The sequence below is a fragment of the Bacillus sp. 204(2023) genome, from assembly GCF_037027505.1.
GTDB classification, from domain to species: Bacteria; Bacillota; Bacilli; order Bacillales; family Bacillaceae; genus Bacillus; species Bacillus subtilis.
The window spans coordinates 1-55,311 of record NZ_JAXCHE010000015.1; the positions used below are offsets into that span (position 1 = coordinate 1).

Below are 55,311 nucleotides of genomic sequence, written 5' to 3' on the forward strand. Positions count from 1 at the left end.
CACCCGTTCCCATACCGAACACGGAAGTTAAGCTCTTCAGCGCCGATGGTAGTCGGGGGTTTCCCCCTGTGAGAGTAGGACGCCGCCAAGCAAGCTTAAACCCAGCTCATTGAGCTGGGTTTTTTGTTTACTCAAGATCGAGAAAATCAAACAAATACAAACACCGAGGGCTTATATAGCCCATATACTGATTTAAAGTTTCAAAAAGATCTAAATAGTGTATACAATATCCGTTTTAAGGGGAGGCTAATTGTACGGAGGTGGAGAAGATGGACGAAACAGGTAAACTTAATCATACATGTGTGATTTGTGATCAAGAGAAGAATAGAGGCATTCATCTTTATACGAAATTCATATGCTTAGATTGTGAGAGAAAAGTAATTTCTACATCAACTTCTGATCCTGACTATGCGTTTTACGTAAAAAAACTAAAGAGCATTCATACACCGCCATTATATTCATAGACCTGAAAAGGTCTTTTTTTGTACTCTTAATAATAAAAAGAAGATGAAACTTGTTTAAGGATTGAACGTAGTAGATAATAATATTAAAACTGAGTATAGACACAGGAGTCGATTATCTCATGCAGAGATTTTTTCACTTTTTGATGTGGAGTTTAACTAGCAGTGCGACTTTTGTTTTCATTGGAATATTGAGCTTTTTCGGTTTAAACCGGTCGCTTTTTTTATCTATTGTTTATGGGCTTGCTTCTGGAGCAGCCGTATATATAGCTGGCATCTGGAATGCAAGACGGTTATTTCTTAAAAAGCATGAATTGACAGGAAGAGAGTATGCTTACATTAAGAAAAACTTAGAGGAAGCAAGGCAGAAAATGATCCGTCTTAGGAAAGCCTTGTTTCAGGCTAAAAGCATTCAAATGTTTAAGCAAAATGCAGAAATGCTAAGGATTGTGAGAAGGATTTATCTCCTCACCAAAAAAGAGCCAAAGCGGTTTTATCAGGCAGAACGATTTTTTTATCAAACTCTCGATTCGGTTGTTGAATTGACAGAGAAGTATGCTTTTCTATCATCTCACCCAAAAAAAAGCAAAGAACTGTCGATGTCGTTAAGTGAGACACGCATCACTCTTACTGAATTGACCAAGCGTTTAGAGGAAGATTTAACTCAAGCAATGGGTGATGAAATTGACGAGTTGCAGTTTGAATTAGACGCAGCAAAACATTCATTAAAGAAATAAGGGAAGAGGGTAAGAGCGATGAACCGAGACCAAAGCGACCTTCATATAGATGAATTATTGGCAGATCCTTTTGGTGGTAACATAGAGATACCAGGTTCGGAGGCTGTAAAAGCAGAGAAAGAGCAAGTACGGCTTGTTGATGTTCTTCCTGAGGAAAACAAGGAAAAAGCAATTCAGCTTGCTGGACAGATTGATCATAAAAATATGCAAAGCATTGTCTTATACGGTTCACAAGCTCAATCTAAACTGCTGAACTTTTCTCATGATATGATTAATCATGTTCAAAAGAAGGATGTCGGGGAGATTGGCGAAATACTTGGAGAGCTGATGAAAAAGCTGGAGCAAGTAAATCCTGATGATCTCCAATCTAAGAAAAAGGGTTTTTTGGCACGCATGTTTGGAAGAGTATCAAGTTCTCTTCAAGAGGTGCTGTCTAAATACCAAAAGACCAGTGTGCAGATAGACAAAATCAGCTTGAAGCTGGAGCACTCTAAAAATGCTTTAATCAGTGACAACAAGCTGTTAGAGCAGTTATATGAAAAAAATAAAGAATATTTTGCCACGCTGAATGTTTATATCGCTGCAGGAGAACTGAAGCTGGAGGAATTAAAAACAAAAACAATTCCTAAACTGAAGCAACAGGCTGAATCGAGTGATCATAACCAAATGGCAGTTCAAGAGGTGAATGATTTAATTCAATTTGCTGACCGGTTAGATAAAAGGGTGCATGATTTGCTGCTGAGCAGGCAAATTACAATCCAAAGTGCACCGCAAATCAGACTGATTCAAAATACAAACCAAGCGTTAGCTGAAAAGATTCAGTCATCCATTGTGACAGCGATTCCTCTATGGAAAAATCAAGTTGCCATTGCACTGACGCTTTTAAGGCAGCGCAATGCAGTGGATGCACAACAGAAAGTATCTGATACAACCAATGAGCTTTTGTTGAAAAATGCGGAGCTTTTAAAAACCAATACAATTGAAACTGCACGGGCAAATGAACGGGGCCTGGTTGATATAGATACCTTGAAGAAGGTGCAGGAAAGCTTAATAAGCACGCTTGAAGAAACACTGACTATACAAGAAGAAGGACGAATTAAACGCCGTCAGGCAGAAGAAGAGCTTATGATGATGGAAGGCGACCTGAAGCAAAAGCTGCTTACAATAAAGGAAAGATAGTTACCAGTAAGTCTGGCTTTAAGTTCTCTCAGAGGCACGATATAATAAGGTGTAAGAAGACACATTCAAAGGATTGTTTTCATGAACACACCTTTATATAAAGCATTAATTCAACATGCGAGAAGAAATTCTCATTCATTTCATGTTCCGGGACATCACAATGGAGATGTCTTTTTTGATGACGCTAAGTCAATATTCGATCCGCTTCTCACCATTGATGTAACTGAACTGGCAGGACTGGATGATCTCCATCATCCTTCTGGGGTGATTAAGGAAGCTCAGGAGCTTGCCAGTCAATTATATGGATCGGCGGAAAGTTTTTTTCTGGTAAATGGTACGACTGTCGGAAACTTAGCGATGATTTTATCTGTTTGTGAACCTGGTGATACAATTCTGGTTCAAAGAAACTGTCATAAATCTGTATTTCATGCTGTTGATTTGGCCGGTGCTGAGCCGGTTTATCTTGCACCTGACGTTGATTCAGCGATGCATGTGCCTACGCATGTCCCGCTTGGAACAATTAAAGAGGCCCTGGCAGCATATCCAGATGCGAAAGGCTTGGTACTGACCAATCCGACATATTACGGACATAGTGCTGATTTGACTGAGATCATTACTGAAGCCCATCATTACGGAATTCCTGTTTTGGTCGATGAAGCTCATGGCGCACATTTTATTTTAGGTGAGCCTTTTCCGGTCTCAGCTTTAAAAATGGGGGCTGATATTGTTGTTCAGTCGGCCCACAAAACGTTGCCTGCCATGACGATGGGTTCTTATTTGCATCTCAACAGCAGCTGCAGGATTAACAGGGATCGGGTGGCAGAGTATTTAAACCGATTACAAAGCAGCAGCCCGTCTTATCCGATTATGGCTTCGTTAGATATTGCCCGCGCTTATGTACAGCATATTATAGAAGAACAAAAGCTTTCTGACATTCTGCAGCGGATACAAACACTTAAACAAACGTTTGATTCACTTACAAATGCAGAAGCTGTTAACCCTGCTAATCCAGTGATCATCACGGACCCGCTGAAGCTCACAATTCGTTCAAAACGCGGGCATTCTGGCTATACGCTGCAAAGCATATTAGAGCGTGCCAACATATTCACTGAGCTTGCTGATGAAAATCAAGTACTGCTCGTTCTCCCATTGGGAGGAAAACGGAGAATAAATACTGAAACCATTAGAAGCATTGATGAAGAGATTGAGAAAACGCCTCCGGATCAGGCGTTTGTTTCTGCAGACTGGGGAGTGCAGCCTGTTACTGTCTTGCCTTATCCAAAAAAGGTCTTACATTCGTTTAAGAAAGAATATGTGGACTTTGAGGAAGCAGCTAGCCGGCTGAATGCAGAAGATATCATCCCTTATCCTCCGGGTATCCCGATGATTATGGCGGGAGAAAGAATAACAAAAGAAAGTGTGCAAAAGCTCAGCCGCTTGATCAGCATGAAAACGCATGTTCAAGGGAATATGAAAATCAAAGAGAAACAACTACTTGTTTATATAGAAGAGGAGAAATCATGAGCGGTTTATTTATTACATTCGAAGGTCCTGAAGGTGCAGGAAAAACGACTGTTCTGCAGGAGATCAAAAACATACTGACAGCAGAAGGCCTTCAGGTTATGGCAACTCGAGAGCCAGGCGGAATAGATATTGCAGAACAAATTCGAGAGGTTATTCTGAATGAGAACAATACATTAATGGACCCAAAAACAGAAGCTCTCTTATATGCGGCTGCAAGACGCCAGCATTTAGTTGAAAAAGTAAAGCCTGCTTTAGAACAGGGGTTTATCGTTCTTTGCGACAGATTCATAGACAGTTCTCTTGCGTATCAAGGATATGCAAGAGGGCTTGGAATTGATGAGGTTCTGTCCATTAATGAATTTGCCATTGGAGATATGATGCCCCATGTAACGGTTTATTTTTCAATTGATCCGGAAGAAGGACTGAAGCGTATTTACGCAAACGGCTCACGGGAGAAAAACAGGCTCGATTTAGAAAAACTGGACTTTCATACAAAAGTACAAGAAGGTTATCAAGAGCTGATGAAGCGATTTCCGGAAAGATTTCATTCAGTTGATGCCGGGCAATCCAAAGACCTCGTCGTTCAGGATGTTCTAAAGGTAATCGATGAAGCGTTGAAAAAAATTCAATTGTGACCTGTTTCCCAATAGTTGATATAATAATGTAAACGAGATCACGTTGTTTCCAATCTAAAGGAGGCCTTCACAGATGAAATTGATAGTGGCAGTTGTACAAGATCAGGACAGCAACAGACTTTTGAAAACCTTAACGGATCACAACTTCAGAGTCACAAAGCTTGCGACGACAGGAGGATTTCTTAAATCAGGCAATACAACGTTTATGATCGGTGTCGAGGATATACGCGTCAATAAAGCGTTGAGTCTCATTAAAGAAAACGGGCAGAAACGTGATCAGATGATTGCCCCTGTATCTCCAATGGGCGGAAATGCTGATTCTTATGTCCCTTATCCAGTCGAAGTTGAAGTTGGCGGAGCGACAGTATTTGTCCTTCCAGTCGATGAATTTCATCAATTTTAAGGATCTGAAACTGTGAAAATTAATAAAGATATACGTACATTCATAGATAATAAGCAGATTCCCTCTGTGAAAACATCTGAGATCACAGCATCGTTTAAAACATCAATGGAAAACCAAAGCAGCAAAATGAAGCTTGATCAGCTTACCAGGCTGTTATCTGATATAGAGGCATTCGGAAAAAGGCTAACGAAATCTCGGAATTTTAAAGACTTAGCGAGATTTAAAGGACTTGTGAAACGTTTTGTCAAAGAAGCTGTGGACAGCGGCCTTTCACATGAAACATCGAAAAGCTTTGACCTTTACGGGAACAGCAGAACGCTGGGACTTGTGAAAGAAATAGATGACAAATTGATACAGCTTACGGAAGAGATGATGGATCAGGAAAAACCGGCAATTGATTTGCTGGAGCGTATTGGCGAAATAAAAGGTTTATTAATTAACCTTTACACATAGAGAGTGATACAATGGCAATATCCTGGAAGGAAATGAACGAGCTTCAGCCCAGAGTGATGAAGCTTTTATATAATAGTATTGAGAAGGACAGACTATCACACGCTTATTTGTTTGAGGGAAAAAAAGGAACAGGCAAGCTTGATGCCGCGCTGCTTCTTGCAAAAAGCTTCTTTTGTCTGGAGGATGGCGCGGAGCCTTGTGAGAGCTGCCGAAACTGTAAACGGATAGAGTCAGGGAACCATCCTGATCTCCATCTTGTTCAGCCTGATGGCTTATCAATCAAAAAGGCGCAAATTCAAGCGCTCCAAGAAGAGTTTTCTAAGACAGGACTTGAATCGCATAAAAAGCTGTATATTATTTCGCACGCAGATCAAATGACAGCAAATGCGGCGAACAGCCTGCTGAAATTTTTAGAAGAACCAAACAAAGACACAATGGCCGTCCTCATCACTGAGCAGCCCCAAAGGTTATTGGATACCATCATTTCAAGATGCCAAACCCTTCCTTTTCAGCCTTTGCAGCCGAAAGCAATTGAAGATAGACTGATCGAACAGGACGTCTCGCCTCATATGGCAAGGCTTCTGGCCAACATGACCAATAATGTAGCAGAAGCAGTCGAATTAAGTCGAAATGATGAGTTTGCAGAGTCTAGAGCGAAAGTGATAAAATTGTATGAAGTCCTACACCAGCGGAAAGGACATGCTTTTTTCTTTATTCAAGATCAATGGATGCCCTTTTTCAAAGAAAAAACCCATCAAGAAATGGGTCTTGATATGCTCTTATTGATATATCGTGATGTGTTGTCCATCCAAATAGGAAATGAAGATAAATTGATTTATCAAGACTTATTCCAATCAATAAAACAGCATGCGCTACAATCAACACAACAAAGCGTTACGAATCAGATACTTGCTGTTTTAGAAGCAAAGAAACGGCTTCATTCCAATGTGAATGTACAAGGATTAATGGAGCACTTGGTGTTAATGTTGCAGGAGGGATAAGCTTGTACAATGTAATTGGTGTCCGCTTTAAGAAAGCGGGTAAAATATATTATTTTGATCCGAATGGATTTCATATAGAACATGACAGCTGCGTAATTGTAGAAACTGTCAGAGGCGTTGAGTACGGCCAGGTCGTGATTGCAAATAAACAGGTGGATGAGCATGATGTGGTGCTTCCCCTTCGAAAAGTGATACGTGTGGCTGACGAGCGCGATCTTCTCATTGTAGAAGAAAATAAACAGGAAGCACTATCAGCATTTGATATCTGCCAAAAGAAAGTGATTGAGCATGGCTTGGATATGAAGCTGGTCGATGTTGAATTCACGTTTGATCGCAATAAAGTCATTTTTTACTTCACTGCTGACGGCCGAGTCGACTTTAGAGAGCTTGTAAAGGATTTGGCTTCTATCTTTAAGACAAGAATTGAGCTGCGCCAAATCGGAGTGAGGGATGAGGCAAAAATGCTCGGGGGAATCGGTCCTTGCGGAAGAATGCTTTGCTGTTCAACGTTTCTTGGAGATTTTGAACCCGTTTCCATTAAAATGGCCAAGGATCAGAACTTGTCTTTAAATCCTACGAAGATTTCGGGTCTTTGCGGACGATTGATGTGCTGTCTAAAATATGAGAACGATGAGTATGAGACGGCAAAAGAACAGCTTCCGGATATAGGAGAAATGATTACGACAGCAAACGGTCCCGCGAAGGTCGTCGGACTAAATATTCTGGAACGGGTGCTTCAGGTGGAACTGATAAACCGTGAAAAAGTGATAGAATATACTTGGGAAGAGCTCTTGGAAGAGGGCGTCGTATCCGCACAAACCACAGATTAACGAGGTGTGGAACCTTGGATAAAAAAGAGTTATTTGATACAGTCATTAACTTAGAAGAACAAATTGGCTCACTGTACAGGCAGCTGGGGGATTTGAAGCAGCATATCGGTGAGATGATTGAGGAAAATCATCATTTACAGCTTGAAAACAAGCATTTGCGCAAACGGCTGGACGATACGACGCAGCAGATTGAAAAGTTCAAAGCTGATAAAAAAGAATCAAAAACACAGAAGACAGAGCAAACTGATATAGGGGAAGGATATGATAATCTGGCACGTCTGTATCAAGAAGGATTTCATATCTGCAATGTCCACTATGGAAGTGTTCGAAAAGAGGATTGTCTTTTCTGTCTGTCATTCTTAAATAAAAAATAGGGAAAAGGCTTCCGCATAAGACGGGAGCCTTTTTCAAAGGTACTGAAAGGATAAGAAGATGGTTTCATTACATGATGATGAAAGATTAGACTATTTGCTGGCAGAGGACATGAAAATCATACAAAGCCCAACAGTGTTTGCTTTTTCGTTGGACGCTGTGCTTCTGTCCAAATTTGCGTACGTTCCGATTCAAAAAGGGAAAATCGTTGATTTATGCACCGGCAATGGTATTGTGCCGCTGCTGCTCAGTACAAGATCAAAAGCAGACATTCTGGGAGTCGAAATACAAGAAAGGCTGCATGATATGGCTGTTCGCAGCGTGGAGTATAATAAGCTGCAGGATCAGATTCAGATCATACATGATGACCTGAAAAACATGCCGGAGAAACTTGGACATAATCGATATGATGTTGTCACCTGCAATCCGCCGTATTTTAAAACACCGAAACAAACTGAACAAAACATGAATGAGCATCTCCGAATTGCAAGACATGAAATCCACTGCACACTGGAGGATGTCATTTCAGTCAGCAGCAAGCTGCTCAAGCAAGGGGGAAAAGCAGCGCTTGTTCACCGGCCGGGAAGGCTTCTGGAGATTTTTGAACTGATGAAGGCTTATCAAATCGAGCCGAAACGTGTACAATTTGTCTATCCGAAGCAAGGGAAAGAAGCCAATACCATTTTGGTTGAAGGCATCAAAGGCGGGCGCCCGGATTTGAAAATTCTTCCTCCTTTATTCGTTTATGATGAACAAAATGAATATACAAAAGAAATCAGGACCATTTTATATGGAGACAAATAACCATTTCTTCTACGTCGTGAAATGTAAGGACAATAGCTGGTATGCCGGGTATACCAACGATCTGCATAAACGAGTGAAAACACACAATGATGGAAAGGGCGCAAAGTACACAAAAGTAAGACGTCCGGTTGAATTAATTTTTGCCGAGAGCTTTTCAACAAAGCGAGAAGCTATGCAGGCGGAATATTATTTCAAAAAACTAACTCGGAAGAAAAAAGAACTTTATATAGAAGAAAAGCGGAACAGCAAGGAGGCTGTATATGTTAAGGCGCCAAATGAGCTTTAATGGAAAGTCGGACATGGGGATTCTTTACTTGGTCCCAACCCCAATCGGAAATCTAGAGGATATGACATTCCGGGCGATCGACACGCTGAAATCAGTGGATGCGATTGCTGCGGAAGATACGAGGCAAACGAAAAAGCTTTGTCATGTATATGAAATTGAAACACCGCTCGTCAGCTATCACGAACACAATAAAGAAAGCAGTGGGCACAAAATTATTGAATGGCTGAAATCGGGAAAAAACATTGCTCTTGTCAGTGATGCCGGTCTGCCGACGATTTCTGATCCCGGAGCGGAAATTGTAAAGGATTTTACGGATATAGGCGGTTATGTTGTTCCGTTGCCGGGAGCAAATGCCGCATTAACAGCTCTTATTGCTTCAGGTATTGTACCGCAGCCTTTTTTCTTTTATGGTTTTCTCAACAGACAGAAAAAAGAAAAGAAGAAGGAGCTTGAAGCCCTTAAAAAACGGCGGGAAACGATCATTTTTTATGAAGCGCCTCACAGATTGAAGGAAACCTTGTCAGCGATGGCAGAGATATTAGGAGATCGGGAAATTGCTGTAACACGTGAACTCACTAAGAAATATGAAGAGTTTATCCGAGGAACCATATCTGAGGTCATTGGATGGGCAAACGAGGATCAGATACGCGGCGAGTTTTGTCTTGTCGTAGAAGGAAGTAATAATGAAGAGGTAGATGAGGAAGAACAATGGTGGGAAACCCTCACTGCGAAAGAACATGTCGAGCATTACATCTCGAAAGGCGCTACGTCTAAAGAAGCCATTAAAAAAGCAGCAGTCGATCGCAATGTACCAAAGCGTGAAGTGTACGATGCTTACCATATTAAGCAATAAAAAAACGTTCTTGTGTCATAACAAGAACGTTTTTTGTACAAGAAATGATTATTTAAGGTTTTGAAGCTGGTTTTGGATTTCGCTGATGATTTGCTCAGCGCCTTCTTTACTAAGAACCAATTTACCGCCTGCAAGTTTAAGGTTATCATCAGAAACTTCACCAGTTACTTGGCAAGTCATGTTTGGTTTATATTTTTTAAGGATGATTTTTTCATCATCAACATAGATTTCAAGAGCATCTTTTTCTGCGATTCCAAGAGTACGACGCAGTTCGATAGGAATAACTACACGTCCTAATTCATCAACTTTACGTACAATACCAGTAGATTTCATAAACATTCTCCTCCCAAGAGATACTTATTTGTTTAAATTATATTTTTCTTCGTCATTATTCGACAAAATCCTTACCTTCATAGCATAACAAGGTTTCCAATAATCGTCAATCATTTTGTTTACTATTGATTGTAAGAATTAGTTCTTATAGTCAGTAATGTCTTAGAAACTACCGAAATAACAGCATTTTATAAATATTTAATAAAGCTATTATCCTACTAAAAATCCTTTTAAATCAAGACTTTCGAACCAAAGTTTTTTATTTCATTTGATTATATACGACAAAATTCGACACGAACAGACTTTTTTTATTTTCATTAAAGATTTTTAATTTTAATTATTCTTTTTCAGGGCGTATGTATATATTCTTGATCTTAAAGGCTAAGATGGTATCATAGATAAAGGATAAATATAAATAATATTCATATATGATTTGCACTTATCGCCGCTCTCGTCCTTTGGGCGGGAGCTTTTTGACATTCTGATTAGGAGGTTTCAAGATGCCGCAAGAAAACAATACATTTTACATTACAACACCGATTTATTATCCGAGCGGAAAATTACATATCGGCCATGCATATACGACAGTCGCGGGAGATGCAATGGCACGTTACAAAAGATTAAAAGGGTTCGATGTTCGCTATTTAACGGGAACGGACGAGCATGGACAAAAGATCCAGCAAAAAGCTGAACAGGAAAACATTACACCTCAGGAGTATGTGGATCGCGCAGCGGCAGATATTCAAAAACTGTGGAAGCAGCTTGAAATCTCAAACGACGACTTTATCCGCACGACAGAAAAACGGCATAAAGTTGTCATTGAAAAGGTGTTTCAGAAGCTTCTTGATAACGGGGACATCTATCTTGATGAGTATGAAGGCTGGTACAGCATCCCTGATGAAACGTTCTACACGGAAACTCAGCTCGTTGATATTGAGCGGAATGAAAAGGGAGAGGTCATCGGCGGAAAAAGCCCTGACAGCGGTCACCCAGTTGAATTGATCAAAGAGGAATCTTATTTCTTCCGCATGGGGAAATACGCGGATCGACTTCTGAAATACTATGAAGAAAACCCGACATTCATTCAGCCAGAATCACGCAAAAACGAAATGATTAATAACTTTATCAAACCTGGACTTGAGGATTTGGCAGTATCACGTACCACTTTTGATTGGGGCGTGAAGGTGCCGGAAAATCCAAAGCATGTTGTATATGTTTGGATTGACGCACTATTTAACTATTTAACGGCACTCGGTTATGATACAGAAAATGATGAGCTTTATCAAAAATATTGGCCTGCCGATGTTCATTTAGTCGGTAAGGAGATTGTACGATTCCATACTATTTACTGGCCAATTATGCTGATGGCGCTGGATCTTCCGCTGCCAAAGCAAGTATTCGCGCATGGCTGGCTTTTGATGAAAGACGGAAAAATGTCGAAATCAAAAGGAAACGTTGTAGATCCGGTTACATTAATTGAGCGCTATGGTTTAGACGAACTTCGCTATTACCTGCTTCGCGAAGTGCCGTTCGGATCTGACGGAGTATTCACGCCGGAAGGATTTGTTGAGCGGATTAACTATGATTTAGCAAATGACTTAGGAAATCTATTGAATCGTACTGTTGCGATGATTAATAAGTATTTTGACGGACAAATCGGTTCTTACAAAGGTGCTGTTACGGAATTTGACCAAACGCTTACTTCGGTTGCTGAAGAAACAGTGAAAGCTTATGAGAAAGCAATGGAAAATATGGAGTTCTCGGTAGCACTTTCGACTTTATGGCAGCTCATCAGCCGCACAAACAAATACATTGATGAGACAGCTCCATGGGTGCTTGCGAAAGATCCGGCAAAAGAAGAAGAATTGCGATCAGTTATGTATCATCTCGCTGAATCATTGCGTATTTCAGCGGTACTGCTTCAGCCATTCTTAACAAAAACACCTGAAAAAATGTTCGAGCAGCTGGGCATTACTGATGAATCTTTAAAAGCTTGGGACAGCATCACAGCTTTCGGCCAGCTGAAAGATACAAAAGTACAAAAAGGCGAGCCATTGTTCCCTCGTTTAGAGGCAGAAGAAGAAATTGCTTACATCAAAGGGAAAATGCAAGGTTCGGCACCAGCGAAAGAAGAAACAAAAGAAGAAGAGCCGCAAGAGGTCGATCGTTTACCTGAAATTACGATTGATCAATTCATGGATGTAGAGCTTCGCGTAGCTGAGGTCATTGAGGCAGAGCCAGTGAAAAAAGCAGACCGTTTATTGAAGCTGCAGCTTGATCTTGGTTTTGAAAAGCGCCAAGTGGTATCCGGCATTGCGAAGCATTATACGCCTGAAGAGCTCGTTGGAAAAAAACTTGTTTGTGTAACAAATCTAAAACCGGTTAAACTCAGAGGAGAGCTTTCTCAAGGTATGATCCTTGCAGGAGAAGCAGACGGCGTTTTAAAGGTCGTATCTATCGATCAGTCGTTACCAAAAGGCACAAGAATTAAATAATGATAAACAAAAGGTGTTTCACGTGTAACAATTCGTCGAACACCTTTTGTGTTTCGACAAGAAAGGAGTTTTTCACTTATGTTATTTGACACTCACGCGCATTTAAATGCAGAACAATATGATACTGATCTGGATGAGGTTATTGAACGGGCAAAAGCTGAAAAAGTTGAACGAATTGTCGTAGTTGGTTTTGACCGTCCGACGATTACCCGTGCGATGGAAATGATTGAGGAATATGATTTTATTTATGCAGCCATTGGCTGGCACCCTGTTGACGCTATTGACATGACAGAGGAAGACTTAGCGTGGATTAAAGAGCTTTCTGCTCATGAGAAAGTGGTAGCAATAGGGGAAATGGGACTGGATTATCATTGGGATAAATCACCTAAAGATATTCAAAAAGAGGTGTTTAGAAAACAAATCGCCTTAGCGAAAGAGGTCAATTTGCCTATTATCATTCATAACCGTGATGCAACGGAGGATGTCGTGACCATTTTGAAAGAGGAAGGCGCAGAAGCTGTGGGCGGAATCATGCACTGCTTTACAGGAAGTGCGGAAGTGGCAAGAGAATGCATGAAAATGAATTTTTATTTATCATTTGGGGGACCGGTGACATTTAAAAATGCGAAGAAACCGAAGGAAGTAGTGAAGGAAATTCCCAATGACCGGCTGCTGATTGAAACGGACTGCCCGTTTCTCACACCGCACCCTTTCCGCGGGAAAAGAAATGAGCCAAGCTATGTGAAATATGTGGCAGAACAAATCGCCGAATTAAAAGAAATGACCTTTGAAGAGATTGCTTCCATCACGACTGAAAATGCGAAAAGACTTTTCCGTATAAACTGACAAAAAACGCTAGCGGGTTTTGTAAGAGCTTGTCCCTTACAGCGTTTTTCTATAAAAGTTCTACATGCTTTCTTCTCCTCATAGGATAGGTTTGTCGACAAGTCTTTCTTCCGTTTCTCAGTGTATTTCAGGATAATGAAGAGGACACTGAGCTTTTGGGAGAAAGAGAAGGGAGGGTTGACAGCCTTTTAGATACTCTATATAATCTCTCCGAGGAGAAGGAGGCGTTTTTCATCACACAAAAAATGAAAAAGCTGTTTTCCGTAAAGCTTAGCAAAAGCAAAGTCATTCTGGTTGCTGCTTGTTTGCTTTTGGCAGGAAGCGGGACTGCGTACGCGGCTCATGAGCTCACGAAACAATCAGTCTCAGTTTCTATCAATGGCAAAAAGAAACATATACGCACACATGCAAATACAGTCGGTGATCTTTTGGAGACGCTTGATATAAAGACAAGAGACGAAGACAAGATCACACCTGCTAAACAGACAAAGATAACAGCAGACATGGACGTTGTGTATGAGGCTGCAAAACCTGTGAAGCTTACAATAAACGGGGAAGAAAAGACGTTATGGTCAACAGCAAAAACGGTCGGTGCATTACTGGACGAACAAGATGTTGATGTGAAAGAACAAGATCAAATTGATCCCGCAATAGATACAGATATTTCGAAAGACATGAAGATTAACATAGAGCCCGCATTTCAGGTTACTGTGAATGATGCAGGGAAACAAAAGAAGATCTGGACGACTTCGACTACGGTCGCTGACTTTTTAAAACAGCAAAAGATGAACATAAAAGACGAAGATAAAATCAAGCCTGCGTTAGATGCAAAGCTGACGAAAGGAAAGGCTGATATTACAATTACTCGTATCGAAAAGGTCACCGATGTAGTTGAAGAGAAGATTGCGTTCGATGTGAAAAAGCAAGAAGACGCTTCTCTTGAAAAAGGGAAAGAAAAGGTCGTCCAAAAAGGAAAAGAAGGCAAGCTAAAAAAACATTTCGAAGTCGTTAAAGAAAACGGCAAAGAAGTGTCCAGAGAGCTTGTAAAAGAAGAAACAGCTGAGCAAAGCAAAGATAAAGTGATTGCTGTCGGCACAAAGCAAAGCAGTCCAAAAGTTGAAACGGTCAGTGCTTCAGGTGATTCAAAAACAGTTGTGTCCCGCAGCAATGAATCAACAGGCAAAGTCATGACTGTATCATCTACGGCTTATACGGCAAGCTGCAGCGGTTGTTCAGGACATACAGCGACAGGCGTCAATTTGAAAAATAATCCGAATGCCAAAGTCATCGCTGTGGATCCAAATGTCATTCCGCTAGGCTCCAAAGTCCACGTGGAAGGCTATGGATATGCCATTGCTGCAGATACCGGTTCAGCGATTAAAGGGAACAAGATAGACGTCTTTTTCCCAGAGAAATCATCGGCGTACCGATGGGGAAATAAAACAGTCAAAATTAAAATCTTAAATTAATATATACTTATGTATTCAGAGGGTTTTGCGCCCTCTGTTTTTTTCGTTATAATAGACAAAGTGCATTTTCTGCTTATTAGACGCTCGATATAAGAAAAAGTTTCATGAATATACAAAAGTTTTTATTTTGTCTTGGAGGAAATAATGAAAATTAAAGAGATCATTGTGGTCGAGGGGCGTGACGATACGGCCCGCATCAAATTGGCTGTTGATGCAGACACAATTGAAACAAATGGTTCAGCCATCGATGATCATGTGATTGACCAAATCCGTTTGGCCCAGAAGACCAGAGGCGTCATTATTTTAACGGATCCGGACTTTCCGGGAGAGAAGATTCGCAAAACCATCTCAGAGGCTGTACCCGGCTGTAAGCATGCATTTTTGCCAAAACATCTTGCCAAACCTAAAAACAAGCGGGGAATTGGGGTGGAGCATGCATCGGTTGAAAGCATTAGGGCATGTTTAGAAAATGTGCATGAGGAGATGGAAGCGCAGCCGAGTGACATTTCAGCTGAGGATTTGATTCATGCCGGACTAATAGGCGGACCTGCGGCCAAACGCCGCCGGGAACGACTGGGTGATCTGTTGAAAATCGGCTATACAAATGGCAAACAGCTTCAAAAACGGCTGCAAATGTTTCAAATTAAAAAAAGTGATTTTATGAGTGCGCTCGATACCGTTATGCGGGAGGAACAGAATGAATAAAGATATTGCGACACCGATTAGAACGAAAGAGATACTGAAGAAATACGGTTTTTCTTTTAAAAAGAGCTTAGGACAGAATTTCTTAATTGATACGAACATTTTAAACAGAATTGTCGATCACGCGGAAGTGACGGAGAAAACAGGTGTCATTGAAATTGGCCCGGGAATCGGGGCTTTAACCGAACAGCTTGCCAAGCGGGCGAAAAAGGTCGTGGCATTTGAGATTGACCAGCGATTATTGCCGATTCTGAAGGATACACTGTCACCTTACGACAATGTCACTGTCATCCATCAGGACGTGTTAAAGGCTGATGTCAAATCAGTCATTGAAGAACAATTTCAAGATTGTGATGAGATCATGGTAGTTGCCAACCTTCCTTATTACGTAACAACACCGATTATCATGAAACTGCTTGAAGAACATCTTCCGCTGAAAGGGATTGTGGTCATGCTGCAAAAAGAAGTGGCTGAGCGCATGGCGGCTGATCCTTCATCTAAGGAATACGGCTCGCTTTCAATCGCGGTGCAGTTTTATACAGAAGCCAAAACGGTGATGATCGTTCCGAAAACCGTATTTGTTCCTCAGCCTAATGTCGATTCCGCAGTCATCCGGCTGATTCTCCGAGACGGCCCGGCAGTGGACGTGGAAAACGAATCCTTTTTCTTTCAGCTCATTAAGGCAAGCTTTGCACAGCGCCGTAAAACGCTGCTCAATAACTTAGTTAACAACCTTCCTGAAGGAAAAGCACAAAAATCAACGATTGAGCAAGTGCTCGAAGAAACAAATATTGAAGGCAAGCGCCGAGGTGAATCCCTGTCTATTGAGGAATTCGCAGCGCTGTCTAACGGATTGTATAAAGCCCTTTTCTAAAAGGGCTTTTTGTTTTGCGCACCACATGGACTGCCGCTACATAGGCTAGAGAAGGACCTTTCATTCAATGATAAGAAAAACTTGGACTCAGCGAAAAAAGGCGCTTTCTCAAGGCTCTTTCTTTCATGATGAGGCTTAGTCTATGTGTGGAGTGAGGAACGTGCAATTTCAAATAGGGGATATGGTAGCCAGAAAATCCTATCAGATGGATGTTTTGTTTCGAATTATAAGAATAGAGCAAACAAGCAAAGGAAATTCAATTGCTATTTTGCATGGAGATGAAGTCAGGCTGATTGCTGATTCGGATTTTTCTGATCTGGTAGCAGTGAAAAAAGATGAGCAGATGATGCGGAAAAAGAAAGATGAGAGCAGAATGAATGAGTCGCTCGAATTACTCCGCCAGGATTATAAACTGCTCAGAGAAAAGCAGGAGTACTATGCGACAAGCCAGTATCAGCATCAGGAGCATTATTTCCATATGCCGGGCAAAGTGCTTCATCTGGATGGTGACGAAGCATATCTGAAAAAATGCCTGAATGTCTATAAAAAAATTGGAGTGCCGGTCTATGGCATCCATTGCCATGAAAAGAAAATGTCTGCTTCTATTGAAGAATTGCTCGACAAATATCGACCTGATATCCTGGTGATCACAGGGCATGATGCGTATTCGAAGCAAAAGGGCGGTATTGATGATTTGAATGCGTACAGACATTCTAAGCACTTTGTTGAAACAGTTCAAACAGCCCGAAAAAAGATCCCTCACTTAGATCAGCTTGTTATTTTTGCGGGGGCCTGCCAATCCCATTTTGAATCACTCATCAGAGCGGGTGCGAATTTTGCGAGTTCACCGTCAAGAGTCAATATTCATGCGCTTGATCCGGTATATATCGTCGCGAAGATCAGCTTTACGCCGTTTATGGAACGGATTAATGTATGGGAAGTGCTCCGTAATACGCTGACAAGAGAGAAAGGGCTTGGAGGTATTGAAACAAGAGGAGTTCTGAGAATTGGTATGCCTTATAAGTCCAATTAACAGTTGAAAACCTGCATAGGAGAGCTATGCGGGTTTTTTATTTTACATAATGATACATAATTTACCGAAACTTGCGGAACATAATTGAGGAATCATAGAATTTTGTCAAAATAATTTTATTGACAACGTCTTGTTAACGTTGATATAATTTAAATTTTATTTGACAAAAATGGGCTCGTGTTGTACAATAAATGTAGTGAGGTGGATGCAATGGCGAAGACGTTGTCCGATATTAAAAGATCGCTTGATGGGAATTTAGGTAAAAGGCTGACGTTAAAAGCAAACGGTGGCCGCCGAAAAACGATTGAGCGTTCGGGCATTTTAGCTGAGACGTACCCTTCTGTTTTTGTGATACAACTAGATCAAGACGAGAACTCGTTTGAAAGAGTTTCATACAGTTATGCTGATATTTTGACTGAGACTGTTGAGCTGACATTTAATGATGACGCCGCAAGCTCAGTGGCATTTTAACGGGCAGTGAACCTTTTGTTTACTGCTTTTTGTTTTGCCCTTTTTTGGTTTCCAATAATTTTAACGAAAGTTCCATCTGATTTAACAAAAGATAAAACAGTCACATATTATCGTGACGTGCACGAATGGCTATCACTTCTAAAAAAGGGGTTGTTTCGTTTGGGCAGACGTCGTGGAGTTATGTCAGATGAGTTTAAATATGAGCTGGCTAAAGACCTTGGTTTTTATGACACAGTAAAAAATGGCGGCTGGGGCGAAATTCGGGCTCGCGATGCCGGTAACATGGTGAAGCGTGCTATTGAAATCGCCGAACAGCAAATGGCTCAGAATCAGAATAACCGATAAGGATGTGACCCGGGGGACGTGCTGTTCCCTGGTTTTTTTATTTTGGATATAAATACATAATGGGCTGAATATGGATATGTTCATCCTGTACTTCAAATGTGATACAATGTTCATACTTATGTTTAGATGGAGAAGTAGGTGAAAGCTATGCGTATTTTAGAAAAAGCGCCAGCTAAGATCAATCTGTCACTTGACGTCACCCGAAAACGCCCGGATGGCTATCATGAAGTCGAAATGATCATGACGACAATTGATTTAGCTGATCGAATTGAATTGACGGAGCTTGCAGAGGATGAAGTGAGGGTTTCCTCCCACAACCGATTTGTGCCTGATGACCAAAGAAACTTAGCTTATCAGGCTGCCAAGCTGATCAAGGACAGATACAACGTGAAAAAGGGAGTTTCCATCATGATTACGAAGGTAATTCCGGTGGCTGCCGGTCTTGCCGGCGGAAGCAGTGATGCGGCGGCGACGCTCAGAGGGCTGAACAGACTGTGGAATTTAAATCTGTCTGCGGAAACGCTTGCTGAGCTTGGAGCGGAAATTGGCTCCGACGTTTCATTTTGTGTCTATGGCGGAACTGCATTAGCAACAGGGCGCGGCGAGAAAATTAAACATATCAGCACGCCTCCGCACTGCTGGGTCATTTTAGCGAAGCCGACAATCGGTGTTTCAACTGCTGAAGTGTACAGAGCGCTGAAACTGGATGGTATAGAGCATCCCGATGTACAAGGCATGATCGAGGCGATAGAAGAAAAGAGTTTTCAGAAGATGTGCAGCCGGTTAGGCAATGTGCTTGAATCTGTTACACTCGATATGCATCCTGAAGTTGCGATGATCAAAAACCAGATGAAACGCTTTGGTGCAGATGCCGTGTTAATGAGCGGGAGCGGCCCGACAGTGTTTGGACTGGTTCAGTATGAGTCGAAGGTGCAGAGAATTTATAACGGGTTAAGAGGCTTCTGCGATCAAGTTTATGCGGTGAGAATGATCGGCGAACAGAACGCTCTTGATTAAATCCGTATGTTAAGTTATATTGATCTTAAAATATTCGGATTTTGGGGGTAAGTTCATGAAGTTTCGTCGCAGCGGCAGATTGGTGGACTTAACAAATTATTTGTTAACCCATCCGCACGAGTTAATACCGCTAACCTTTTTCTCTGAGCGGTATGAATCTGCAAAATCATCGATCAGTGAAGATTTAACAATTATTAAACAAACCTTTGAACAGCAGGGGATCGGTACTTTGCTTACTGTTCCCGGAGCTGCCGGAGGCGTTAAATATATTCCGAAAATGAAGCAGGCCGAAGCTGAAGAGTTTGTGCAGACACTTGGACAGTCGCTGGCAAATCCTGAGCGTATCCTTCCGGGCGGTTATGTATATTTAACGGATATCTTAGGAAAGCCATCTGTACTCTCCAAGGTAGGGAAGCTGTTTGCTTCCGTGTTTGCAGAGCGCGAAATTGATGTTGTCATGACCGTTGCCACGAAAGGCATCCCTCTTGCGTATGCAGCTGCAAGCTATTTGAATGTGCCTGTTGTGATCGTTCGTAAAGACAATAAGGTAACAGAGGGCTCCACAGTCAGCATTAATTACGTTTCAGGTTCCTCAAACCGCATTCAAACAATGTCACTTGCGAAAAGAAGCATGAAAACGGGTTCAAACGTACTCATTATTGATGACTTTATGAAAGCAGGCGGCACAATTAATGGTATGATTAACCTGTTGGATGAGTTTAACGCAAATGTGGCGGGAATCGGCGTCTTAGTTGAAGCCGAAGGAGTAGATGAACGTCTTGTTGATGAATATATGTCACTTCTTACTCTTTCAACCATCAACATGAAAGAGAAGTCCATTGAAATTCAGAATGGCAATTTTCTGCGTTTTTTTAAAGACAATCTTTTAAAGAATGGAGAGACAGAATCATGACAAAAGCAGTCCACACAAAACATGCCCCAGCGGCAATCGGGCCTTATTCACAAGGGATTATTGTCAACAATATGTTTTACAGCTCAGGCCAAATCCCTTTGACTCCTTCAGGCGAAATGGTGAACGGCGATATTAAGGAGCAGACTCATCAAGTATTCAGCAATTTAAAGGCGGTTCTGGAAGAAGCGGGTGCTTCTTTTGAAACAGTTGTAAAAGCAACTGTATTTATCGCGGATATGGAACAGTTTGCGGAAGTAAACGAAGTGTACGGACAATACTTTGACACTCACAAACCGGCGAGATCTTGTGTTGAAGTCGCGAGACTCCCGAAGGATGCGTTAGTCGAGATTGAAGTTATTGCACTGGTGAAATAATAAGAAAAGTGATTCTGGGAGAGCCCGGGATCACTTTTTTATTTACCTTATGCCCGAAATGAAAGCTTTATGACCTAATTGTGTAACTATATCCTATTTTTTCAAAAAATATTTTAAAAACGAGCAGGATTTCAGAAAAAATCGTGGAATTGATACACTAATGCTTTTATATAGGGAAAAGGTGGTGAACTACTGTGGAAGTTACTGACGTAAGATTACGCCGCGTGAATACCGATGGTCGCATGAGAGCGATTGCATCCATCACGCTGGATCACGAATTTGTTGTACATGATATTCGTGTGATTGATGGAAACAATGGTCTTTTCGTTGCGATGCCGAGTAAACGCACCCCTGATGGAGAGTTCCGCGATATTGCTCATCCTATTAATTCAAGCACGCGAGGAAAGATTCAAGATGCCGTGTTAAATGAGTATCATCGTCTGGGTGACACTGAAGCATTAGAATTCGAAGAAGCTGGAGCTTCTTAAAAAATAACCAAAAAGCAAGGACTGCTGAAAGGGCTGACATAAGCCTTTTGCTGGCGGTCCTTTTTTAATTCTGATTTTTCAAACTTAGTTGCACTCAATAGAAAATTCTTGCACTTCATGAAGTCTCCTTGAAATCAGAAGATATTTAGGATATATTTTTCTATGGATAAAAGGGATATTGGAGGCCAATAAATGGATAAGCGGTTTGCAGTTGTTTTAGCGGCTGGACAAGGAACGAGAATGAAATCGAAGCTTTATAAAGTCCTTCATCCAGTTTGCGGTAAGCCTATGGTAGAGCACGTCGTGGACGAAGCCTTAAAATTATCTTTATCGAAGCTTGTCACGATTGTCGGACATGGTGCGGAAGAAGTGAAAAAGCAGCTTGGTGATAAAAGCGAGTACGCGCTTCAAGCAGAACAGCTTGGCACTGCTCATGCTGTAAAACAGGCACAGCCATTTCTTGCTGACGAAAAAGGCGTCACAATTGTCATTTGCGGAGATACGCCGCTTTTGACAGCAGAGACGATGGAACAGATGCTGAAAGAACATACACAAAGAGAAGCGAAAGCTACGATTTTAACTGCGGTTGCAGAAGATCCAACCGGATACGGCCGCATTATTCGCAGCGAAAACGGAGCGGTTCAAAAAATCGTTGAGCATAAGGACGCCTCTGAAGAAGAACGTCTTGTAACTGAGATCAACACCGGTACGTATTGTTTTGACAATGAAGCGCTATTTCGGGCTATTGATCAGGTGTCTAATGATAATGCCCAAGGCGAGTATTATTTGCCGGATGTCATAGAGATTCTTAAAAATGAAGGCGAAACTGTTGCCGCTTACCAGACTGGTAATTTCCAAGAAACGCTCGGAGTTAATGATAGAGTTGCTCTTTCTCAGGCAGAACAATTTATGAAAGAGCGCATTAATAAACGGCATATGCAAAATGGCGTGACGTTGATTGACCCGATGAATACGTATATTTCTCCTGACGCTGTTATCGGAAGCGATACTGTGATTTACCCTGGAACTGTGATTAAAGGTGAGGTGCAAATCGGAGAAGATACGATTATTGGACCTCATACGGAGATTATGAATAGTGCCATTGGCAGCCGTACGGTTATTAAACAATCGGTAGTCAATCACAGTAAAGTGGGGAATGATGTAAACATAGGACCTTTTGCTCACATCAGACCTGATTCTGTCATCGGGAATGAAGTGAAGATCGGGAATTTTGTAGAAATTAAAAAGACTCAATTCGGAGACCGAAGCAAGGCATCTCATCTAAGCTATGTCGGCGATGCTGAGGTAGGCACTGATGTAAACCTGGGCTGCGGATCAATTACTGTCAATTATGATGGAAAGAATAAGTATTTGACAAAAATTGAAGATGGCGTGTTTATCGGCTGCAATTCCAACTTGGTTGCCCCTGTCACAGTCGGAGAAGGCGCTTATGTGGCGGCAGGTTCAACTGTTACGGAAGATGTACCTGGAAAAGCACTTGCTATTGCCAGAGCGAGACAAGTAAATAAAGACGATTATGTGAAAAATATTCATAAAAAATAATCCTAAATTCGGAGGTTTATCCATGTCTAATCAATACGGAGATAAGAATTTAAAGATTTTTTCTTTGAATTCGAATCCAGAGCTTGCAAAAGAAATCGCAGATATAGTTGGAGTTCAATTAGGGAAATGTTCTGTCACAAGATTTAGTGACGGGGAAGTCCAAATTAATATCGAAGAAAGTATTCGCGGATGTGATTGTTACATCATCCAGTCTACAAGTGACCCCGTTAACGAGCATATTATGGAACTGCTGATTATGGTAGATGCGTTAAAACGCGCTTCTGCAAAAACGATTAACATTGTTATTCCTTATTACGGTTATGCGCGTCAAGACAGAAAAGCAAGATCCCGTGAGCCAATCACAGCTAAACTTTTCGCTAACCTGCTTGAAACAGCCGGTGCGACTCGTGTGATTGCACTTGACCTGCATGCGCCGCAAATTCAAGGATTCTTTGATATACCGATTGACCACTTAATGGGTGTTCCGATTTTAGGAGAATATTTTGAAGGCAAAAATCTTGAAGATATCGTCATTGTTTCACCAGACCATGGCGGTGTGACACGTGCCCGCAAACTGGCTGACCGACTAAAAGCGCCGATTGCAATTATCGATAAACGCCGTCCGCGTCCAAACGTGGCGGAAGTCATGAATATTGTAGGTAACATCGAAGGGAAGACTGCTATCCTCATCGATGACATTATTGATACTGCAGGTACGATTACACTTGCTGCTAATGCGCTCGTTGAAAACGGAGCGAAAGAAGTATATGCATGCTGTACACACCCTGTACTATCAGGCCCTGCGGTAGAACGGATTAATAATTCAACAATTAAAGAGCTTGTTGTGACAAACAGCATCAAGCTTCCTGAAGAAAAGAAAATTGAACGCTTTAAGCAGCTTTCAGTCGGACCGCTTCTGGCAGAAGCAATTATTCGCGTTCATGAGCAGCAATCAGTCAGCTATCTGTTCAGCTAAACCATTTTTCGAGGTTTAAATCCTTATCGTTATGGGTATTGTTTGTAATAGGACAACTAAAACGACAATAGGATGGTGCTGAATATGGCAACTTTAACGGCAAAAGAAAGAACGGACTTTACTCGTTCGTCTCTTCGGAATATCCGTACTTCAGGACATGTTCCAGGTATCATATATGGGAAGGATACGGGTAACAAACCTGTGTCATTAGACAGTGTGGAGCTCATCAAAACGCTGAGGGACGAAGGCAAAAATGCAGTCATTACGCTTGAGGTCAGCGGAGAAAAACACTCAGTCATGGTAACAGACCTGCAGACGGACCCGTTGAAAAATGAAATCACTCATGCTGATTTTCAAGTAGTTAATATGAGTGAGGACATTGAAGTGGAAGTTCCGATTCATCTGACCGGAGAAGCCATTGGAGTGAAAAACGGAGGCGTACTGCAGCAGCCGTTATATGCACTTACTGTAAAGGCCAAGCCAAAAGCCATTCCGCAAACGATTGAGGCTGATATTTCAAGCCTCGATGTAAATGAAGTACTGACGATTGCGGATTTGCCTGCTGGCGGTGACTACTCCTTTAATCATGAATCAGATGAGGTTGTGGCTTCAATCCTTCCTCCGCAGCAGCAGGAAGCAGCTGAGGTCGATGAAGAGGAATCTGCCGATGCTCAGCCAGAAGGTGAAAACGAACAATAATAGCTTAAGGCGTAACCCTCCCGCGGTTACGTCTTTTGTGCTAGAATGAGAAGAATTATAGCCCGTTTATGAAGACGGGAGTTATGTGACTAAGGGAGGATTCGCCATGCTTGTGATTGCCGGTCTCGGAAACCCGGGGAAGAACTATGAAAATACACGGCATAATGTCGGATTTATGGTGATAGATCAGCTTGCAAAGGAATGGAATATAGAGCTGAATCAAAATAAATTTAACGGATTATACGGAACCGGATTTGTTTCCGGCAAAAAGGTTCTACTTGTTAAACCGCTTACATATATGAATTTATCAGGAGAATGTTTGCGGCCTTTAATGGACTACTATGATGTCGATAACGAAGATTTGACAGTCATTTACGACGACCTTGACCTTCCGACTGGCAAGATCCGTTTAAGAACGAAAGGAAGCGCCGGAGGGCACAATGGCATCAAATCACTGATCCAGCATCTTAGAACATCCGAGTTTGACCGTATCCGCATCGGAATCGGCCGGCCTGTAAACGGCATGAAGGTCGTTGATTATGTGTTAGGCTCCTTTACCAAGGAGGAGGCACCTGAGATCGAAGAAGCGGTTGATAAATCTGTGAAGGCTTGTGAGGCTTCTTTGAGTAAACCGTTTTTAGAAGTCATGAACGAATTTAACGCAAAGGTATAAAATGTAACAACAAAGTCCATACTACACCAAAATGACTTTTTCATCAGGAGGTCCCTTGTATGGCTTTGCATTATTATTGTCGTCATTGCGGAGTGAAAGTAGGCAGTCTCGAATCTTCAATGGTATCGACAGACTTACTTGGATTTCAGCACTTAACAAATGAGGAAAGAAACGATATGATTTCTTATAAAGAAAATGGAGATGTCCATGTTTTGACGATATGTGAAGATTGCCAAGAGGCGCTTGACCGAAATCCGCATTACCACGAATATCACACATTTATTCAATAAAAAGCTTTGGTGTAGACACTAGACCAAAGCGTTTTTCTGTTCTCACAGGAAACAGAGAGGAGGGGCCATATGGACAACATTCAAACCTTTATAAAAGAAAGCGATGACTTTAAATCCATCATCAACGGTTTACACGAGGGCCTGAAGGAACAGCTGCTCGCCGGTCTGTCGGGTTCCGCGCGTTCTGTTTTTACTTCTGCTCTGGCTAATGAAACGAATAAGCCTATCTTTTTAATCACCCATAACTTATATCAAGCCCAGAAAGTAACAGATGATCTGACTTCACTTCTAGAGGATCGGTCTGTCCTTTTGTACCCCGTCAATGAACTCATTTCATCAGAAATCGCAGTTGCAAGCCCTGAATTGCGGGCACAGCGATTAGATGTCATTAATAGACTAACGAATGGAGAAGCGCCAATTGTCGTTGCTCCGGTAGCTGCAATCAGAAGAATGCTGCCGCCTGTAGAGGTGTGGAAAAGCAGCCAGATGCTCATTCAGGTAGGCCATGATATCGAACCTGACCAGCTTGCCTCACGGCTGGTAGAGGTAGGGTATGAGCGGTCTGATATGGTTTCTGCGCCTGGGGAATTCAGTATTCGCGGGGGAATCATTGACATTTATCCGCTGACTTCAGAGAATCCGGTGAGAATTGAACTTTTTGACACCGAGGTGGATTCAATCCGCAGCTTTAATTCAAATGATCAGCGGTCAATTGAGACCCTTACCTCGATCAATATCGGTCCCGCGAAGGAATTAATTATCAGACCGGAAGAAAAAGCGCGGGCGATGGAGAAAATCGATAGTGGTCTTGCCGCGAGCTTGAAAAAATTAAAGGCTGACAAACAAAAAGAAATACTTCATGCGAATATTTCTCACGATAAAGAACGCTTGTCTGAAGGCCAGACAGATCAGGAGCTCGTGAAGTATCTCTCATATTTCTATGAAAAGCCTGCTAGTTTACTAGATTATACACCTGATAATACACTTCTGATTTTGGATGAAGTCAGTCGGATTCATGAGATGGAAGAACAGCTTCAAAAAGAAGAAGCGGAGTTTATCACAAATCTTCTTGAGGAAGGGAAGATTTTGCATGACATTCGTTTGTCATTCAGCTTCCAAAAAATAGTGGCTGAGCAAAAACGGCCTCTGTTGTACTACTCTTTATTTTTGCGGCATGTACACCATACGAGCCCGCAAAATATCGTCAATGTGTCAGGCCGGCAAATGCAGAGTTTCCATGGCCAAATGAACGTGCTTGCGGGCGAAATGGAGCGTTTTAAAAAATCAAATTTCACTGTTGTGTTCTTAGGAGCAAACAAGGAACGTACACAGAAATTGTCATCTGTTTTGGCTGATTATGATATCGAGGCTGCCATGACAGACAGCAAAAAAGCGCTTGTTCAGGGACAGGTCTATATCATGGAAGGCGAGCTCCAATCGGGATTTGAGCTGCCGTTAATGAAGCTTGCCGTTATTACGGAAGAAGAACTGTTCAAAAACCGTGTAAAAAAGAAGCCGCGAAAACAGAAGCTTACCAATGCAGAGCGCATCAAAAGCTATTCTGAGCTTCAAATTGGAGATTATGTCGTTCATATTAATCACGGGATCGGAAAATACCTGGGGATTGAAACTCTTGAAATCAACGGCATTCATAAAGACTATTTAAATATACATTATCAGGGCAGTGACAAGCTTTACGTTCCTGTAGAACAAATTGATCAGGTCCAAAAATATGTCGGCTCCGAAGGAAAAGAGCCAAAGTTGTATAAATTAGGCGGAAGTGAATGGAAGCGGGTCAAGAAAAAAGTAGAGACATCCGTTCAGGATATTGCTGACGACTTAATTAAGCTGTATGCCGAAAGAGAAGCGAGCAAGGGCTATGCGTTTTCTCCTGACCATGAGATGCAGCGTGAATTCGAATCGGCTTTCCCTTATCAAGAGACTGATGATCAGCTCCGTTCGATTCACGAAATCAAAAAAGACATGGAAAGAGAACGTCCGATGGACCGCTTGCTATGCGGAGATGTGGGCTACGGTAAAACAGAGGTTGCCATACGTGCAGCGTTTAAGGCGATCGGTGACGGAAAGCAGGTAGCTCTGCTCGTTCCGACAACAATTTTGGCGCAGCAGCACTATGAAACCATAAAAGAGCGCTTCCAGGACTATCCGATTAATATCGGACTTCTCAGCAGGTTCAGAACGAGAAAAGAAGCAAACGAAACAATTAAAGGGCTGAAAAACGGAACAGTTGATATCGTCATCGGGACGCATCGGCTGCTATCAAAGGATGTCGTGTATAAAGATTTAGGGCTCCTCATCATTGATGAAGAGCAGCGTTTCGGTGTAACCCATAAAGAAAAGATCAAGCAAATAAAAGCCAATGTTGATGTATTAACGTTAACAGCAACGCCGATTCCGCGTACGCTGCATATGTCTATGCTTGGCGTAAGGGACCTTTCAGTCATCGAGACTCCGCCGGAAAATCGCTTCCCTGTACAGACGTATGTTGTGGAATATAACGGCGCTCTTGTCAGAGAGGCGATTGAACGTGAGCTTGCACGCGGAGGCCAGGTCTATTTCTTGTACAACCGGGTAGAGGACATTGAGCGGAAAGCGGATGAAATTTCAATGCTAGTCCCTGACGCGAAGGTAGCATATGCGCATGGGAAAATGACAGAAAATGAATTAGAAACCGTTATGCTAAGTTTCCTTGAAGGAGAATCAGACGTTCTCGTCAGCACAACCATTATCGAAACTGGCGTGGACATCCCGAACGTCAATACGCTGATCGTATTTGACGCCGACAAGATGGGACTTTCTCAGCTTTACCAGTTGCGGGGGCGTGTCGGCCGTTCTAACCGTGTGGCGTATGCGTACTTCACGTATCGCCGGGATAAAGTGCTGACAGAAGTGGCTGAAAAAAGGCTGCAGGCTATTAAAGAATTCACAGAGCTAGGTTCCGGTTTTAAAATCGCAATGCGTGACTTAACGATTCGCGGAGCCGGGAATCTTCTTGGTGCCCAGCAGCATGGCTTCATCGATTCGGTCGGATTTGACCTCTATTCACAAATGCTGAAGGAGGCCATTGAGGAGCGTAAAGGAGACACAGCGAAGACAGAGCAGTTTGAAACAGAAATTGATGTCGAGCTTGATGCGTATATTCCGGAAACTTATATTCAAGACGGCAAACAGAAAATTGATATGTATAAACGCTTCAGGTCTGTGGCGACAATCGAAGAGAAGAATGAGCTTCAAGATGAAATGATCGACCGCTTTGGAAACTATCCAAAAGAAGTCGAATACTTGTTTACTGTTGCAGAAATGAAAGTCTATGCGAGACAGGAACGTGTCGAGCTGATTAAGCAGGATAAAGATGCTGTCAGATTGACGATTTCTGAAGAAGCAAGTGCTGCAATTGACGGGCAGAAGCTGTTTGAGCTTGGCAATCAATATGGCAGACAAATCGGACTGGGAATGGAAGGGAAAAAACTCAAAATCTCCATACAGACGAAAGGCCGTAGTGCTGATGAATGGCTCGACACCGTGCTGGGCATGCTGAAGGGCTTAAAAGATGTGAAAAAGCAAACCATTTCATCAACGTAAATTTTGTTACTCTCTGGTGTATATTACATTTGATGTGACGGATACTAATTTCAAGCGAGGCGGAAGGTACATAAAGTAACTGCTTTAGGTCTTTCCCACATGTATATACCATCAAATGAAAGAGAGGCACCAGAGATGAAAGCAACCGGTATCGTACGTCGTATTGATGACTTAGGTCGGGTCGTGATTCCTAAAGAAATTCGAAGAACTCTGAGAATCAGGGAAGGCGATCCGCTTGAGATTTTTGTAGATCGTGACGGAGAAGTGATTTTGAAAAAGTACTCTCCGATCAGTGAGCTTGGAGACTTTGCAAAGGAGTATGCAGACGCGCTTTACGACAGCCTCGGCCATTCAGTGCTGATTTGTGATCGTGATGTATATATTGCCGTGTCCGGCAGCTCCAAAAAAGATTACTTAAACAAGTCAATCAGCGAAATGCTGGAAAGAACAATGGATCAGCGCAGCTCCGTGCTTGAGAGTGATGCGAAATCAGTACAGCTTGTGAATGGAATTGATGAGGACATGAATTCTTATACTGTCGGCCCAATTGTGGCGAACGGTGATCCGATAGGTGCTGTGGTGATCTTTTCAAAAGATCAGACAATGGGCGAAGTAGAGCATAAAGCCGTTGAAACAGCAGCTGGATTTTTGGCTCGTCAAATGGAACAGTAGGTCTTATTCCTTTCTTCGAAAATAGGTATGTAAAGAACAGCTCTCCTTGGGACGCTGTTCTTTTTCATGCGTGCCGAAAAAGGAATCCAAGGGTTGGGATGTGGTATAATAACCTCGTTTTTATTTGTGCCGCGGTAATACGTGAACCGTATTGCCCCTGACGTTGGGAAGGAGCTTTTGGATGGACGATTCAATAGGCGTTAAACGGCATTGGATTTGGCAGGGGGCTTTTGTTTTAATTCTGGCAGGCGTCATCACAAAAATTTTAAGCGCTGTTTACAGAGTCCCGTTTCAAAACATTGTCGGCGATGTTGGATTTTATATATATCAGCAGGTATATCCCTTTCTTGGTATTGCGGTCATGCTGTCCACATCAGGATTTCCAGTCATTATTTCAAAGCTGATGAATGATTATAGTGTAAAAAATCATCACACCATATTAAAAATAACAGCGTTATTTTTGTCTTTAATCGGTATTTTATTATTTCTTTGTTTATATCTGGGTGCTGTTCCTATTGCACTCTTTATGGGGGATTCGCATCTAGCCGTGTTAATTCAAGTGACCGCATGCGCGTTTCTGCTGTTCCCATTTGTCGCGTTGCTTAGAGGCGGTTTTCAGGGGCGGCACGAAATGCTCCCTTCAGCCTTATCACAGATGACAGAGCAGTTTCTGCGTGTTGCGGTGCTCTTGGGTTTATCATTTTGGCTCGTGAAAAAGGGAGCCTCGCTTTATACTGCGGGAGCGGCAGCCGCTTCAGGCTCTCTTGCCGGAAGTTTGGTTGCATTGATGATACTGGGGTTTTTTTGGTTCAAAACGAAAAGAGACAACCAAACGGATAAGCAAAACGAAAATGTCATCACAACAAAAGAATTGACGAAAAAACTGCTTTTATATTCGGTTACAATTTGTGTAAGCAGTTTGCTGCTTTTGTTTATCCAGCTTGTTGATGCTTTGAATTTATATGCATTGCTTTCGGGTGGTGAGGCAAGCGAAGAAGCAAAACGCCTAAAGGGGATCTATGATCGAGGACAACCCTTGTTGCAGCTCGGCTCAGTTTTTGCCGTAAGCATTGCGACGTCACTCGTTCCGTATATTTCTATGGCTGTAAAAAACAAAGAGCTGAAGATCATGAAAGAAAAAATCACGTCATCTTTGAAACTATGCCTTGTGCTCGGTACAGGCGCATCGGCTGGGTTGATTTGCATTCTAAAGCCGGTAAATATCATGCTGTTTCAAAATGGAGAAGGGACAGGTGCGTTACAAGTATTTAGCTGCTCCATTTTGTTTGCATCCTTGGCGGTAACGGCAGCGGCCGTCTTACAGGGAGCGGGATACACAGTTTTTCCTGCGATAGCGGTGGGCGCGGGTGTTGCAGTGAAATGGGTGTTAAACACACTTTTGGTTCCGCGCTATGGGATTGAAGGCGCATCGCTTGCGACAGCGGCTTCCTTTGCGGCTGTCGCCGGCCTTAACTTGTATCAGCTTCGGCAAAAGGAATGGCTCGATAAGCTTAGAGGCATTTTGATTCCGATTATTGGATCTGCTCTTTTGATGTCAGCTGTTTTGCTTGCGTATACGCGTCTATGGACTTTCTTGTTTCCTGCAACAGGAAGAGGAGCGGCTGTGATTGAGAGCCTTTCTGCTGTTGCCATTGGTGGCGCGGTGTTTATTTATTGTATGATGAGATTGGGAATATTTACAGATGAAGAGCTGAACAGTGTGCCATTCGGCAGCAAGTTAAGCAAATTCATGAGAAGGAGAGAACAAAATGGCGGGTAAAATTACAGTCGTGGGACTTGGTGCCGGAGACATGGACCAGTTGACAATTGGTATACACAAGCTGCTGATGAAGGCAGATACGCTGTATGTCAGAACCAAGGATCATCCTTTAATTGAGGAGCTTGAAAAAGAAACGAAGAACATCCGTTTCTTTGATGATATATATGAGAAACATGATCAGTTCGAGGCGGTATATGAAGAAATTGCAGATATCCTCTTTGAAGCGGCGCGGCGTGAGGACGTGGTTTATGCTGTGCCGGGACACCCTTTTGTCGCAGAAAAAACAGTTCAGCTGCTGACGGAGCGGCAGGAAAAGGAAAACGTTCAAGTGAAAGTCGCGGGGGGACAAAGTTTCCTTGATGCCACGTTCAATGCCTTGCAAATTGACCCGATTGAAGGTTTTCAATTTGTGGATGCCGGCACATTGTCTGCGGATGAGCTTGAGCTCAGACATCATCTGATCATATGTCAGGTTTACGACCAAATGACGGCCTCTGAAGTCAAGCTGACATTGATGGAGAAGCTGCCTGATGATTATGAGGTCGTCATTGTGACTGCAGCAGGCAGCCGTGGCGAGGAGATCAGGACAGTGCCATTATTTGAGCTGGACCGCAATGTCGCCTTGAACAACTTAACAAGTGTGTATATTCCGCCGATTAAAGAAGAGAAGCTGCTTTATCACGAATTCTCCACGTTCCGAAGCATCATCAGAGAGCTTCGCGGACCTAATGGATGTCCGTGGGATAAAAAGCAGACGCATCAGTCATTAAAGCAGTACATGATTGAAGAATGTTATGAGCTTCTCGAAGCTATTGACGAAGAAGACACAGACCATATGATCGAAGAGCTTGGCGACGTTTTGCTTCAGGTCTTGCTTCACGCGCAAATTGGTGAAGATGAAGGTTATTTCACAATTGATGATGTCATAAAAGGAATCAGTGAAAAAATGGTCCGAAGACATCCCCATGTGTTTAAAGATGTTAAGGTTCAGGATGAAAACGATGTTTTGGCCAATTGGGAAGATATAAAAAAGGCCGAAAAAAATACATCTGAATCCTCGTTACTAGACAGCGTACCGAAAACCCTTCCAGCTCTTTCGAAAGCTGCTAAATTGCAGAAAAAAGCAGCGAAGGTCGGTTTTGACTGGGAAGACGTCAGCGATATTTGGGAAAAGGTAAGTGAGGAAATGAAGGAATTTTCTTCTGAGGTTTCTGAAGCTCCTCACAAACACAATCTTAAAGCTGAGTTTGGCGACATTTTGTTCGCGCTGGTGAATGTAGCCCGCTTCTACAAAATAGAGCCAGAGGAAGCGCTGACCATGACTAATGACAAATTCCGGAGACGGTTCTCGTACATTGAGGAAACAGCGATGGAAAAGGGAGTCGAGCTGGCTGATATGTCCCTTGAGGACATGGACAAACTGTGGAATGAAGCAAAAGAAACTGAGAGGAGATCATAGATATGAGATTAGATAAATTTTTGAAAGTATCACGGCTGATCAAACGGCGTACACTAGCGAAGGAAGTAGCTGACCAAGGACGAATCTCTATTAACGGAAACCAAGCTAAAGCAAGCTCTGACGTAAAACCGGGAGATGAACTAACGGTCCGCTTCGGCCAAAAGCTTGTAACGGTTCAAGTTAATGAATTGAAAGACACGACGAAAAAAGAAGAAGCTGCAAACATGTACACGATTCTAAAAGAAGAAAAACTCGGCGAATAGGCTTGTTCTAAAAAAATCCCCCACCTCATACAATGCAGTAATAATGCTAAAAGTATCGAGGATATGGGGGCTGAATAGATGAATTCATATTATGATCAAAAAGGTTCTTCGTCTGTTCCGGAACAGCATGATGTGACAATGAAAGGCCGGAAGCATTTAGATATTTCTGGGGTTAAGCATGTGGAGAGTTTTGATAACGAAGAATTCCTGCTGGAAACGGTGATGGGAATGCTCTCCGTCAGAGGCCAAAACCTGCAGATGAAAAATCTTGATGTGGAAAAAGGGATTGTTTCGATTAAAGGCAGGGTATTTGATTTAGTGTACTTAGACGAACAACAAGGGGATAAAGCTAAAGGGTTTTTTAGCAAGTTGTTTAAATGACGCTGACGACACAATTCTATACAATGCTGGCGATGTCCGGTATGGGTCTCTGGCTTGGTGCTTCGCTTGATACATACCGGCTCTTTGTCATTCGTGCCAAAACAGCCAGATGGCTATTATTTATTCATGATATTCTTTTCTGGATTGTGCAAGGGCTGCTTTTCTTTTATGTCTTGCTTCATGTAAATGAGGGAGAATTCAGGATTTACATCTTTTTAGCGGTTCTGCTGGGCGTTGCGACGTATCAGAGCCTTTGCAAACGAATCTATATAAAAATACTGAAATTCTTCATTTACCTTGTTGTTTCTGTTTATCAATTCTTCAAAAAACTCATTCAGCACGTGTTATTTCGTCCTATTGTATGGACATGCGGAGCGATCATCTGGCTGGCGGCATTTTTATTCAAGAAAACATACAGCCTGATAGGTTTTCTCCTGCTGTGTCTATATAAAATAGTCATGGTCCTGTGTTTTCCGATCCGTTTTATCGCGAAACAATGTTTGAAACTTCTTCCTGTGAAAATGCGTCTAACTTTTAGACGTTATTTTGAAAAAGGTGCAGGATTTCTCAAAAAGAAGAAGAAACTATTGATAACCATAAGAACGACCATTACACGGTTTTTGAAGAAATGAAAGGAGGACCGTCTGGTTTGAATTTTTCCAGGGAACGAACGATAACTGAAATTCAAAACGACTATAAAGAACAAGTAGAACGGCAAAATCAGCTGAAGAAACGAAGACGCAAAGGGCTGTACAGACGGTTAACTGTATTCGGCGCCCTAGTATTCCTGACGGCAATTGTGCTGGCAAGCTCTGTCTGGTCCCAAACATCTTCCCTTAGTGCAAAAGAAGAAAAGAAAGAACAGCTTGAAAAAGAACTGAAAAGTTTAAAGACAAAACAAACGGATTTAAAAGAAGAAATATCCAAATTGAAGGATGAGGATTACGTCACAGAGCTTGCCAGAAGGGACTTATTCATGTCTGGAGACGGAGAAATTATCTTCAATGTGGAGAAGAAGAGCAAGTAGCCTTGTTGACACTTAAATTTTTATTTAGGTATAATTAAGCAAACGATCTTTTTATAAGCCTAAGGAGGAGCACTTTTTTTATGTCGATTGAAGTTGGCAGCAAGTTGCAAGGGAAAATTACAGGTATTACAAATTTTGGAGCATTTGTTGAATTGCCTGGAGGCTCAACCGGTCTCGTTCACATTAGTGAGGTAGCTGATAATTATGTCAAAGACATTAACGACCACTTAAAAGTCGGCGACCAAGTTGAAGTGAAAGTCATCAACGTTGAAAAAGACGGGAAAATTGGTTTATCTATTAAAAAAGCTAAAGACCGTCCGCAAGCCAGACCTAGAAATGATTTCCGTCCGAAAGAATCTTTTGAACAGAAAATGAATAAGTTTTTAAAAGACAGCGAAGATCGCTTGTCATCTTTAAAACGCAATACGGAATCAAAACGTGGAGGGCGCGGAGCAAGAAGAGGATAACTTGCTGCTTTCTATAAAATAAATGAAGCATCCGTTCATCCCGACGGATGCTTTTTTATTATCCTCATCCTCTTTAAGAGTCAGAAAATTACAACATTAAAGTTTCTGTTGACGAAAGAGACAAACCTTTGTATTATATAACTTGTGCTTAGAAGCACAAAACAATATGGCGGTGTAGCTCAGCTGGCTAGAGCGTACGGTTCATACCCGTGAGGTCGGGGGTTCGATCCCCTCCGCCGCTACCATATTTGTTTGGCCCGTTGGTCAAGCGGTTAAGACACCGCCCTTTCACGGCGGTAACACGGGTTCGAATCCCGTACGGGTCATCCTAAAAAATCGGTTTCTCTTGCAGAAGCCGATTTTTTTCATTTTTAGACAACATTCCGGAAATTCTTTTCATAAACGAATATCAAGGCAGAAACCGTCGAAGATTTCTTTGGTATTGTTACCTTCTTTTGACAAAATCCTATCTGTGCTTTCGCTATAATGACAGGCAACGAATATAACAGGTGGGAGATGAGAGGAATGGAAAAAGCAGAAAGAAGAGTGAACGGGCCAATGGCGGGACAAGCTTTGGAAAAACTCCAATCGTTTTTTAACAGGGGCACGAAGCTGGTGACTCATCATTTGCATTCACTGTTTTTCTATAAAGGATTCATTTATGTTGTCATCGGATTTTTGCTTGGACGGGCTTTCATATTATCCGAGGTGCTTCCTTTCGCACTTCCTTTCTTTGGAGCGATGCTTCTTATCAGAAGAGACAAAGCGTTTTATGCGATTTTGGCTGTGCTTGCAGGTGCGCTGACCATATCTCCAAAGCACTCAGTGCTCATACTGGCGGCATTGCTGGCATTCTTCGTATTTTCTAAAGTGGCTGCCTTCATTACCGACGATCGTGTAAAAGCACTCCCGATTGTCGTGTTCTTCTCGATGGCTGCAGCAAGAGCCGGGTTTGTTTATGCCCAAAATGGCGTATTTACAACCTATGATTATGTAATGGCTATCGTTGAGGCTGGACTGTCGTTTATCTTAACACTGATTTTCCTTCAGAGCCTTCCGATTTTTACTGTGAAAAAAGTGAAACAATCATTAAAAATAGAGGAAATCATTTGCTTTATGATTCTTATTGCCTCTGTTTTAACGGGGCTGGCCGGCTTGTCCTACCAAGGGATGCAGGCAGAACATATATTGGCTCGTTATGTTGTATTGAGTTTTTCCTTTATTGGCGGAGCAAGCATCGGCTGTACGGTTGGTGTTGTGACCGGCCTGATTCTTGGCTTGGCGAATATCGGAAACCTATATCAAATGAGTCTGCTTGCTTTTTCCGGTTTATTGGGCGGTTTACTGAAGGAAGGAAAAAAAGCGGGTGCAGCAATCGGTCTTATCGTTGGTTCACTTCTTATATCATTATATGGTGAAGGCTCTGCCGGTCTGATGACAACGCTCTATGAGTCATTAATCGCAGTCGGCCTGTTTTTGCTCACACCTCAATCTATTACAAGGAAAGTGGCGAGATATATTCCGGGAACTGTCGAGCATCTTCAAGAGCAACAGCAATACGCTAGAAAAATCCGTGATGTCACTGCTCAGAAGGTAGACCAGTTCTCCAATGTATTTCACGCGCTGTCTGAAAGCTTTGCAACCTTTTACCAAGCATCAGACGAACAGACAGATGACAGTGAAGTTGATCTGTTCTTAAGCAAAATCACGGAGCATTCCTGCCAGACGTGCTACAAGAAAAACAGGTGCTGGGTACAGAACTTTGATAAAACATATGATTTAATGAAACAAGTTATGCTTGAAACAGAGGAAAAAGAATATGCATCAAACCGAAGGCTGAAAAAAGAGTTTCAACAGTATTGTTCTAAATCCAAGCAGGTTGAAGAGCTGATTGAGGATGAGCTCGCACATCATCATGCCCATTTGACACTCAAGAAAAAAGTCCAAGACAGCAGGCGCCTTGTTGCTGAACAGCTTTTAGGCGTTTCTGAGGTTATGGCCGACTTTTCTCGGGAAATAAAAAGAGAGCGAGAACAGCACTTTCTGCAGGAAGAGCAAATCATAGAAGCGCTTCAGCATTTCGGAATTGAGATTCAGCATGTCGAGATCTATAGTCTTGAACAAGGAAATATCGATATTGAAATGACCATTCCGTTCAGCGGACATGGAGAAAGTGAAAAAATCATTGCCCCTATGCTGTCTGACATTCTGGAAGAACAAATTCTTGTGAAAGCCGAACAGCACTCTCCGCATCCGAATGGATACAGCCATGTCGCCTTTGGATCAACAAAATCATACAGGGTGTCCACGGGAGCTGCTCACGCTGCGAAGGGCGGCGGTCTTGTCTCCGGCGACAGCTACAGCATGATGGAGCTTGGAGCCAGAAAATATGCTGCAGCAATCAGTGACGGAATGGGCAATGGCGCAAGAGCGCACTTTGAAAGCAATGAAACGATCAAGCTTCTTGAAAAAATCCTTGAATCGGGCATTGATGAAAAAATAGCAATTAAAACGATCAACAGCATACTGTCTCTAAGGACAACTGACGAAATATATTCCACGCTTGACCTGTCTATTATCGATCTTCAAGATGCCAGCTGTAAGTTTTTGAAGGTTGGATCGACGCCCAGCTTTATCAAACGGGGTGACCAGGTCATGAAAGTTCAAGCGAGCAATCTGCCAATCGGTATTATTAATGAATTCGATGTGGAGGTTGTGAGTGAACAGCTGAAAGCGGGTGACCTCTTAATTATGATGAGTGATGGCATTTTTGAGGGGCCTAAGCATGTGGAAAATCACGACTTATGGATGAAGCGTAAAATGAAAGGGTTGAAAACAAATGACCCGCAGGAGATTGCCGATTTGCTTATGGAAGAAGTCATCCGCACAAGATCCGGCCAAATTGAGGATGATATGACTGTTGTTGTCGTCCGGATTGATCACAATACACCGAAGTGGGCATCCATTCCTGTTCCGGCAATCTTTCAAAACAAACAAGAAATTTCATAACGCTTCCGTATAAATCAAATTTCTTCTGGCGAAGATGGGAATATATGAATCTGAGAATCCTCGTATTCTCCAGGAGGAATGAATGTGAATAACGGACATTTAAATCAAATTTTGCTGATAACGGATGGCTGCTCGAACCATGGGGAAGACCCGCTTGCGATGGCTGCTTTTGCTAAAGAGCAGGGGATTACGGTAAATGTCATTGGTATAATGGAAGAAAATCAAATTGACCCTGAGGCAATGAAGGAAGTCGAAGGGATTGCACTTGCCGGAGGAGGCGTGCACCAAGTCGTTTATGCATCTCAGCTTTCACAAACTGTTCAAATGGTAACAAAAAAAGCGATGACGCAAACCTTACAAGGCGTAGTCAATCAAGAACTGAAACAGATTCTCGGAAAGAATGTGGAAATGGAAGAGCTTTCTCCGGAAAAACGCGGCGAAGTCATGGAAGTGGTAGACGAGCTTGGAGAAACGGTGCATCTTCAGGTTTTGGTTCTTGTTGATACAAGTGCAAGTATGGCGCCAAAGCTTCCAACAGTAAAAGAGGCGCTGATTGATTTGTCTGTAAGCCTCAATTCCCGAATCGGGAATAACGAATTTGCGATGTGTATATTTCCCGGGAAAAAACAAGAGGTCGAGCTTGTGCTGAACTGGACACCGAAGCTGCAATCTCTTTCCACACTCTTTGCAAAGCTTTCGACAGGCGGCATCACGCCGACAGGTCCGGCGATTCGTGAAGCGACACTGCAGTTTGAAAAAATACGCTCAAGAAGGGGCATGCTGGCTGATGATGAACGACGCTTTGACGAGTTTGGCATGTAGCCTCAAGCCGGGTACGACAATCAAAGGCAAGTGGAATGGAAACACTTATACATTGCGTAAACAGCTTGGTAAAGGGGCCAATGGAATTGTGTATTTGGCAGAAGCATCAGATGGACATGTTGCCTTAAAGGTGAGTGATGACAGCCTGTCTATTACTTCTGAAGTGAATGTCTTGAAATCTTTCTCAAAGGCCCAGTCCGTTACGATGGGGCCTTCTTTTTTTGATACGGATGATGCCTATATTCCCAGTGCCAATACGAAAGTTTCATTTTATGCAATGGAATACATAAAAGGGCCGCTGCTTTTGAAGTATGTCAGTGATAAAGGAGCAGAGTGGATACCTGTATTAATGATTCAGCTGTTATCCAGCTTATCGGTGCTTCACCAGCAAGGATGGATATTCGGCGATCTTAAACCTGATAATCTGATCGTAACTGGTCCGCCCGCAAGGATCCGCTGCATTGATGTGGGCGGCACGACAAAGGAAGGCCGGGCGATAAAAGAGTATACGGAGTTTTATGACAGAGGCTATTGGGGGTATGGAACAAGAAAGGCAGAGCCATCCTATGATCTGTTCGCAGTTGCCATGATTATAATCAACAGTGTGCATAAAAAAGAATTTAAGAAAACGAACCAGCCCAAAGAACAGCTTAGGTCTCTCATCGAAGGAAACCCGCTGCTTCAAAAGTATAAAAAAGTGCTTTTTTCAGCCTTGAACGGAGATTATCAATCCGCAGATGAAATGAAAAAGGATATGCTAGACGCGGGGCAAAAAGCAGCACAAAGAAAACAGCCTATAAAAGCATCACCGCAGCCTGCCACACGACAAAGACAGCAAATACCGCGCCAAGGAAAAATAACGAAGACGCGATATACCCCAAAACAGAAACCGGCTAAGTCGGGGGGGTTATTTGAAACAACGCTTATCGTGATCAGTGTTTTAGCGCTTTATTTCGCCTATATTATCTTTTTCTTAATCTGAATGGCGCAAACTGCAGAGCCTATGCTTCTTCTTTGCTTGGAGGGGTTGAAAGTGTTAGGATATGAATATCTTTAAAATACCTGCTCATTGTGAGGAGGACATTGTGAAAAGTGTCAAAGATTTTTTAAACAAACACAATCTTACGTTAAAAGGGGCGACAATCATTGTAGGCGTTTCCGGCGGTCCGGACTCAATGGCTCTTCTTCACGCGTTGCATACGTTATGCGGCCGTTCAGCGAATGTTATTGCAGCTCACGTTGACCATCGGTTCAGAGGTGCGGAATCCGAGGAGGACATGCGTTTTGTCCAAGCTTATTGTAAAGCTGAACAGCTCGTGTGCGAAACGGCTCAAATCAATGTAACCGCATATGCACAGGAAAAAGGACTCAATAAGCAGGCTGCAGCACGCGATTGCCGCTACCGGTTTTTTGAGGAAATCATGTCGAAGCACCAAGCGGACTATCTGGCGCTTGCGCATCATGGTGATGACCAGGTTGAAACAATGCTTATGAAACTGGCTAAGGGTACGCTTGGAACGGGACTTGCGGGAATGCAGCCGGTTAGACGTTTTGGGACGGGGCGGATCATCAGGCCGTTCTTAACCATTACAAAGGAAGAGATCCTTCACTATTGCCGTGAAAACGGCTTGAGCTACCAGATGGATGAAAGTAACGCCAAAGATGACTACACAAGAAACAGATTTAGAAAAACAGTGCTCCCGTTTTTGAAGCAGGAATCTCCGGATGTGCATAAAAGATTTCAGAAAGTGAGTGAAGCACTGACGGAAGATGAGCAATTCTTACAGTCATTAACGAAAGATGAAATGAATAAAGTAATCACAAGCCAGTCTAATACATCAGTTGAAATCAATTCCTCTCAATTGCTTGCCCTCCCGATGCCTTTACAAAGAAGAGGAGTTCAACTAATATTAAACTATCTTTATGAAAACGTTCCATCATCCTTTTCAGCCCATCACATTCAGCAGTTTCTCGATTGGGCGGAAAATGGCAGTCCTTCAGGAGTACTGGACTTTCCGAAAGGACTGAAGGTGGTCAAATCATATCAGACATGTTTGTTTACATTTGAACAATGGCAGTGCAAAAATGTTCCCTTTGAATACCAAATTAGCGGAGCTTCTGATGAAACGGCAGTGCTCCCTAATGGATATCTGATAGAGGCAAGGCATTATGCGGACTCGCCTGAAGAGCATGGGAATGCTGTTTTTATCACAAGTGAAAAAAAGGTGCGGTTTCCCTTAACAATCCGGACGAGAAAAGCTGGAGACCGGATCAAACTAAAAGGGATGAACGGCTCAAAAAAGGTAAAGGATATATTTATTGATAAGAAACTGCCTCTCCAAGAAAGAGACAACTGGCCGATTGTGACGGACGCAAGCGGTGAAATTATCTGGATACCTGGCTTGAAAAAATCAATTTTTGAAGATCTTGTGATTCCAAACAGCGACCGCATTGTATTACAATATAGACAGCATGAAAAGTGTAGGGGGCAAGCAAAATCATGATGAAACATGATATCGAGAAAGTACTGATCTCAGAGGAAGAGATACAAAAGAAAGTAAAAGAGTTAGGTGCAGAATTAACGAGCGAGTATCAAGATACATTTCCGTTGGCAATCGGTGTGTTAAAAGGAGCACTTCCTTTTATGGCGGATCTTATCAAGCATATTGATACATATTTGGAAATGGATTTCATGGATGTATCAAGCTACGGAAATTCTACGGTTTCTTCTGGAGAAGTCAAAATCATTAAAGATTTGGATACATCTGTAGAGGGCCGGGACATCTTAATTATTGAAGATATCATCGACAGTGGGTTAACCTTAAGTTATCTCGTAGAGCTCTTCCGATACCGTAAAGCAAAATCAATTAAGATTGTTACCCTTTTGGATAAACCGAGCGGAAGAAAAGCGGACATCAAAGCAGACTTTGTCGGTTTTGAAGTTCCTGACGCGTTTGTAGTGGGTTACGGACTTGATTATGCTGAGCGCTATCGCAATCTGCCTTATATCGGAGTGTTAAAACCGGCAGTTTATGAAAGCTGATCGGCAGCCTGCTTCCGAGATGGTTATTGTTTGTATTGGAATGATTTTCTATGGTACTATTGAACATAGTTGTGCTTACTGTGGGAGGAGGTAAGGAATGAATCGGGTCTTCCGTAATACCATTTTTTATTTACTTATTTTATTAGTAGTAATCGGGGTTGTGAGCTACTTCCAGACCTCAAATCCGAAAACAGAAAATATGTCGTACAGTACGTTCATCAAAAACCTGGATGACGGGAAAGTTGATAGCGTATCGGTTCAGCCTGTCAGAGGTGTTTATGAGGTAAAAGGGCAGCTGAAAAACTACGACAAAGATCAATACTTTTTGACTCATGTTCCTGAAGGAAAGGGAGCAGACCAGATATTTAACGCTTTGAAAAAGACAGACGTAAAGGTTGAGCCCGCTCAAGAAACAAGCGGATGGGTGACGTTCCTGACGACCATCATCCCATTTGTCATTATCTTTATTCTGTTTTTCTTCCTGCTCAATCAGGCTCAAGGCGGCGGCAGCCGTGTCATGAACTTTGGCAAGAGTAAAGCGAAGCTGTATACAGAGGAAAAGAAACGCGTCAAATTTAAAGACGTTGCAGGGGCTGACGAAGAAAAGCAAGAACTTGTTGAAGTTGTTGAGTTTCTGAAAGATCCCCGCAAGTTTGCCGAGCTTGGCGCCAGAATACCGAAAGGCGTGCTTTTAGTCGGGCCTCCGGGTACCGGTAAAACATTGCTTGCCAAGGCTTGTGCAGGAGAAGCCGGCGTACCTTTCTTCAGCATCAGCGGATCTGATTTCGTTGAAATGTTTGTAGGGGTCGGTGCTTCCCGTGTGCGTGACTTGTTTGAAAATGCGAAAAAGAATGCGCCTTGTTTGATCTTCATTGATGAAATTGACGCAGTCGGACGTCAGCGTGGCGCTGGTCTCGGCGGTGGACACGATGAACGTGAACAGACGCTAAACCAATTGCTTGTTGAAATGGACGGATTCAGCGCTAATGAAGGAATTATCATCATTGCTGCGACGAACCGTGCGGACATCTTGGACCCAGCCTTACTTCGTCCGGGACGTTTTGACCGTCAAATCACAGTGGACCGCCCAGATGTCATTGGCCGTGAAGCTGTATTGAAAGTCCATGCGAGAAACAAACCGCTGGATGAAACGGTTAACCTAAAATCAATTGCCATGAGAACACCAGGCTTCTCAGGCGCTGACTTAGAAAACCTCTTGAATGAAGCTGCGCTTGTAGCGGCTCGTCAAAACAAGAAAAAAATCGATGCGCGTGATATTGACGAAGCGACGGACCGTGTAATTGCCGGACCCGCTAAGAAGAGCCGCGTTATCTCCAAGAAAGAACGCAATATCGTGGCTTATCACGAAGGCGGACACACCGTTATCGGTCTCGTTTTAGATGAGGCAGATATGGTTCATAAAGTAACGATTGTTCCTCGGGGCCAGGCTGGCGGTTATGCTGTTATGCTGCCAAGAGAAGACCGTTATTTCCAAACAAAGCCGGAGCTGCTTGATAAAATTGTCGGCCTCTTGGGCGGACGTGTTGCTGAAGAGATTATCTTCGGTGAAGTCAGCACAGGGGCGCACAATGACTTCCAGCGTGCGACGAATATTGCAAGACGAATGGTTACAGAATTCGGTATGTCAGAAAAACTGGGACCGTTGCAATTTGGACAGTCTCAGGGCGGTCAGGTATTCTTAGGCCGTGATTTCAACAACGAACAGAACTACAGTGATCAAATCGCTTACGAAATTGATCAGGAAATTCAGCGCATCATCAAAGAATGTTATGAGCGTGCGAAACAAATCCTGACTGAAAATCGTGACAAGCTTGAATTGATTGCCCAAACGCTTCTGAAAGTTGAAACGCTTGACGCTGAACAAATCAAACACCTTATCGATCATGGAACATTACCTGAGCGTAATTTCTCAGATGATGAAAAGAACGATGATGTGAAAGTAAACATTCTGACAAAAACAGAAGAAAAGAAAGACGATACGAAAGAGTAATTCGCTTTCTTTCTAAAAAAACTGCCGGCTGACGCTGGCAGTTTTTTTATGTAAATTATGGGCTCAGGTGCGGCTTTTGCAATCATCCAATTCTGGTATCGATTTGTTTACAAATGAGCCGCTGATCGTGTATGGTATTGTAGAATGTTTGTAAAAAGTAAAGTAGAGAAACTATTCAAAAGTGGTGATAGAGGTTGTTACTGGTTATCGATGTGGGGAACACCAATACTGTACTTGGTGTATATCATGATGGAAAATTAGAATATCACTGGCGTATAGAAACAAGCAGGCATAAAACAGAAGATGAGTTTGGGATGATTTTGCGCTCCTTATTTGATCACTCCGGGCTTATGTTTGAACAGATAGATGGCATTATTATTTCGTCAGTAGTGCCGCCAATCATGTTTGCGTTAGAAAGAATGTGCACAAAATACTTTCATATCGAGCCTCAAATTGTTGGTCCAGGTATGAAAACCGGTTTAAATATAAAATATGACAATCCGAAAGAAGTGGGGGCAGACAGAATCGTAAATGCTGTCGCTGCGATACACTTATACGGCAATCCATTAATTGTTGTCGATTTCGGAACCGCCACAACGTACTGCTATATTGATGAAAACAAACAATACATGGGCGGGGCGATTGCCCCTGGGATTACAATTTCGACAGAGGCGCTTTACTCGCGTGCAGCAAAGCTTCCGCGTATCGAAATCACCCGGCCCGACAATATTATCGGAAAAAACACTGTTAGCGCGATGCAATCTGGAATTTTATTTGGCTATGTCGGCCAAGTGGAAGGAATCGTTAAGCGAATGAAATGGCAGGCAAAACAGGAACCAAAGGTCATTGCGACAGGAGGCCTGGCGCCGCTCATTGCGAACGAATCAGATTGTATAGACATCGTTGATCCATTCTTAACCCTAAAAGGGCTGGAATTGATTTATGAAAGAAACCGCGTAGGAAGTGTATAGGAGGTTTAGTAATGGATTATTTAGTAAAAGCACTTGCGTATGACGGAAAAGTTCGGGCTTATGCTGCGAGAACGACTGATATGGTAAATGAGGGACAAAGACGCCATGGTACGTGGCCGACAGCATCCGCTGCACTGGGCCGTACAATGACAGCTTCACTTATGCTCGGCGCTATGCTGAAGGGCGATGATAAGCTGACCGTGAAAATCGAGGGCGGAGGTCCGATCGGAGCTATTGTAGCTGATGCCAATGCCAAAGGAGAAGTCAGAGCCTATGTCTCTAACCCGCAAGTTCATTTTGATTTAAATGAACAAGGTAAGCTTGATGTCAGACGTGCGGTTGGAACAAACGGAACGTTAAGTGTCGTAAAAGATTTAGGTTTGCGCGAGTTCTTCACAGGACAAGTAGAAATCGTTTCAGGAGAATTAGGAGATGATTTTACTTACTATCTTGTGTCATCTGAGCAGGTTCCTTCATCAGTGGGCGTAGGTGTGCTCGTAAATCCTGACAATACCATTCTTGCGGCAGGGGGCTTTATTATTCAGCTGATGCCGGGAACAGATGATGAAACAATCACAAAAATTGAACAGCGTCTATCTCAAGTAGAGCCGATTTCTAAGCTCATCCAAAAAGGGCTGACACCAGAAGAAATTTTAGAAGAAGTCCTAGGCGAGAAACCTGAGATTTTGGAAACGATGCCTGTCAGATTCCATTGCCCTTGTTCAAAAGAACGGTTCGAAACAGCCATTTTAGGACTAGGCAAAAAAGAAATTCAAGATATGATAGAAGAAGATGGACAAGCCGAAGCAGTATGCCATTTTTGTAATGAAAAGTACTTATTTACAAAAGAAGAGCTGGAAGGGCTTCGTGACCAAACTACCCGCTAAGCTCTTTAGCGGGTTTTTAATTTGAGAAAAGGGGCTGAAAGCAGGTTTGAAATCAAGAACAATCTGGACCATTATTTTAGGGGCGCTGTTGGTTTGCTGTATTGCTGTTGCATATACGCTGACGAAATCCCAAGCCGGCGCATCGTCATCCGGTGAGTCTATTGCGACTATCGGGGGCAAGAGTGTGACAAGAGAAGAATGGCTGAAAGAAATGGAAGATCAGTATGGTAAGTCAACGCTTGAAGATATGATCAATGTCCGAGTTGTTGAGCAGCTGGCTAAAAAGAACAACCTTAAAATATCCAAAAGCGAAGTTGATCGTGAGTTTTTGCTGATTAAAGCGGTCAATAATTCCTTTTACGAAGATGAACATACGACGGAGAAAGAGTGGAAAGACCAAATTCGTTATAATATCCTCCTTGAGGAATTGTTAACAAGGGATATCGATATCTCAAACAAAGAATTGGAATCATTCTATCATAAAAATAAGGAACTATATCAGTTTGATGATTCGTATCGAATTCGGCATATTGTTGTAAAAGATGAAGAAGAAGCGAGAGAAGTCCTGAAAGAACTGAAGGGCGGATCAAGCTTTGAAGCTGTCGCTGCCGAAAGATCCACTGACAGATATACATCACCATACGGCGGAGATTTAGGTTTTGTCACAGAGGCATCAGACAACATTCCGTCAGCATACATTGAAGAGGCGAAAATACTCAAAGAGGATGAATGGTCTCAGGAACCAATAAAGGTCAGCAACGGATATGCCATTATCCAGCTGAAAGAAAAACTAAAGGCAAGAACGTTCTCATTTGATGAAGTAAAGGACCAGATCAGACGGCAAATCGCAATGGATCAGCTAGGCGATAAAGCGACAGTTAAGACACTTTGGAAAGAAGCCGATGTATCTTGGTTTTATGGGGAAAAAAGTACTAAGTGATTGACAAAAAATTTTGAAATTGATAGATTATATACATAATACCAATACAAATAGTCGGAAATTGAGGTGTCGAGAATGGTACGTGTAGCAAACTCCATTACTGAATTAATTGGGAATACGCCAATCGTTAAATTAAATCGCCTTGCAGATGAAAACAGTGCGGATGTATATCTAAAACTTGAATACATGAACCCTGGAAGCAGTGTAAAAGACCGTATCGGTTTAGCCATGATTGAAGCGGCTGAAAAAGAAGGAAAATTAAAAGCCGGTGATACAATCATTGAACCGACAAGCGGAAATACTGGAATCGGACTTGCAATGGTTGCTGCTGCTAAGGGATTAAAAGCCATTTTGGTTATGCCTGATACAATGAGCATGGAGCGCCGCAACCTTCTTCGCGCATACGGTGCTGAGCTTGTGCTGACTCCTGGTGCGGAAGGCATGAAAGGCGCCATTAAGAAAGCTGAAGAGCTTGCTGAAAAGCACGGATATTTTGTGCCGCAGCAGTTTAACAACCCTTCTAACCCAGAAATTCACCGCCAAACAACGGGTAAAGAAATCGTTGAGCAATTCGGTGATGACCAGCTTGACGCATTTGTAGCCGGAATCGGAACGGGTGGAACGATTACGGGAGCGGGCGAAGTGCTGAAGGAAGCATATCCTTCCATCAAGATTTACGCTGTTGAACCGTCAGATTCCCCAGTGCTTTCAGGAGGAAAACCAGGCCCCCACAAAATTCAGGGAATCGGAGCTGGATTCGTGCCGGACATCTTAAACACTGAAGTATATGATGAAATCTTCCCTGTGAAGAATGAAGAAGCATTCGAATATGCCCGCAGAGCTGCACGTGAAGAAGGAATTCTCGGAGGCATCTCATCAGGTGCGGCAATTTATGCTGCTCTTCAAGTAGCAAAAAAACTCGGAAAAGGCAAAAAAGTATTGGCCATCATTCCAAGTAACGGCGAACGTTATCTAAGCACGCCGCTGTATCAATTCGATTAAAAAAAGCCAAAACTCCCGGTCCGCCGGGAGTTTTTTTATATTTCGTGCATCAAATATGCCATGTCTGCGACGAATGTTATTCTTGGAAGAGAAATTCACTTTTTTCACTAACAACATTGCTTTACAATTAAAAACAAGTAAAAAAGAAAATAGAGGAATGATACAAATGGCACAACGCAGACCGGCAGGCAAAAAAGTACCTTTTCAAAAAGACTCATTCTTACAACAATTTGAGAAACTTGCGCAATCCCGAAAACATCATGTACTTCTCGAAAGTGCAAGAGGCGGCAGATATAGTATAGCCGGTCTTGATCCAATTGCGACTGTGAAAGGAAAAGACGGAATAACTACAATTAAGCATGGTGATGAGATGCTGTTTAAAGAAGGTGATCCATTACGGGCCTTCCACAGCTGGTTTAAAACGCTGGAAACAGAAACGAATCATGAGTTCCCTGACTTTCAAGGCGGGGCAATCGGGTTTCTCAGCTATGATTACGCACGGTACATTGAAAATTTTAAAATGCTCTCATTAGATGATCTAGAAACACCAGATATTTATTTTCTTGTTTTTGATGATATAGCAGTTTATGACCATCAAGAAGAGTCTCTATGGCTGATTACTCATGTTAATGGTTCTGATCAGGAAACAGCGGATGTGAAGCTATCTGAGTTAGAGCAGATGTGGCTGACTGAGCTTCCCGCTGTCTCTTCGCGAGAGATGAACCCTGAAACAGATGGTTCTTTCGCGGCGCCATTTACCGAGGATGGGTTCTCACAAGCTGTAGAGAAAATCAAACAATACATTGCCAGCGGAGATGTGTTTCAAGTCAATCTATCAATAAGGCAGTCACAGTCACTGTCTGCCCACCCATATCAAATTTACAAAACCTTGAGAGAAGTAAATCCTTCTCCTTATATGGCGTATTTAGAAACACCTGATTTCCAAATCATTTGCGGATCGCCTGAACTGCTTGTCAGCAAAAAGGGCAAGCTATTAGAGACGAGACCGATTGCGGGCACCCGTTCCAGAGGGAAAACAAATGAAGAAGACGAGGCGCTTGCAAACGAATTGATACACAATGAAAAAGAACGCGCGGAACATGTCATGCTGGTTGATCTTGAGCGAAATGATCTGGGAAGAGTATCACGGTACGGGTCTGTGCGCGTAAATGAATTCATGGCAATTGAAAAATACTCGCATGTGATGCACATTGTGTCTAATGTCCAAGGTGAACTGCAGGATGGGTATGATGCTGTAGATATTATTCATGCTGTGTTTCCCGGAGGAACCATTACTGGTGCACCGAAAGTAAGAACGATGGAAATTATAGAAGAACTTGAGCCGACACGCCGAGGGCTTTATACTGGATCTATAGGATGGTTTGGATATAATCACGATCTGCAGTTTAATATCGTCATTCGAACCATTTATGCAATCGGAGGGCAGGCATTTATGCAGTCCGGCGCAGGAGTTGTGATTGATTCTGTTCCGAAGCACGAATACAAGGAATCATTCAAAAAAGCTTTTGCGATGCAAAGAGCATTAGAGCTGAGCAAAGAAGAGACAAAAATTAGATGAGGTGAGCGGAGAAATGATTTTAATGATTGATAACTACGATTCATTCACGTACAACTTGGTACAGTATTTGGGCGAGCTTGGGGAAGAGCTGGTTGTGAAACGCAATGACAGCATCACAATCGAAAAAATTGAAGAACTGTCTCCGGACTTTCTGATGATATCTCCCGGACCGTGCAGCCCTGATGAGGCGGGAATCAGCCTCGAAGCAATTAAACATTTCGCAGGGAAAATTCCTATTTTCGGTGTATGTCTCGGACATCAGTCCATCGCACAAGTGTTCGGCGGTGATGTTGTTAGGGCAGAACGGCTTATGCACGGGAAAACCTCGGATATCGAGCATGACGGCAAAACCATTTTTGAAGGGTTGAAAAACCCCCTTGTTGCGACGCGATACCACTCGCTGATCGTAAAACCTGAGACGCTGCCAAACTGTTTTACAGTAACAGCACAAACGAAAGAAGGAGAAATCATGGCTATTCGCCACAATGACCTCCCGATAGAGGGCGTGCAATTTCACCCAGAGTCTATTATGACCTCCTTTGGGAAAGAAATGCTCAGAAATTTTATTGAGACATATCGCAAGGAAGTTATTGCGTGATGATATATGTGAACGGCCGGTATATGGAGGAGAAAGATGCAGTTCTTTCTCCTTTTGACCATGGGTTTTTATATGGGATCGGTGTTTTCGAAACCTTCAGGCTCTACGAAGGCTGCCCGTTTCTGCTTGATTGGCATATAGAACGGCTTGAACGCGCACTTAAGGATCTGCAAATCGAATATACTGTTTCAAAGCATGAGATCCTTGAGATGCTGGACAAGCTGCTTAAGCTAAATGATATCAAGGATGGCAATGCCCGCGTCAGACTGAACATATCAGCGGGGATCAGCGATAAAGGTTTTGTCGCCCAGACGTACGATAAGCCGACCGTTTTATGCTTTGTGAATCAGCTGAAACCAGAAAGGCTTCCTTTGCAAAAAGAAGGGAAGGTTTTATCGATACGGAGAAACACTCCAGAGGGATCGTTCCGGTTAAAATCACATCATTATTTAAATAATATGTATGCGAAACGTGAAATTGGAAATGATCCGCGTGTCGAGGGAATTTTCTTAACGGAGGATGGAGTTGTTGCAGAGGGTATCATATCTAATGTCTTCTGGAGAAAAGGTCGCTGTATCTATACGCCATCGCTTGATACCGGTATTCTGGACGGCGTCACGAGACGTTTTATCATAGAAAATGCAAAGAATATCGGCCTGGAGCTCAAAACGGGCCGATATGAGCTAGAAGCTCTCTTGACAGCTGACGAAGCGTGGATGACGAACTCGGTTCTTGAAATCATCCCGTTTACTAAAATAGAAGAAGTAAACTATGGAAGCCAAAGCGGAGAAGCAACCTCCGCTCTTCAATTGTTATACAAAAAAGAAATAAAGAACATGATTCATGAAAAGGGAGGAAGAGCATGGCGCAGCACACAATAGATCAAACACAAGTAATCCACACTAAGCCCAGTGCTTTATCATATAAAGAGAAGACGCTGGTGATGGGAATTTTAAACGTAACGCCTGACTCTTTCTCGGACGGTGGAAAATATGACAGCTTGGACAAGGCGCTGCTGCACGCGAAAGAGATGATCGATGATGGTGCCCATATCATTGATATCGGAGGGGAATCGACAAGGCCTGGCGCTGAGTGCGTATCTGAGGATGAGGAGATGTCCAGAGTCATTCCGGTGATTGAGCGGATTACGAAAGAGCTTGGTGTTCCTATTTCTGTAGACACGTACAAGGCTTCTGTCGCAGATGAAGCAGTGAAAGCCGGTGCATCCATTATCAATGATATTTGGGGTGCCAAACATGATCCGAAGATGGCTTCCGTTGCAGCTGAACATAATGTTCCAATTGTTCTCATGCATAACCGCCCTGAAAGAAACTACAATGACTTATTGCCGGATATGCTGTCGGACTTAATGGAGAGTGTAAAAATTGCTGTTGAGGCCGGAGTAGACGAGAAGAACATTATTCTTGATCCCGGTATCGGTTTCGCGAAAACCTATCACGATAACCTGGCAGTGATGAACAAACTAGAGATTTTCAGCGGGTTGGGATATCCGGTTCTTCTGGCAACCTCCCGAAAAAGATTCATCGGACGTGTTCTGGATCTTCCGCCTGAGGAGCGGGCTGAGGGCACAGGCGCGACTGTGTGTCTCGGCATTCAAAAAGGCTGTGACATTGTCAGGGTCCATGATGTAAAGCAAATTGCCAGAATGGCGAAAATGATGGACGCGATGCTGAATAAGGGAGGGGTGCACCATGGATAAAGTTTATGTAGAAGGTATGGAGTTTTACGGATATCACGGTGTGTTCAAAGAAGAAAACAAACTTGGCCAGCGGTTTAAAGTCGATTTAACCGCTGAGCTGGATTTAAGCAAAGCCGGACAAACAGACGACCTTGAGCAAACGATCAACTATGCTGAGCTCTATCACGTATGTAAAGATATCGTGGAAGGGGCGCCTGTGAAATTGGTGGAAACGCTGGCGGAACGTATTACTGGCACTGTTCTCGAAAAATTTCAGCCTGTTCAGCAATGTACGGTGAAAGTGATTAAGCCAGACCCGCCAATTCCCGGACACTATAAATCAGTAGCAATTGAAATTACGAGAAAAAAGTCATGAACAACATATCTTATATTGCACTTGGATCTAATATTGGAGATAGAGAAACGTATTTAAGGCAAGCAGTGGCTTTACTGCATCAGCATGCTGCGGTGACAGTCACTAAAGTGTCGTCTATTTACGAAACTGACCCGGTCGGATACGAAGATCAAGCTCAATTTTTGAATATGGCTGTTGAAATCAAGACATCACTGAACCCTTTTGAACTACTTGAACTGACGCAGCAGATAGAAAATGAATTAGGCAGAACAAGGGAAGTAAGATGGGGGCCGCGGACTGCAGACCTTGACATTTTGTTATTTAATCGTGAAAATATTGAAACAGAGCAACTAATTGTTCCGCATCCGAGAATGTATGAGCGTTTGTTTGTCCTTGCGCCGCTTGCGGAAATTTGCCAGCAGGTTGAAAAAGAGGCTACAAGCGCCGAAACAGACCAAGAAGGTGTAAGAGTATGGAAGCAGAAATCTGGGGTAGACGAATTCGTGCATTCAGAAAGCTGAAAGGTTATACTCAAGAAGGATTTGCAAAAGCATTAGGTATATCAGTTTCTATTCTCGGCGAAATTGAACGCGGAAACCGATTGCCGTCAGCTGCCATCATTCAAGATGCAGCAGTTGTTTTAAATATAAGTGCGGACGAATTGGCGCCGCCAGAAAAATAGAATAAATGAAAGGAGGAGAAAAATTGTTCAAAATCGGAGATATTCAATTGAAAAACCGGGTTGTGCTCGCACCTATGGCTGGTGTCTGCAACTCTGCGTTCAGATTGACTGTAAAGGAATTCGGAGCCGGATTGGTATGCGCTGAAATGGTCAGTGACAAAGCGATCCTTTACAACAATGCAAGAACAATGGGTATGCTTTATATTGATGAACGCGAGAAACCACTGAGCCTTCAAATTTTCGGAGGAAAAAAGGAAACCCTTGTGGAAGCGGCGAAGTTTGTAGACCAAAACACAACTGCTGATATCATTGACATTAACATGGGATGTCCCGTGCCGAAGATTACAAAATGCGATGCGGGAGCCAAATGGCTTCTCGACCCTGATAAGATTTACGAAATGGTTTCTGCAGTAGTGGATGCTGTTAATAAACCAGTTACAGTGAAAATGAGAATGGGCTGGGATGAAGACCACATTTTCGCAGTGAAAAATGCACAGGCTGTAGAACGTGCGGGCGGTAAAGCAGTGGCGCTTCACGGTCGTACGAGAGTGCAGATGTACGAAGGAACGGCAAACTGGGATATCATCAAAGAAGTAAAACAATCAGTATCGATTCCGGTTATCGGAAACGGCGATGTTAAGACACCGCAGGATGCTAAGCGTATGCTCGATGAGACAGGAGTAGACGGGGTCATGATCGGACGCGCTGCATTGGGCAACCCGTGGATGATTTACCGTACGGTTCAGTATCTTGAAACAGGTGAATTAAAAGAAGAGCCGCAAGTACGCGAAAAAATGGCCGTATGCAAACTGCATCTTGACCGCCTGATTGACTTAAAAGGTGAAAACGTAGCGGTAAGAGAAATGAGAAAGCACGCTGCATGGTATCTGAAAGGCGTGAAAGGCAATGCGAACGTTCGTAATGAAATCAATCATTGCGAGACGAGAGAAGAGTTTGTACAGCTTTTAGATGCATTTACGGTTGAAGTTGAGGCAAAAGAGCTTCAAAATGCAAAAGTAGGATAATACTCACCTCTATTTGCTGCTCACTGCTAGTTTTACGCTGGCAGTTTTTCTGCTTTTTTCATGAAACAATATCTGTAATGGAGTGATAACAATGAGTCAAGAAGAGCATAACCATGAAGAATTGAATGATCAGCTGCAAGTCAGACGCGATAAAATGAATCAGCTGAGAGATAACGGCATCGATCCATTCGGCGCACGTTTTGAAAGAACTCATCAGTCTCAAGAAGTTATTTCGGCATATCAAGATCTAACCAAAGAAGAGTTAGAAGAAAAAGCGATTGAAGTTACAATCGCAGGCCGCATGATGACAAAACGCGGCAAAGGAAAAGCCGGCTTTGCCCATCTTCAGGATTTAGAAGGCCAAATCCAAATCTACGTAAGAAAAGACAGTGTCGGTGACGACCAATATGAAATCTTCAAGTCTTCTGACCTCGGTGATCTTATCGGCGTAACCGGAAAAGTCTTCAAAACAAATGTAGGCGAATTGTCTGTTAAAGCAACTTCCTTTGAATTGCTGACAAAAGCGCTTCGTCCGCTTCCTGACAAATACCATGGTTTAAAAGACGTTGAGCAGCGCTACCGTCAGCGCTACCTGGATCTTATCGTAAACCCAGACAGCAAACATACGTTCATTACACGAAGCAAGATCATTCAAGCTATGAGAAGATACCTTGATGATCATGGATACTTAGAAGTAGAAACACCTACAATGCACAGCATTCCTGGGGGAGCTTCTGCGCGCCCGTTTATCACTCACCACAACGCGTTAGACATTCCACTCTATATGCGTATTGCTATCGAACTGCACCTAAAACGTCTAATTGTCGGCGGTTTAGAAAAAGTATATGAAATCGGCCGTGTTTTCCGTAACGAAGGAGTCTCTACACGCCATAACCCTGAATTTACAATGATTGAGTTATATGAAGCATATGCGGACTATAAAGATATCATGAGCTTAACTGAAAACCTTGTCGCTCATATCGCCCAAGAAGTGCTTGGCACAACTACGATTCAATACGGGGAAGAGCAAATCGACCTTAAACCGGAGTGGAAAAGAATCCATATGGTTGACGCAGTCAAAGAAGCGACCGGCGTTGATTTCTGGAAAGAGGTTACTGTTGAACAGGCGCGTGAATATGCAAAAGAACATGGTGTAGAAATTAAAGATTCTATGACAGTAGGCCATATCATCAACGAATTCTTCGAGCAAAAAATTGAAGAAACGCTTATTCAGCCAACGTTTATTTACGGGCATCCTGTAGAAATTTCTCCTCTTGCTAAGAAAAACCCTGAGGACCCGCGTTTTACAGACCGTTTTGAGCTGTTTATCGTTGGCCGTGAACATGCCAACGCGTTTACAGAGCTGAATGATCCTATTGATCAAAGAGAACGCTTTGAAGCGCAATTAAAAGAGCGTGAAGCCGGTAATGATGAAGCTCATTTAATGGATGAAGACTTTGTTGAAGCTCTGGAATACGGTATGCCGCCAACAGGAGGTTTAGGCATCGGTATCGACCGTCTGGTTATGCTGCTGACGAATGCCCCTTCTATTCGCGATGTGCTGTTATTCCCGCAAATGAGACAACGCTAATAAAAAAGAGTGGTATCCTCCATAGGGAAAGGATGCCGCTCTTTTTAAATTCCTTAGTATTATTTCAAAAAAACTATTGCACTATTATTTACTAGGTGGTATATTATTATTCGTTGCCGCTAAACAAGGCGATAACGAAAAAAAGAACTTCAAAAAAAGTTATTGACTTCACTGAGTCAACGAGTTATAATAATAAAGTCGCTTGAACGAAGTGAACAAAATGATCTTTGAAAACTAAACAAGACAAAACGTACCTGTTAATTCAGTTTTTAAAAATCGCACAGCGATGTGCGTAGTCAGTCAAACTACTTTATCGGAGAGTTTGATCCTGGCTCAGGACGAACGC

At 42.7% G+C, this 55,311-nt stretch carries 59 protein-coding genes, 2 tRNA genes and 1 rRNA gene; 61 read left to right on the forward strand and 1 reads right to left on the reverse strand.

The window, feature by feature from the left end; translation table 11 throughout:
- From rrf to rsmI, 14 genes are all read left to right on the forward strand, one after another.
- Window positions 1-91 (forward strand): 5S ribosomal RNA (gene rrf, locus WA279_RS20190); the annotation flags it as partial.
- A 178-nt stretch (window positions 92-269) separates the two neighbouring features.
- Window positions 270-464, forward strand: a complete 195-nt coding sequence (gene csfB / locus WA279_RS20195) for an anti-sigma-G factor (protein WP_015482686.1) — start codon at window positions 270-272, stop codon at window positions 462-464.
- A gap of 119 nt (window positions 465-583) precedes the next feature.
- Complete coding sequence (locus WA279_RS20200; protein WP_336156440.1) at window positions 584-1,198, forward strand: 5-bromo-4-chloroindolyl phosphate hydrolysis family protein; 615 nt, start codon at window positions 584-586, stop codon at window positions 1,196-1,198.
- Window positions 1,199-1,216: 18 nt separating this feature from the next.
- On the forward strand, window positions 1,217-2,377 hold the full coding sequence (locus tag WA279_RS20205) for a toxic anion resistance protein (protein WP_336156441.1): 1,161 nt from the start codon (window positions 1,217-1,219) through the stop codon (window positions 2,375-2,377).
- 81 nt (window positions 2,378-2,458) lie between these two features.
- Window positions 2,459-3,901: an aminotransferase class I/II-fold pyridoxal phosphate-dependent enzyme gene (locus WA279_RS20210; RefSeq protein WP_336156443.1), complete on the forward strand. Its 1,443-nt coding sequence runs from the start codon at window positions 2,459-2,461 to the stop codon at window positions 3,899-3,901.
- Window positions 3,898-4,536, forward strand: a complete 639-nt coding sequence (tmk, locus tag WA279_RS20215) for a dTMP kinase (protein WP_015253015.1) — start codon at window positions 3,898-3,900, stop codon at window positions 4,534-4,536. The genes WA279_RS20210 and tmk overlap by 4 nt, the downstream gene beginning before the upstream one ends.
- Before the next feature lie 73 nt (window positions 4,537-4,609).
- Entirely contained in the window at window positions 4,610-4,939 is a 330-nt protein-coding gene (gene darA / locus WA279_RS20220; RefSeq protein ID WP_003242755.1) for a cyclic di-AMP receptor DarA, read from the forward strand.
- Between the two features lie 12 nt (window positions 4,940-4,951).
- Complete coding sequence (locus tag WA279_RS20225) at window positions 4,952-5,392, forward strand: YaaR family protein (RefSeq protein WP_009966249.1); 441 nt, start codon at window positions 4,952-4,954, stop codon at window positions 5,390-5,392.
- An 11-nt stretch (window positions 5,393-5,403) separates the two neighbouring features.
- A complete protein-coding gene (gene holB, locus WA279_RS20230) occupies window positions 5,404-6,393 on the forward strand; it encodes a DNA polymerase III subunit delta' (protein WP_003226770.1) in 990 nt (329 codons plus the stop codon).
- Window positions 6,394-6,395: 2 nt separating this feature from the next.
- Window positions 6,396-7,223, forward strand: a complete 828-nt coding sequence (ricT, locus tag WA279_RS20235) for a competence/sporulation regulator complex protein RicT (protein WP_003226767.1) — start codon at window positions 6,396-6,398, stop codon at window positions 7,221-7,223.
- A 14-nt stretch (window positions 7,224-7,237) separates the two neighbouring features.
- Window positions 7,238-7,597, forward strand: a complete 360-nt coding sequence (gene yabA / locus WA279_RS20240; RefSeq protein ID WP_003218308.1) for a replication initiation-control protein YabA — start codon at window positions 7,238-7,240, stop codon at window positions 7,595-7,597.
- A 58-nt stretch (window positions 7,598-7,655) separates the two neighbouring features.
- Window positions 7,656-8,399: a tRNA1(Val) (adenine(37)-N6)-methyltransferase gene (locus tag WA279_RS20245; protein WP_021479732.1), complete on the forward strand. Its 744-nt coding sequence runs from the start codon at window positions 7,656-7,658 to the stop codon at window positions 8,397-8,399.
- On the forward strand, window positions 8,386-8,685 hold the full coding sequence (locus WA279_RS20250; protein WP_003242983.1) for a GIY-YIG nuclease family protein: 300 nt from the start codon (window positions 8,386-8,388) through the stop codon (window positions 8,683-8,685). The genes WA279_RS20245 and WA279_RS20250 overlap by 14 nt, the downstream gene beginning before the upstream one ends.
- Complete coding sequence (rsmI, locus tag WA279_RS20255) at window positions 8,660-9,538, forward strand: 16S rRNA (cytidine(1402)-2'-O)-methyltransferase (RefSeq protein ID WP_019712967.1); 879 nt, start codon at window positions 8,660-8,662, stop codon at window positions 9,536-9,538. The genes WA279_RS20250 and rsmI overlap by 26 nt, the downstream gene beginning before the upstream one ends.
- Before the next feature lie 48 nt (window positions 9,539-9,586).
- On the opposite strand, the gene abrB is transcribed toward rsmI, so the two are convergent.
- Window positions 9,587-9,877, reverse strand: a complete 291-nt coding sequence (abrB, locus tag WA279_RS20260; protein WP_003226760.1) for a transition state genes transcriptional regulator AbrB — start codon at window positions 9,875-9,877, stop codon at window positions 9,587-9,589.
- Between the two features lie 494 nt (window positions 9,878-10,371).
- Here abrB and metG point away from each other — a divergent pair, with 494 nt between their 5' ends.
- From metG to lysS, 47 genes are all read left to right on the forward strand, one after another.
- Window positions 10,372-12,366, forward strand: a complete 1,995-nt coding sequence (metG, locus tag WA279_RS20265) for a methionine--tRNA ligase (RefSeq protein WP_014662479.1) — start codon at window positions 10,372-10,374, stop codon at window positions 12,364-12,366.
- 78 nt (window positions 12,367-12,444) lie between these two features.
- The gene (locus WA279_RS20270; RefSeq protein ID WP_014478595.1) at window positions 12,445-13,212 is read left to right on the forward strand and encodes a TatD family hydrolase; all 768 of its coding nucleotides are present in this window, start codon (window positions 12,445-12,447) and stop codon (window positions 13,210-13,212) included.
- A gap of 155 nt (window positions 13,213-13,367) precedes the next feature.
- Window positions 13,368-14,681 (forward strand): ubiquitin-like domain-containing protein, encoded by a 1,314-nt coding sequence (locus tag WA279_RS20275; RefSeq protein ID WP_015715099.1) that lies wholly within the window; start codon window positions 13,368-13,370, stop codon window positions 14,679-14,681.
- 144 nt (window positions 14,682-14,825) lie between these two features.
- On the forward strand, window positions 14,826-15,386 hold the full coding sequence (gene rnmV, locus WA279_RS20280) for a ribonuclease M5 (protein ID WP_015253010.1): 561 nt from the start codon (window positions 14,826-14,828) through the stop codon (window positions 15,384-15,386).
- Window positions 15,379-16,257, forward strand: a complete 879-nt coding sequence (gene rsmA / locus WA279_RS20285; protein WP_336156444.1) for a 16S rRNA (adenine(1518)-N(6)/adenine(1519)-N(6))-dimethyltransferase RsmA — start codon at window positions 15,379-15,381, stop codon at window positions 16,255-16,257. The genes rnmV and rsmA overlap by 8 nt, the downstream gene beginning before the upstream one ends.
- Before the next feature lie 160 nt (window positions 16,258-16,417).
- Window positions 16,418-17,290 (forward strand): sporulation-specific protease PrtG, encoded by an 873-nt coding sequence (prtG, locus tag WA279_RS20290; protein WP_015382563.1) that lies wholly within the window; start codon window positions 16,418-16,420, stop codon window positions 17,288-17,290.
- Window positions 17,291-17,500: 210 nt separating this feature from the next.
- Window positions 17,501-17,761, forward strand: a complete 261-nt coding sequence (veg, locus tag WA279_RS20295; protein WP_003218330.1) for a biofilm formation stimulator Veg — start codon at window positions 17,501-17,503, stop codon at window positions 17,759-17,761.
- Between the two features lie 159 nt (window positions 17,762-17,920).
- A complete protein-coding gene (locus WA279_RS20300) occupies window positions 17,921-18,106 on the forward strand; it encodes a small, acid-soluble spore protein, alpha/beta type (protein WP_003218333.1) in 186 nt (61 codons plus the stop codon).
- Window positions 18,107-18,253: 147 nt separating this feature from the next.
- Window positions 18,254-19,123, forward strand: a complete 870-nt coding sequence (gene ispE, locus WA279_RS20305) for a 4-(cytidine 5'-diphospho)-2-C-methyl-D-erythritol kinase (protein ID WP_003226742.1) — start codon at window positions 18,254-18,256, stop codon at window positions 19,121-19,123.
- Between the two features lie 55 nt (window positions 19,124-19,178).
- On the forward strand, window positions 19,179-20,036 hold the full coding sequence (gene purR, locus WA279_RS20310; RefSeq protein ID WP_003218342.1) for a pur operon repressor: 858 nt from the start codon (window positions 19,179-19,181) through the stop codon (window positions 20,034-20,036).
- Window positions 20,033-20,410 (forward strand): 2-iminobutanoate/2-iminopropanoate deaminase, encoded by a 378-nt coding sequence (gene ridA / locus WA279_RS20315; RefSeq protein WP_003226738.1) that lies wholly within the window; start codon window positions 20,033-20,035, stop codon window positions 20,408-20,410. The genes purR and ridA overlap by 4 nt, the downstream gene beginning before the upstream one ends.
- 194 nt (window positions 20,411-20,604) lie before the next feature.
- Window positions 20,605-20,898 carry a septation regulator SpoVG gene (gene spoVG / locus WA279_RS20320; RefSeq protein WP_003218346.1) on the forward strand — a complete coding sequence of 98 codons (294 nt, stop codon included), beginning with the start codon at window positions 20,605-20,607 and terminating at the stop codon, window positions 20,896-20,898.
- A gap of 192 nt (window positions 20,899-21,090) precedes the next feature.
- Window positions 21,091-22,461 (forward strand): bifunctional UDP-N-acetylglucosamine diphosphorylase/glucosamine-1-phosphate N-acetyltransferase GlmU, encoded by a 1,371-nt coding sequence (glmU, locus tag WA279_RS20325; RefSeq protein ID WP_336156446.1) that lies wholly within the window; start codon window positions 21,091-21,093, stop codon window positions 22,459-22,461.
- A 22-nt stretch (window positions 22,462-22,483) separates the two neighbouring features.
- A complete protein-coding gene (locus tag WA279_RS20330) occupies window positions 22,484-23,437 on the forward strand; it encodes a ribose-phosphate diphosphokinase (protein ID WP_003218353.1) in 954 nt (317 codons plus the stop codon).
- Window positions 23,438-23,521: 84 nt separating this feature from the next.
- On the forward strand, window positions 23,522-24,136 hold the full coding sequence (locus tag WA279_RS20335; protein WP_003243443.1) for a 50S ribosomal protein L25/general stress protein Ctc: 615 nt from the start codon (window positions 23,522-23,524) through the stop codon (window positions 24,134-24,136).
- Window positions 24,137-24,242: 106 nt separating this feature from the next.
- The gene (gene pth, locus WA279_RS20340) at window positions 24,243-24,809 is read left to right on the forward strand and encodes an aminoacyl-tRNA hydrolase (RefSeq protein ID WP_336156448.1); all 567 of its coding nucleotides are present in this window, start codon (window positions 24,243-24,245) and stop codon (window positions 24,807-24,809) included.
- Window positions 24,810-24,868: 59 nt separating this feature from the next.
- Window positions 24,869-25,099, forward strand: coding sequence for an anti-sigma-F factor Fin (gene fin, locus WA279_RS20345; protein WP_336156450.1), 231 nt, complete (start codon window positions 24,869-24,871; stop codon window positions 25,097-25,099).
- Between the two features lie 69 nt (window positions 25,100-25,168).
- A complete protein-coding gene (gene mfd, locus WA279_RS20350) occupies window positions 25,169-28,702 on the forward strand; it encodes a transcription-repair coupling factor (protein WP_336156452.1) in 3,534 nt (1,177 codons plus the stop codon).
- A 135-nt stretch (window positions 28,703-28,837) separates the two neighbouring features.
- Window positions 28,838-29,374, forward strand: coding sequence for a stage V sporulation protein T (gene spoVT, locus WA279_RS20355; protein ID WP_003218365.1), 537 nt, complete (start codon window positions 28,838-28,840; stop codon window positions 29,372-29,374).
- A gap of 181 nt (window positions 29,375-29,555) precedes the next feature.
- Window positions 29,556-31,154, forward strand: a complete 1,599-nt coding sequence (locus WA279_RS20360) for a putative polysaccharide biosynthesis protein (protein WP_336156454.1) — start codon at window positions 29,556-29,558, stop codon at window positions 31,152-31,154.
- Window positions 31,144-32,613, forward strand: a complete 1,470-nt coding sequence (mazG, locus tag WA279_RS20365) for a nucleoside triphosphate pyrophosphohydrolase (protein WP_336156456.1) — start codon at window positions 31,144-31,146, stop codon at window positions 32,611-32,613. Before WA279_RS20360 ends, mazG begins: the two co-directional genes overlap by 11 nt.
- 2 nt (window positions 32,614-32,615) lie before the next feature.
- Complete coding sequence (locus WA279_RS20370) at window positions 32,616-32,876, forward strand: RNA-binding S4 domain-containing protein (protein ID WP_003226716.1); 261 nt, start codon at window positions 32,616-32,618, stop codon at window positions 32,874-32,876.
- Between the two features lie 78 nt (window positions 32,877-32,954).
- Window positions 32,955-33,257 carry a sporulation protein YabP gene (gene yabP, locus WA279_RS20375; RefSeq protein ID WP_003226714.1) on the forward strand — a complete coding sequence of 101 codons (303 nt, stop codon included), beginning with the start codon at window positions 32,955-32,957 and terminating at the stop codon, window positions 33,255-33,257.
- The gene (gene yabQ, locus WA279_RS20380) at window positions 33,254-33,889 is read left to right on the forward strand and encodes a spore cortex biosynthesis protein YabQ (RefSeq protein ID WP_021479720.1); all 636 of its coding nucleotides are present in this window, start codon (window positions 33,254-33,256) and stop codon (window positions 33,887-33,889) included. Before yabP ends, yabQ begins: the two co-directional genes overlap by 4 nt.
- A 17-nt stretch (window positions 33,890-33,906) precedes the next feature.
- Complete coding sequence (gene divIC, locus WA279_RS20385; RefSeq protein ID WP_003243211.1) at window positions 33,907-34,284, forward strand: cell division protein DivIC; 378 nt, start codon at window positions 33,907-33,909, stop codon at window positions 34,282-34,284.
- An 80-nt stretch (window positions 34,285-34,364) separates the two neighbouring features.
- Window positions 34,365-34,751: a S1 domain-containing RNA-binding protein gene (locus tag WA279_RS20390; RefSeq protein ID WP_003218379.1), complete on the forward strand. Its 387-nt coding sequence runs from the start codon at window positions 34,365-34,367 to the stop codon at window positions 34,749-34,751.
- 168 nt (window positions 34,752-34,919) lie between these two features.
- Window positions 34,920-34,996: transfer RNA gene (locus WA279_RS20395), tRNA-Met, on the forward strand.
- 9 nt (window positions 34,997-35,005) lie between these two features.
- Window positions 35,006-35,077 (forward strand) — tRNA-Glu (locus WA279_RS20400).
- A 199-nt stretch (window positions 35,078-35,276) separates the two neighbouring features.
- Window positions 35,277-37,760 carry a stage II sporulation protein E gene (gene spoIIE, locus WA279_RS20405; RefSeq protein WP_336156458.1) on the forward strand — a complete coding sequence of 828 codons (2,484 nt, stop codon included), beginning with the start codon at window positions 35,277-35,279 and terminating at the stop codon, window positions 37,758-37,760.
- Window positions 37,761-37,844: 84 nt separating this feature from the next.
- On the forward strand, window positions 37,845-38,582 hold the full coding sequence (locus WA279_RS20410) for a VWA domain-containing protein (protein ID WP_003243782.1): 738 nt from the start codon (window positions 37,845-37,847) through the stop codon (window positions 38,580-38,582).
- Window positions 38,548-39,564 (forward strand): serine/threonine protein kinase PrkT, encoded by a 1,017-nt coding sequence (gene prkT, locus WA279_RS20415; RefSeq protein ID WP_336156460.1) that lies wholly within the window; start codon window positions 38,548-38,550, stop codon window positions 39,562-39,564. The genes WA279_RS20410 and prkT overlap by 35 nt, the downstream gene beginning before the upstream one ends.
- 103 nt (window positions 39,565-39,667) lie before the next feature.
- On the forward strand, window positions 39,668-41,086 hold the full coding sequence (tilS, locus tag WA279_RS20420; protein ID WP_336156463.1) for a tRNA lysidine(34) synthetase TilS: 1,419 nt from the start codon (window positions 39,668-39,670) through the stop codon (window positions 41,084-41,086).
- Window positions 41,083-41,625, forward strand: a complete 543-nt coding sequence (gene hpt / locus WA279_RS20425; RefSeq protein ID WP_003226700.1) for a hypoxanthine phosphoribosyltransferase — start codon at window positions 41,083-41,085, stop codon at window positions 41,623-41,625. The genes tilS and hpt overlap by 4 nt, the downstream gene beginning before the upstream one ends.
- A gap of 97 nt (window positions 41,626-41,722) precedes the next feature.
- The gene (gene ftsH / locus WA279_RS20430) at window positions 41,723-43,636 is read left to right on the forward strand and encodes an ATP-dependent zinc metalloprotease FtsH (RefSeq protein ID WP_003243881.1); all 1,914 of its coding nucleotides are present in this window, start codon (window positions 41,723-41,725) and stop codon (window positions 43,634-43,636) included.
- Window positions 43,637-43,830: 194 nt separating this feature from the next.
- A complete protein-coding gene (locus WA279_RS20435) occupies window positions 43,831-44,607 on the forward strand; it encodes a type III pantothenate kinase (protein WP_010886388.1) in 777 nt (258 codons plus the stop codon).
- An 11-nt stretch (window positions 44,608-44,618) separates the two neighbouring features.
- The gene (hslO, locus tag WA279_RS20440; RefSeq protein WP_003226695.1) at window positions 44,619-45,494 is read left to right on the forward strand and encodes a redox-regulated molecular chaperone HslO; all 876 of its coding nucleotides are present in this window, start codon (window positions 44,619-44,621) and stop codon (window positions 45,492-45,494) included.
- A 46-nt stretch (window positions 45,495-45,540) separates the two neighbouring features.
- On the forward strand, window positions 45,541-46,434 hold the full coding sequence (locus tag WA279_RS20445; RefSeq protein WP_336156466.1) for a peptidyl-prolyl cis-trans isomerase: 894 nt from the start codon (window positions 45,541-45,543) through the stop codon (window positions 46,432-46,434).
- Window positions 46,435-46,509: 75 nt separating this feature from the next.
- Entirely contained in the window at window positions 46,510-47,436 is a 927-nt protein-coding gene (gene cysK, locus WA279_RS20450; protein WP_003218399.1) for a cysteine synthase A, read from the forward strand.
- 166 nt (window positions 47,437-47,602) lie between these two features.
- Window positions 47,603-49,015, forward strand: a complete 1,413-nt coding sequence (locus WA279_RS20455) for an anthranilate synthase component I family protein (protein WP_336156468.1) — start codon at window positions 47,603-47,605, stop codon at window positions 49,013-49,015.
- Window positions 49,016-49,028: 13 nt separating this feature from the next.
- Complete coding sequence (gene pabA / locus WA279_RS20460; protein WP_254491475.1) at window positions 49,029-49,613, forward strand: aminodeoxychorismate/anthranilate synthase component II; 585 nt, start codon at window positions 49,029-49,031, stop codon at window positions 49,611-49,613.
- Entirely contained in the window at window positions 49,613-50,494 is an 882-nt protein-coding gene (gene pabC / locus WA279_RS20465) for an aminodeoxychorismate lyase (RefSeq protein ID WP_327829746.1), read from the forward strand. Before pabA ends, pabC begins: the two co-directional genes overlap by 1 nt.
- Window positions 50,476-51,333, forward strand: a complete 858-nt coding sequence (gene folP / locus WA279_RS20470; protein ID WP_003242672.1) for a dihydropteroate synthase — start codon at window positions 50,476-50,478, stop codon at window positions 51,331-51,333. Before pabC ends, folP begins: the two co-directional genes overlap by 19 nt.
- Window positions 51,326-51,688: a dihydroneopterin aldolase gene (folB, locus tag WA279_RS20475; protein ID WP_336156472.1), complete on the forward strand. Its 363-nt coding sequence runs from the start codon at window positions 51,326-51,328 to the stop codon at window positions 51,686-51,688. Before folP ends, folB begins: the two co-directional genes overlap by 8 nt.
- Window positions 51,685-52,188 carry a 2-amino-4-hydroxy-6-hydroxymethyldihydropteridine diphosphokinase gene (gene folK / locus WA279_RS20480; RefSeq protein ID WP_336156474.1) on the forward strand — a complete coding sequence of 168 codons (504 nt, stop codon included), beginning with the start codon at window positions 51,685-51,687 and terminating at the stop codon, window positions 52,186-52,188. The genes folB and folK overlap by 4 nt, the downstream gene beginning before the upstream one ends.
- Window positions 52,140-52,349, forward strand: coding sequence for a helix-turn-helix domain-containing protein (locus WA279_RS20485; protein ID WP_336156476.1), 210 nt, complete (start codon window positions 52,140-52,142; stop codon window positions 52,347-52,349). Before folK ends, WA279_RS20485 begins: the two co-directional genes overlap by 49 nt.
- Before the next feature lie 23 nt (window positions 52,350-52,372).
- Complete coding sequence (gene dusB / locus WA279_RS20490) at window positions 52,373-53,374, forward strand: tRNA dihydrouridine synthase DusB (protein ID WP_014475588.1); 1,002 nt, start codon at window positions 52,373-52,375, stop codon at window positions 53,372-53,374.
- A gap of 91 nt (window positions 53,375-53,465) precedes the next feature.
- Window positions 53,466-54,965 carry a lysine--tRNA ligase gene (lysS, locus tag WA279_RS20495; RefSeq protein WP_128739962.1) on the forward strand — a complete coding sequence of 500 codons (1,500 nt, stop codon included), beginning with the start codon at window positions 53,466-53,468 and terminating at the stop codon, window positions 54,963-54,965.
- Window positions 54,966-55,311: the final 346 nt, after the last annotated feature.

Coding starts and splice junctions, on each gene's coding strand:
- csfB (WP_015482686.1), top strand. CDS start 270: ATGGACGAAACAGGTAAACTTAATCATACATGTGTGATTTGTGATCAA.
- WA279_RS20200 (WP_336156440.1), top strand. CDS start 584: ATGCAGAGATTTTTTCACTTTTTGATGTGGAGTTTAACTAGCAGTGCG.
- WA279_RS20205 (WP_336156441.1), top strand. CDS start 1,217: ATGAACCGAGACCAAAGCGACCTTCATATAGATGAATTATTGGCAGAT.
- WA279_RS20210 (WP_336156443.1), top strand. CDS start 2,459: ATGAACACACCTTTATATAAAGCATTAATTCAACATGCGAGAAGAAAT.
- tmk (WP_015253015.1), top strand. CDS start 3,898: ATGAGCGGTTTATTTATTACATTCGAAGGTCCTGAAGGTGCAGGAAAA.
- darA (WP_003242755.1), top strand. CDS start 4,610: ATGAAATTGATAGTGGCAGTTGTACAAGATCAGGACAGCAACAGACTT.
- holB (WP_003226770.1), top strand. CDS start 5,404: ATGGCAATATCCTGGAAGGAAATGAACGAGCTTCAGCCCAGAGTGATG.
- WA279_RS20245 (WP_021479732.1), top strand. CDS start 7,656: ATGGTTTCATTACATGATGATGAAAGATTAGACTATTTGCTGGCAGAG.
- WA279_RS20250 (WP_003242983.1), top strand. CDS start 8,386: ATGGAGACAAATAACCATTTCTTCTACGTCGTGAAATGTAAGGACAAT.
- rsmI (WP_019712967.1), top strand. CDS start 8,660: ATGTTAAGGCGCCAAATGAGCTTTAATGGAAAGTCGGACATGGGGATT.
- abrB (WP_003226760.1), bottom strand. CDS start 9,877: ATGTTTATGAAATCTACTGGTATTGTACGTAAAGTTGATGAATTAGGA.
- metG (WP_014662479.1), top strand. CDS start 10,372: ATGCCGCAAGAAAACAATACATTTTACATTACAACACCGATTTATTAT.
- WA279_RS20270 (WP_014478595.1), top strand. CDS start 12,445: ATGTTATTTGACACTCACGCGCATTTAAATGCAGAACAATATGATACT.
- rnmV (WP_015253010.1), top strand. CDS start 14,826: ATGAAAATTAAAGAGATCATTGTGGTCGAGGGGCGTGACGATACGGCC.
- rsmA (WP_336156444.1), top strand. CDS start 15,379: ATGAATAAAGATATTGCGACACCGATTAGAACGAAAGAGATACTGAAG.
- veg (WP_003218330.1), top strand. CDS start 17,501: ATGGCGAAGACGTTGTCCGATATTAAAAGATCGCTTGATGGGAATTTA.
- ispE (WP_003226742.1), top strand. CDS start 18,254: ATGCGTATTTTAGAAAAAGCGCCAGCTAAGATCAATCTGTCACTTGAC.
- purR (WP_003218342.1), top strand. CDS start 19,179: ATGAAGTTTCGTCGCAGCGGCAGATTGGTGGACTTAACAAATTATTTG.
- ridA (WP_003226738.1), top strand. CDS start 20,033: ATGACAAAAGCAGTCCACACAAAACATGCCCCAGCGGCAATCGGGCCT.
- glmU (WP_336156446.1), top strand. CDS start 21,091: ATGGATAAGCGGTTTGCAGTTGTTTTAGCGGCTGGACAAGGAACGAGA.
- WA279_RS20330 (WP_003218353.1), top strand. CDS start 22,484: ATGTCTAATCAATACGGAGATAAGAATTTAAAGATTTTTTCTTTGAAT.
- WA279_RS20335 (WP_003243443.1), top strand. CDS start 23,522: ATGGCAACTTTAACGGCAAAAGAAAGAACGGACTTTACTCGTTCGTCT.
- pth (WP_336156448.1), top strand. CDS start 24,243: ATGCTTGTGATTGCCGGTCTCGGAAACCCGGGGAAGAACTATGAAAAT.
- fin (WP_336156450.1), top strand. CDS start 24,869: ATGGCTTTGCATTATTATTGTCGTCATTGCGGAGTGAAAGTAGGCAGT.
- mfd (WP_336156452.1), top strand. CDS start 25,169: ATGGACAACATTCAAACCTTTATAAAAGAAAGCGATGACTTTAAATCC.
- spoVT (WP_003218365.1), top strand. CDS start 28,838: ATGAAAGCAACCGGTATCGTACGTCGTATTGATGACTTAGGTCGGGTC.
- WA279_RS20360 (WP_336156454.1), top strand. CDS start 29,556: ATGGACGATTCAATAGGCGTTAAACGGCATTGGATTTGGCAGGGGGCT.
- mazG (WP_336156456.1), top strand. CDS start 31,144: ATGGCGGGTAAAATTACAGTCGTGGGACTTGGTGCCGGAGACATGGAC.
- WA279_RS20370 (WP_003226716.1), top strand. CDS start 32,616: ATGAGATTAGATAAATTTTTGAAAGTATCACGGCTGATCAAACGGCGT.
- yabP (WP_003226714.1), top strand. CDS start 32,955: ATGAATTCATATTATGATCAAAAAGGTTCTTCGTCTGTTCCGGAACAG.
- yabQ (WP_021479720.1), top strand. CDS start 33,254: ATGACGCTGACGACACAATTCTATACAATGCTGGCGATGTCCGGTATG.
- WA279_RS20390 (WP_003218379.1), top strand. CDS start 34,365: ATGTCGATTGAAGTTGGCAGCAAGTTGCAAGGGAAAATTACAGGTATT.
- spoIIE (WP_336156458.1), top strand. CDS start 35,277: ATGGAAAAAGCAGAAAGAAGAGTGAACGGGCCAATGGCGGGACAAGCT.
- prkT (WP_336156460.1), top strand. CDS start 38,548: ATGATGAACGACGCTTTGACGAGTTTGGCATGTAGCCTCAAGCCGGGT.
- hpt (WP_003226700.1), top strand. CDS start 41,083: ATGATGAAACATGATATCGAGAAAGTACTGATCTCAGAGGAAGAGATA.
- ftsH (WP_003243881.1), top strand. CDS start 41,723: ATGAATCGGGTCTTCCGTAATACCATTTTTTATTTACTTATTTTATTA.
- hslO (WP_003226695.1), top strand. CDS start 44,619: ATGGATTATTTAGTAAAAGCACTTGCGTATGACGGAAAAGTTCGGGCT.
- cysK (WP_003218399.1), top strand. CDS start 46,510: ATGGTACGTGTAGCAAACTCCATTACTGAATTAATTGGGAATACGCCA.
- WA279_RS20455 (WP_336156468.1), top strand. CDS start 47,603: ATGGCACAACGCAGACCGGCAGGCAAAAAAGTACCTTTTCAAAAAGAC.
- pabA (WP_254491475.1), top strand. CDS start 49,029: ATGATTTTAATGATTGATAACTACGATTCATTCACGTACAACTTGGTA.
- pabC (WP_327829746.1), top strand. CDS start 49,613: ATGATATATGTGAACGGCCGGTATATGGAGGAGAAAGATGCAGTTCTT.
- folP (WP_003242672.1), top strand. CDS start 50,476: ATGGCGCAGCACACAATAGATCAAACACAAGTAATCCACACTAAGCCC.
- folB (WP_336156472.1), top strand. CDS start 51,326: ATGGATAAAGTTTATGTAGAAGGTATGGAGTTTTACGGATATCACGGT.
- folK (WP_336156474.1), top strand. CDS start 51,685: ATGAACAACATATCTTATATTGCACTTGGATCTAATATTGGAGATAGA.
- WA279_RS20485 (WP_336156476.1), top strand. CDS start 52,140: ATGGAAGCAGAAATCTGGGGTAGACGAATTCGTGCATTCAGAAAGCTG.
- lysS (WP_128739962.1), top strand. CDS start 53,466: ATGAGTCAAGAAGAGCATAACCATGAAGAATTGAATGATCAGCTGCAA.